Here is a 54,136-nt window from a genome sequence, read left to right as displayed (position 1 = left end):
GGCCGCCGACTGCTCGGGGACGGAGCGGTAGAGCGCCACCCCGGCCAGCAGGAAGGCGGGGGCAGTGAGTCCCAGCGCACCCCGCCAGCCGACGGCGCCGGTGGCGTAGGTGGCGGCCGCCGGCAGCAGCGCGGCGCCGACGCTGCCGGCTGCGAGGACGGTCCCGAACGCGGCCCCGTCCTGCTCGGTGTAGATGCGGGTGAGCGCGGTTCCCCGCGGCGGGCCGTACAGTCCGGAGGCCAGCCCGTAGGCCCCGGTCGCTACCAGAAAGACCGCGAAGGTCGGCGAGAGGGCGTAGACGCCCATCGTGACGGCGCCGGCGACCGCACTGGTCGCGAGCAGCGTCCGCTCGCCCGCGCGGTCGACGAGCGCCCCCGCGGGGAACTGCATCGCGGCGTAGGTCACCCACAGCAGGGTGATCGCCGCCCCGGCCGCGGTATCGGAGACCACGAAGTCCTCCCGGATCGCCGGCAGCAGTGCGGGGACGACAAAGCGCAGGCCGAGGACGAAAAACCACCCGCCGGCGATGGCGAGCAGCGTCCAGCCCCGCCCGCCGCCGCGGAGTCCCCCGACGACGGTTCGCAGACGGGCGGAATACGAGTCCGGGGACGACACGACAGGAGGCTCACGCCGGCGGTAAAAGACCTTGACGGAGCGTCCCGACACGGGACTCCGGGCGGTCCGGGACAGCGCGTCCGGGACCGGGGGATTGACGCCCCCCGCGGGGCAACGCGGGGTATGAGCGAGCTGCTGGTCTCGGGGGGGCGCGTGCTCCGTCCCTCGGGGGCCGTCGAACGGGCGGACGTACTGCTCGACCAGGACGCCGGCACCGTCGCGGCCGTCGACGACCCCGGCGCGCTGGCCGGCGACGACGAACTCGACGCCGAGGGGGGGCTGGTGGTTCCGGGGCTGGTCAACGCCCACTCCCACGTCGCGATGACCCTGTTCCGGGGAGCGGCCGACGACAAGCCCCTGGACGCGTGGCTCCAGGAGGACATCTGGCCGGTCGAGGCCGAACTCCGGGCGGCGGACGTCGCCGCGGGCACCCGTCTGGGTATCGCGGAGATGATTCGTTCTGGTGCTACGGCCTTCGGCGACATGTACTTCTTCATGGACGAGGTGGCCGAGGTAGTCGCCGAGACGGGGATGCGCGCCCGGCTCGGTCACGGCTGCATCTCCGTGGGCCGCCCCGAGGAGGAGGCCGTCGCCGACTTCGAGGAGGGACTCGGGTTCGCCCGCGAGTACGACGGCTACGCCGACGGCCGGGTCCGGACGATGTTCACCCCCCACAGCCTGACGACCGTCGACGAGGCCCACTTCGAGGAGTTTCTCCCGCGGGCCCGCGAGGCCGGCCTCCCGGTCCACTTCCACGCCAACGAGACGGTAGACGAGGTCGACCCGGTCCTCGCGGAGCGCGGGCAGCGCCCGCTCGCGTGGGCCGACAACCTCGGCCTGCTGGCGGAGGATTCCTTCGTCGCCCACGGCGTCCACGTCGACCGGGCGGAGATGGAGCTGCTGGCCGACCGCGACACGGCGGTGGTCCACTGCCCGGCCTCGAACATGAAACTCGCCTCCGGGATGGCGCCGGTCCAGGAGCTGCTGGACGCGGGGGTGACCGTCGGTCTCGGCACCGACGGCGCGGCCTCGAACAACGACCTCGACATGTTCGACGAGATGCGCGACGCGGCGATGCTCGGGAAACTCGCGGCGGACGACGCGAGCGCGGTCGGCGCGGGCACGGCCGTCCGGCTGGCGACGGAGGGCAGCGCGGCCGCGCTTGGCTTCGAGAGCGGCCGAATCGAGCCCGGTGCGAACGCCGACCTCGCGGTGGTCGACCTGGACGCCCCACACCTCACCCCACAGCACGACCTCGTGAGCCACCTGGCCTACGCGGCCCGGGGCAGCGACGTCCGCCACACGGTCTGTGACGGGCAGGTACTGATGCGGGACCGCGAGCTCACGACTATCGACCTGCAGCGGACGCGACAGGAGGCCGAGGAGCAGGCGCGCGCGCTGTTCGAGCGGGCCGCCGACTGAGAGCGACTCGACCCGCCGGGACCAGCCGAACCCGGCCGGCGCGACCGGTGGCACGTGACCCGAACGCGATCGGTAATTAAACGACAAGCACGGATTTTAAACCGTATAACGGTCACTGATTCCGTCTCTGACGACTCAAAAACGCGGTGAACGGCCTGAACCACGGTACGGGTTTATGCGGTCTCTCGCCACAGGCACGGATATGACACGACAGGCGCTGTTCGCGGTCGCGATGGTCCTGGCGATGGTCGGGGCGCCCCTGACCGGGGCCGTGGCAGCCGACTCGACCGACGCTGCCGGGAACCTCTCGGTCGGCGTGGCACAGGACGACGGCGAGGTGACGGTGTCGGTGACGCGTAACGACACCGGCGTGGCCAACGCCTCGGTGCTCGTCGAGACAGCCGACAACGGCACCTACGACGGGGACGGCAACTATACGACTGACGACGACGGGGAGGCCGAGCTGCCCGCGCCCACGGAGAACGTCACCGTCGACGTGACCGCCGAGGCGGGTAACGACACGGCGACGACCACCGCCGAGCTGGTCGCCGTCGAGGAGAACGAGACGGACGGGAACGGGACCGACAGCTTCGGACAGCGCGTCTCGGCGTACGTCCACGCGCTGCAGGACGGCGAGAACGTAACGCGGATCGGACCGCTCGTCGCGGCGTTCGTGACCGCCAACAACCCCGGCAACGCGCCGGCACACGCCGGTCCGCCCGGGGACCGCAGTGACGACGCGGACAACGAGACCGACGACGAGCGCGGCGAGACGGTCGACGGCAGTGCCGAGGGCGACGAGCGCGGCCCGCCGGCACACGCCGGCCCGCCCGAGGACCGCGGTGACGACGCCGACGAGGGCGACGACGACGCCGAGGAGAAAGAGGAACGCGAGGAAGACGAGGCCGACGACAGCGAGGAAGACGACGACGAGGAAGGCGAGGATGACGACGAGGAAGGCGAGGATGACGACGACGAGCGCGGTCCGCCGGAGGGCGCCGGCCCGCCCGACCACGCGGGCAGGTAGCTGACGCGGGACGCCCCGGTCGTAGCGGTGCTTCGGTAGGGTTTTGCCGGGCCCGGCCCACGCTCTGTCCATGACTGCTCCCATCAGTGAGCGACTGGACGACCCCGACGCCGCCCGGGCGGAAGGGCGCCGGAAGATCGAGTGGGTCCGCCAGCACATGCCCATCCTCTCGGCGGTCAGCGAGCGTTTCGAGGCCGAACAGCCGCTCGCCGGCGAGCGGATCGGCATGGCGATGCACGTCGAGGCCAAGACGGCTGCCCTGGTGGAGGTGCTCGCGGCCGGCGGCGCGGAGGTCGCCATCACGGGCTGTAACCCCCTCTCGACCCACGACGACGTCAGCGCCGCGCTCGACGCCGTCGAGGGGGTCACATCCTACGCCGAGCGCGGCGTCGACGACGAGGCCTACTACGCGGCCATCGAGGCCGTCATCGGCCACGACCCCACGATCACTGTGGACGACGGCGGCGACATGGTCTTCGCCATCCACGAGGACTACCCCGAACTCCTCGGCACCGTCGTCGGCGGCTGCGAGGAGACGACCACCGGGGTCCACCGCCTGCGCGCGATGGACGCCGACGGGGCGCTGGAGTACCCGATGTTCGCGGTCAACGACACGCCCACAAAGCGGCTGTTCGACAACGTCCACGGTACCGGCGAGTCCGCGCTCGCGGCCATCGCGATGACCACCAACCTCTCGTGGGCGGGCAAGACCGTCGTCGTCGCCGGCTACGGCTACTGCGGGAAGGGGGTCGCCAAGAAGGCCAGCGGCCAGAACGCCGACGTCGTGGTGACGGAGGTCGACCCCCGCCGGGCCCTCGAGGCGCACATGGAGGGGTACGACGTGATGCCGATGGCCGAGGCCGCCGCGGAGGGCGACGTCTTCGTCACGACCACCGGCAACCGCGACGTCATCGTCGAGGACCACTTCGAGGTCATGCAGGACGGCGCCGTCCTGGCGAACGCCGGCCACTTCGACGTAGAGATCGACATCGAGGGGCTCGCCGACATGGCCGTCGACAGCTACGAGGCCCGCGACGGCGTCCGGGCCTACGAGCTCGCGGACGGCCGCCGGATCCACGTCCTCGCGGAGGGGCGGCTCGTGAATCTGGCGGCGCCGGTCGCGCTCGGCCACCCCGTCGAGGTGATGGACCAGAGCTTCGGCGTGCAGGCGCTCTGCGTCGAGGAACTGCTGGAGGGCGACTACGACGCCGGCGTCCACGATGTCCCCGACGCGGTCGACCGCGAGGTGGCCGACATCAAGCTGGCGGCCGAAGGCGTCGGGTACGACTCGCTGAGCGACGCGCAACGCGAGTACATGGACTCCTGGCAGCACGGAACCTGAGGGTACCGGACGGACACCTGCTACTACCGGGCCCGGCGGTCCGAGCCGAGCACTGCACTTATGCCCGTCCGCGGACCAGCACGGATGGTGGCGATGACGAACAGTTACCCCCACTGAGCCCCTTGTGACGATACCTGACACCGAGCCACCGTTTCCGTGCTCCCGTTGCTGACGTCCCTGCTGGCCCGCGCTCAGAAGGGCGGGTCCGAGGTCCCGGCCGCGTCGGTGGCGTCCCCGCCACCGTTCGCGCCCGCGCTCCCGTCGCTGTCGACGGGCCCCTCCCAGGCGTCCATGCCGCCGGAGAGGTTCTCGACGACCCCGTCGAAGTCCTTGTGCGAGGCGATCAGCCGGGCGGCCTTCGCGCTCGCGATCCCCTCGTAGCAGACCGTGACGACGTGGTCGGCTTCGGCGATCCGGTCGCTCTCTTTGGGGATTTCCGCAAAGGGGATGTGTTCGCTGCCGGGGATGTGGCGGGCCCGGTAGGACTGCTCGTCGCGGACGTCGACGATAAGGGGGGCCGACTCGACCAGCAGGTCCTCCAGTTCCCGCGCCGTGAGTTGTCCGTCCATGCCCGCCAATGTGGGTGCGCGGTCCAAAGCCCTGACGCTCCCCGGTCTCCTACAGGACCCCTTCCTCGCGGGCCAGCAGGACGGCCTCGATGGTTGCGTCGTGGGCGGGCTGGCGCCGGGCCGCCGCCAGGGCTTCCTCGACGGGGACCGTCCGCACGGAGAGGAACTCGCTGTCGCCGCGGTCGGTCCCGACGGGCTCCAGCCCCTCCGCGAAGACGATCCCCCGCCGGTGGCGAAGCACGCCCGTCGCGACCCAGAAGTCCTCCAGAAGCGAGACCCCCGCCGGGTCGAAGCCGGTCTCCTCGCGCAGCTCCCGCGCGCCGGCCGCGGTGTAGGACTCGCCGTCCTCGACGACCCCCGCCGGGAGTTCGAGGTGGCGCTCCCGGACCGTCGGGCGGTACTGCTCGACGAAGACGACCTGCCCGTCCGCGACCGGGAGCACCACCACCGCCGGCGGGAATTCGGCCCAGTAGTACCGCTTGCGCGAGCCGTCGGGCTGTTCGACCAGGTCGTATCCGCCGGTGTACCAGGGCGTGTCGTACTCCGTGACTGACTCGACGACCGGCCACTCGTCGGGCACCGCGTCGTCGCCGGCAGGGCCCCCGGAGCCGCTCCAGTCGCCGGTCATCCCTCAGCCTCCCGGACGATGCTCAGCCGGTAGACCGTTCCGCCGTGGCGGGTGTACACGCCGTCGTCGGCGCTGGCGTTGGGGTACTGCCGGCTCAGGGCGTTCTCCTCGTCGAACGGCGAGTGGGTGAACGCGCCCTTGAACCCGACGGGGCCACGCCAGTAGGGGTCAGAACGGCCCGGCTCGCCAGCGCTCGCCCGCTCCAGGGCCGTCGTGGTGTAGGGGAAGCGGTCGCCCGTGACCTCGCTCGCGTTGAATGGGGTGGCGTTGCCGGCCGGGGTCGCCGCGGTGGCGGTCAGGTAGTAGGGGTCGCCGCTTTTCAGCAGACCGGGCAGCGCGCCCAGCGCGAGGAGCACGACCACGACTGCGAAGATGACGTAGACCGCCTTCTTCGTTATCGGGCGCACGGGACCACCTCGCTGTAGACGCGGCCAAAGGCCTGCCGGCGCAGCGTCTCGACCGCCGCCCGGCGCTGCTCGTGGAAGGTGGCGGCGACGACCGTCTCCGCAAAGGGTGCGGCGTGCCAGACCACCCCGTCGACGTGCTCGCTCCCGAACTCGACGACCTCCCACCCCTCGTGCTTGGCCTGCCACTCCTCGAAGGCCTCGCGGTCCCCGACGTGAACCTCGAGCATCGAGGCGAAGAGCACTTCCCGGGCCGTCTCGACTACCTCGCCGGTGACCCGGTCCTCGTACTCCTCGGGGTCGAACTCCATGGCCTTCGCGACCTGCTTGACCGTCGTCTGTGCCGTCGGCCCGAGCGCCTCGTAGCGCTCGCGGGCCGCGGCGGCCGTCTCCGGTGCGAACAGCCCCTCCGTCTCCATACCTCCCCTTCGGCCGGCAGCCCTATTCCGTTTCCGTTCCGGGACTGTCCCCGTCATCTCCCGCGCTGCCCTCGGCCCTGTCCTCGTCTGTGTCTCCCTCGCTGTCAGCCCCGGCCGCGTCGGCGTTCTCCCGGCGCTTCCGGGTCATCTCGCGGGCCTCGGCGATGACTTCGCGGGCCTCCTCGTCGAGCGCCTCGCCCGCGAGGGCGTCGGCCCCGGCCGGCAGGTCACCGGAGCCGGTGCGTCTCCCGCTGCCGCCCGTGCCGTGGCCCCCCTCACTGTGCTCGTGGCCGTGGCTGCCGGGGCCGCGGTCGGTCGTGTCCTCGAAGACCTGCGGGAACTCCGTCTCCGGGGCGTGCTCGGCGACCCGCTCGCCGAGTTCCGTCTCGTCCAGCTCGCCCCACTCGGGGACGTGGTCGTCGAGCCACTCGCCGTGCTCGCCGCCGCGGAGCATGGCGGTGAACGCGAGGTGGTTCGCGAGGTGGGTCGCGTCGGACTGGGGGTCCTCACAGACCGGGCAGGCGTAGCCCATACCCGGTCAAGACGACCGAGCCACAAAGGCGTTTCAGAGCGGACGGACCAGCACCAGGGCGTTCTCGCCGTCGCTGTAGTAGCGGGGGATGGTCCGGCGGTGCTCGAACCCGTGCTCGCGGTAGAGACGGCGCGCGGTGTCGTTGCCCTCCCGGACCTCGAGTTTCACCGAGGAGGCCCCCGCGGTCCGGAGCACGCCCATCGACCGCTTCAGAAGTGTGGTCCCGACCCCGCGTTCGCGGTGGCTCTCACGGACCGCGATGTCCTTGATGTGCCCCAGCGGCCGGCCGTGGTTGGGGACCGAGTCGGCCACCACGTAGCCGACGACGCGCTCGTCGGCGGGCGGGGTGGCGACCAGGAAGCCGGGCTCGCCGAGATACCGCTCGAAGGCGTCGAAGGGCCAGGGCTGGGGGAACGCGGCCTGCTCGATCCGGTGAACCGCGAGCAGGTCCGCGCGCTCGGCCTGCCGGACGCGGGGCGCGTCGCCGTCGGGCGCGACCGTCGTCACGCCGACGGCTACGGCGCGTGGCTACATATGCGTGGCGACGGGGACACCGCCCCGAGCGGGTCACCCCGTCGGGGACCAGTCGGCCACTGCGCCGGCCGCGGCGCCGCCGAGCGCGCCCCCCACCAGGGGGTAGACCACGCCCGCGATGAACACGGCCTGGACCTCTCCCGGGCCGATGGAGGCGGTGACGGTGAGGTTGAACACCGCCAGCGAGAGGCTCCAGGTGAGCGCGGCGACGGCGACGACCACGAGCAGGAGGTAGCCGACGACGACGCTCGCACCCGCCACGGCGCCCGTCTTCGGCGTCGTGACGTCACACTCGATGGCGGTGTAGAAGCCACAGATGAAGAGCATGAAGAGGGGGACAAAGAGGAGCAACCCCGGCTCGAGCGCCGCGACGAGGTCGCCGGCCCCCGGGAAGGCGCCGAAGCTCAGCTCGCCGGAGTCGCTACCGGCGCCGGTAACGGAGTACTCGATCGGAACGAAGTGGGCGCGGTAGACGAGCCAGCCGACGACCTGCGGGATCTCCGGGGTCGACGCCGAGAGCGCGAGCGGGAGGCCCGCGACCGCGCTGGCGACCCGCTCGGCCCGAAGCGAGTACATCACCGCGTAGGTGCCGACGAACGCGACCATCCCGAGCAGCAGACCCGGCCGGAGCGACAGGTGGTCGAACAGCCGGCCGCCGACGGGCGTCTCCGGCGCGGTGCCGAACGAGCCGCCGTCGGTACGGACGGCCGGTTCCCCGCCACCGGGGCCGTCGTGACCGGCGCAGTCGTCGCTGGAACCGTCGCCACCGGGGCTGCCGGAGCGGGCCCCGGGTCCACCCCCCTCGATGCCCTCCGCCGGCCCTGGCGGGCTGTCGCCGTGCTGGCTACCCGCCGGTTCCTCTGTCATTACCGACACGTACCGGTTCGAGTCTCTAAACGTTACTGGATGCGGGGCCGGACGGAGCGGGAGAAGCGCCGCCAGCGGTCGGGGCGGTCAGGCGTAGACCAGCACGGTCGCGCGCTCGCCCTCGAGCACGGTCACCTCCTCCCCGGATTCGGCGCGGTGTTCCTCGCGGACGGTGACGGCCTCTCCGGGGACGACAGCCACTTCCTCTCCCAGGTCGACTTCGATCTCCTCCTCGTAACGCTGCTGGTCGCGGACCTCGGTGGGGTCCATCGCCTCCAGGGCGGCGATGACCTGGCCGGCCTGGTCGCGGAACTCCGGTCCGATGGTCGCGTGGTCGGGCTCGACCTCGACGGGGACGAGTTCGACGGTCGGCTCGCCCTCGCGGACGTGGACGGGGCCGTTGACTGCCTCCGAGAGGTCGTAGGTGTCGACCGCCGCCTCGGGGGTCTCGTCGGGGTAGACCTCCACCTTCTCGAGTTCGGCGTTCAGCGCCATCCCCTGGTCGGACTTCCAGGAACGGACCGTCGAGGCGACATCGGCGATGAGCTCCCCCGCAACCTCGGCCCCGTCATCGTCGAACTCCAGGTCGGGCCAGGCGCCGGCGTGGACGCTCCCCTCGGTGCCGGGCAGGGCCCGCCAGGCCTCCTCTGTCAGGAACGGGGCAAACGGCGAGAGCATCCGCAGCGAGGCCGACAGGGCCGTAAAGAGGGCCTGCCGGGCGGCGTCCCGTTCCCCGGGGCGGCCCTCGTAGAGCCGCCCCTTGATCAGTTCGAGGTAGTCGTCGGCCAGGTCGTGCCAGACGAAATCGCGCAGCTCCTGGAGGGCGGCGTCGAAGCGGTACTCGTCCATGTGTGTCTGGACGGCCTCGGCGACGTCGGCACACCGCGAGAGCACCCACCGGTCGACGTCGCGGTAGGCGGGGTCGGCGAGCGGCTCGCGCTCGTCGTCCAGATGCCCGGCCGCGAAGCGGGTGATGTTCCAGACCTTCGTCCCGAACCTGCTCGCCGACTTGACCTCCTTCCACTGGAACTGGATGTCCGAGCCGGGCTGGCCGCCCAGCGCCATCGCCTGCCGGAAGGCGTCCGCAGAGTACTCCTCGACGGCCTCCTCGGGCTGGACGAAGTTGCCCCTGGATTTGGACATCTTGTTGCCGTCCTCGCCGAAGACCATCCCGTTGATGAGTGCCTCCTCCCAGGGGATCTCCCCTTCCAGCGCCGCAGTCCGGAGGATGGTGTAGAAGGCCCACGTCCGGATGATGTCGTGGCCCTGCTCGCGCAACTGGACCGGCGAAAAGTCCGCGTCGGGCCAGCCGCCGACGTACAGCGCCGAGATCGAGGAGTCCATCCACGTGTCCATCACGTCGGTCTCGCCGTGCCAGTGGGTTCCGGCGGCTTCGCCGCCTCCATCCCGCGACTCCTCCGGAGCCGCGCCCGCCCCACACTCCGGGCAGGCGTCGACGGCGGGGGCCTCGTCGGTCGGCTCGACGGGCAGTTCGTCCTCGCCGGCGATGTAGGTGTGCCCGCAGTCGCCACAGAACCACGCCGGGATCGGAGTGGCGAACACGCGCTGGCGGGAGATGACCCAGTCCCACTCCATCCCCTCGGTCCAGTCCTCCAGGCGGTCGTACATGTGCTCGGGGATCCACTCGACCTCCCGGGCGTGCTCGAGGATCTCCGCCCGGTCGACCTCGACGAACCACTGCTCTTTCGAGAGGATCTCGATGGGGGTGTCACACCGCCAGCACTGGCCGACGTTCTGCTCGGTCGGCTCGGTGTCGTTCAGGTAGCCCTCGGCCTCCAGGTCCGCGGCGACAGCCTCCTTTGCCTCGTCGATCCCCATCCCGGCGTACTCGCCGGCCGCCTCGCCGAGGTGGCCGTCCTCGGTGACGACAGGCCGCAGATCCAGGTCGTGCTCGGCCCACCAGTCGACGTCCTGCTTGTCCCCGAAGGTGCAGATCATCACGGCGCCGGTCCCGAAGTCGGCGTCGGCGTCCTCGTCGGCGATGAGTTCGACCTCCTGGCCGAACAGGGGGACCTCGAAGGTCTCGCCCACCCGGTCGGCATAGCGGTCGTCGTCGGGGTGGACGGCCATCGAGACGCAGGCCGCGAGCAACTCGGGGCGCGTGGTTGCGATCTCGATATCCTCGCCACCGTCGACGGCGGGGAAGGTGATGTAGTACAGCGTCCCGTCGACGCCCTCCTCCGTCTCGACCTCGGCGTCGGCGATGGCGGTCTCACACCGGGGACACCAGTTGACGGGATGCTCGTCGCGGTAGACGTAGTCGCTGTCGGCCATCCGGACGAAGGAGCGCTGGGTCTCCCCCCAGTAGTCGGGGTCCATGGTCTTGTACTCCGTCGACCAGTCCTGGGAGAACCCCAGCGTGTGCATCGTCTCCTTCATCGCGTCGATCTGTTCTTCGGTGTGGTCGATGCACATCTGCCGGAACTCGTCGCGGGGGACGTCCGTCCGGTGGAGGTCGTTGTTCTCCTCGACTTTGACCTCCGTGGGGAGCCCGTGACAGTCCCACCCCTGTGGGAACTTCACGTCGTACCCCTGCAGGCGCCTGTACCGGGCGGCGAAGTCCATGTAACACCACCCCAGGGCGTTGCCGATGTGGAGGTTCCCCGTCGGATAGGGCGGCGGGGTGTCGACGACGTAGTCGGGGCTTCCCGTATCCTCGTACTCGTAGACATCCATCTCCTGCCACTCCTCGCGCCACTTCGCCTCGACGGTCTCGGCCTCGTAGCTGTCCGGTAGGTCAGTCATAGTTTGTCAGGTTCGCACGTGTGTCCGTAGCTGTCGGTGTCTGTCGCGGCTGGGCCCGTTCGAGAGGTGCCAGGCGGCCCGAAAACGGCGGCTACCGTGCCGGCGCACGTACTACCGACGCAACCACGTCCATGTGTGTCGGCTGGGAGGTCGCGGATATAAATTTTCGCTTACGACACCGCCACACCCGGGAACGCGAGGGGCTCGCGGGCCGTAGCTATAGGACGCCCCCGACCCAACCGTCGGGCATGGACCACTCGACCAGGGCCACGACCGGTGGTGACGCGGGATGACCGCCGTCCCCCCGCGACCGGCCGGCCCGCTGGTCGACGTCTACGACGCCGCCTACGCCGGGGTGCCCAACTGGGACATCGGCCGCCCCCAGCGGGCCTTCCTCGCGCTCGCGGAGGCCGGCTACGTCGAGGGACCGGTCCTCGAAGTGGGCTGTGGCACGGGCGAACTCTCCCTGTATCTCGCCAACCGCGGGCTGGCGGTGCTGGGGGTCGACCTCTCGCGGCGCGCGGTCGCCCGGGCCCGCGCGAAGGCCCGCCGGCGGGGGCTGGACGCCCGGTTTCTGGTCTGGGACGCGCTGGCGCTCGACCGGCTGGCCGACCTCGGGTTCGCGTTCCGGACGGTACTGGACTGTGCGATGTTTCACGTTCTCGGTGAGGCCGAGCGCGAGCGCTTCGTCGACGGGCTGGAAACGGTGCTCCGGGCCGGCGGGCTGTACTGCGTGCTCGGGGACGCCCGCCGGGACCGGAGCATCTACGGACTCTCGCCCGCGGAGTTGCGCGCCCGCTTCGACCGGCCGGGATGGTCCGTCGAGTTCGTCCACGAGACGGTCTTCGAGCGCCGGTACAGCACCAACTCCGCCTACATCGCCGGGGTCCGGCGAACGTCGGCCGAGGGAGGCTGAATCCCACAGGCGGCGCCCGCGCCGGCGACCACAACCCCTACCTGCCCGCCGGTCGACCACTCCGTATGGAACTGGGCATCATCGGACTCGGGCGGATGGGACGGATCGTCGCCCGGCGGGCCATCGAGGGAGGCCACGACGTCGTCGCCTACGACGTCGACTACGAGGCCGTCGGCGCGGTCGCCAACGACGGCGCCGAGCCCGCGGAATCGATCCCCGACCTCGTCGACCGGCTCGGTCCCGACACGCGGGTCTGGCTGATGGTCCCCGCCGGCGAACCCGTCGACGCCGCACTGGAGGACCTCGAAGGTCACCTCGACGGCGACGACATCGTCGTCGACGGGGGCAACTCCCACTTCGAGGACTCGGTCCGCCGGGCCGAGGCCACCGAGGCCGCCTACCTCGACTGTGGCACCTCCGGCGGACCCGCGGGCGCGGAACTGGGCTTCTCGCTGATGGTCGGCGGCCCGGAGTGGGCCTACGAGGAACTGGAGCCGGTCTTCGACGCCGTCGCCACCGGCCCCGACGGTCACGCCCGGATGGGGCCCGCCGGTGCGGGCCACTACGTGAAGATGGTTCACAACGGCGTCGAGTACGCGCTGATGCAGGCCTACGGCGAGGGGTTCGAACTCCTCCACGAGGGGCGCTACGACCTGGACCTGGAGGCCGTGGCCCGCACGTGGAACAACGGCGCCGTCATCCGGTCGTGGCTGCTGGAACTCTGCGAGGAGGCCTTCCGCGAGGAGGGGTCGGACCTCGGGGACGTCGCCGACCACGTCACCGGCGGCTCCACGGGCACCTGGACCGTCCAGGAGGCCCTCGAACAGGAGGTCCCCCTCCCCCTGATCTACGCGGCGCTGGCCGAGCGCTTCGGCTCCCGGACGACCGGCGACGCCGCGGACGAGCCCGGCGAGGGGCGGTTCTCCCGGCGGCTGGCGAACCGCCTGCGGTACGGATTTGGCCGCCACGAGGTTGCCCGGCGGTAACACCGGTCCGGCACCCGGGAACAGCCCGCCGGCGTCGGAACGGTTTTATCCCGGGCTCGCCACCCACCGCACATGGCGCGCTGGGAATGTGCGATCGAGGGCGACGAGGAAGTCTTCGACCGCGTCGAGGACCTCATCGTTCACCAGGCCACGGCCCACGACCGCATCGAGTGCAAGGTCTGTGGCGCGGTCGTCCCCGACGGCTACTTCGCGATCCGTCACGCCTTCGACGAGCACTCCCGCGCCGAGTACGTCCGAGCCTACGACGCCGACGCCGGCGACGTCCGGCGCCGCGAGAGCGTCAAGGAGGCCATCGAGGCCGAGGCCGACATCCGCGAGGTCGTCGACCGGCTCGAGAACAACTAAATTTTTACTTCGGGGGTATCCTCGCGCCGGGGGCGCTGCGGTACCCCCGCTCGCAAAAATTTAGTACAAAACGACCTCGGCGCTCCTTGTAGTCGCGCCGAGTGAACCGCGCTCACTCCGTTCGCGCGGATGCTCGTGGTCAGCCTGCCCTTCCCCGTGGGCGCGCGATGAACCGCGCGCCCGGCCTAACGGCTGGTATTCGTTGTGTCTGCAGAGCCAGAGACTTGTCGCCGCTTGGCTGCTCTTGGACCTATCGCTCTTCGGAATCTAACACGCGGATCTGGTCGCCGCGCACGGTGACGGGGATGGGAACGGTCGCCTCGTAGAGTTCGACGGTCACCTGGTCTTTGCCCTCGTCGATGCGCTGGACCTGGGCCTTCTCGCCCTTGAAGGGGCCGGCGATGAGTTCGACGATGTCGCCCTCGGCGATCCCCTCGACGTCGGGGGTCGGCGAGAGAAAGTGCTCGACCTCGGACATGGAGGTCTCGCCCGGCACGACGCCGTTGGCGTGTGGGATCTCGTCGAGGATGCGGTCGAAGACCGCGGGGTCGTCGGCCTCGACCATCACGTATGAGGTGACCGAATCCGGCGCCAGCGCGGCGTGGACCGACTCCTCCTCGCGGTTCATGATCATGTCCGCGACGGTCCGCTCCTGGCTCGCGGTGGTCTTGACGGCGTAGATACCCATCAGGGACCACCCGGCATGATGTACATGAAGACGTAGATCAGGAAGCCGACGAGTCCCACCAGCAGGATCCCCGCGCCGGCGATCTTGGCCACCTGAGAGAACTCCGTCCAGGAGGGCGTGCTCGCCAGCTTGAGCACCCTGATGTAGGAGCTCAGGTCCTTCGGCGTGTTCATACCCGCTCCTAATCTGTGCTCGCTTTTCTATCTATTGATGGCTGACGACCCCACGCGGCAGGGACGGGGGCGGAGACACCCGCGGGCCCCGCGAGAGTCAGGCCGGCGCGTCGCCGGGCAGCGTGATGTTCTGTGGCCGGCCGAACTCGCTGTACCGGACCGTCCCCGTCAGGTCGATGGACCGGCCGCCCGCCTGCGCGGTCGCGTCGATCTCGACCTGCCGGGGGAGGTGGTCGTCGCGGCTGACCTGCAGTGTGTAGGTGAACTCCGTGAAGTCGAAGTCCGCGACGCCGACGCCGCCGCCCTGGCTCAGCACGGACAGCTCGTCGAGTCTGTCCTGGGGCACCTCGAGGCGCAGCGTCGACACCGGCTCGCCGTCGAGCGTGCTGTTGCCCTCGAAGGTGACCGTCGAGGCGTTCAGTATCTCCTCCATCTGCTGGAGGCGGTCGCGTTGCTCTGCGAGGTCGACCTCCCGGGTCTGCCACCTGCCGCCGGCCTCGGCGTAGGCCGTCCCGCCGACGAGGTAGGCGGTGACCCGCTGGTCGCCGCGTGGCGTGTCGACGGTGACCGTCAGCGTCGAGCGCGGCGCCGAGCGGTTCGCGACGCCGGTCGCCTCCACCTCGACCGACTGCTCCTCGGCCGAGGCCGTCATCGTCATCTCGAACTCGTAGATATCGACACTCCCCATCGCGTCGAGGCTCGCCTGCTGGAGCTGGCGAGCCTGCTCGCTCTCCCCGCCGAACAGTCCGGCACAGCCCGCGGAGAGGACCAGGAGGGTCAGGGCGGCGAGTGCCACGCTCCGTGTTCGTGACATACGCCGGGAAATCCCGGGGGGCGAATAAGTATCTTGTAGGAGCGGACGGCGGGAGCGGCGGGCAGGTGAGGTGTGAAACGAGCGGACGGGAAAACGGACAGACTGGACTCCACGTAACGCCGGCGGCTACTCGACGTAGTCGATGTCCTCGCCGAGTTCCTTGGCGGCGCGTTCCTGTTCGGCCTCGCTTTTCCCGTAGATCTGGGGGCTCTCGACACCGGTGACGACGATCATCGTCTCCATCTTGCCCTCGAACTGGTTGTTGACGCTGGCGCCCCAGATGATCCGGGCGTCGGGGTCGATCCGGTCGTAGATCTCCTCGACGACGCCCTCGGCCTCCTCGATGGACATGTCCGGGCCGCCGACGACGTTGACCAGCGCGGAGGAGGCGCCGTCGAACTCCACGTCCAAAAGCGGCGAGCGCAGCGCCGAGCGGATCGAGTCCTGGGCCTTGTTCTCCGAATCGGACTCCCCGAGGCCGATCATCGCGACGCCGCCGTTTTCCATGATGGTGCGGACGTCGGCGAAGTCGACGTTGACGAGGCCGGGCTTGGTGATCAGTTCGGTCATCCCTTTGACCGAGCGCATCAGCACCCGGTCACAGATCTTGAAGGCGTCCTGCAGAGGCATCGAGGGGGCGTAGTCGAGCAGGCGGTCGTTCGGAACGACGATGACGGTGTCGCTCACGGCGCGCAGGCGTTCGAGCCCGGCGTCGGCGTTCGCGCGGCGGCGCTCGCCCTCCGCGGTGAAGGGGATGGTGACGATGGAGATGGTGAGCGCGCCCGCCTCCTGGGCGGCCTGGGCGACGACGGGCGCGGCGCCGGTACCGGTCCCCCCGCCCAGCCCCGCCGTGACGAAGACCATGTCGGAGCCGTCGATGGACTGCTGGATGTCCTCGATGTTCTCCTGGGCGGCCTCCTCGCCGATCTTCGGGACAGAGCCGGCCCCGCGGCCGCCGGTCCGCTTCTTCCCGATCAGGATTTTGGTGTCGGCGTCGACCTCGTCGGCGAGGTGCTGGGCGTCGGTGTTCGCGGCCACGAGCTTCGCCCCGTGGATCCCCTCCTCCATCATCCGCGTGACGGTGTTGCCGCCGGCCCCGCCACAGCCGACGACCGTGATCTTCGTCTCCAGGTCCTCGACGACGTCGGCCAGCTCCTCGTCGGTCATCTGGCCGCTGGTCGACGGCTCGCCGGTCGAGGACGACTCGGCGGGAGTCGTCCCGTCGGTCTCCGGGGCGCTGTTCGTCGCCTCCTCCCGCTCCTCCTCGGCCTCCTCGATGGCATCATCGATAATGGAGTCCATTTTAAGAGCCTCCTAACACAGCGACCGTTATGAGTTTTCCCCTGTGTCTGACGGACGTCTGACTGTTTTCGGGACTGAAAACGCTATCTCCCGTTCCGTGCTGACCGCTTCCGGGGGAACGCGCTCACCGTCGACCTCGACGGCCTGTCCGTCCGCGAGCCTGCCGAATTTCGGCCCCTCCGGGACGCCCAGTGTGCGTGCCTTCTCCGGGTCGAAGGCAGTCTCGCGAGCGATAATCACCTCGCCGTTCCCGGCCGTCTTCTCAGCCTCCTGACCGTCCTCCGCGAGCCGCGTCACGCCGTCGTACCGCGTTTCGAGTACGTCGACCATACCGTCGACGAGCTCGTCGTACTCCTCGGGCGCGCCGAGGACGGCCGGGCCGGTCGGGCGGGTCCCGCCCTGGTCGGTCACGAAGGCGAGCGTCCGTGCCGCGAGCAGCTCCCGGGTCGTCTCGCGGTCGATACCGCGGGCCTCCGCGAGCAGCTCCTCCGGGAGGTCGGCGACGACGAACGCCGACGGGTCGCCGGGGCCCGTCTTCCCCCCGTGCTCCCGCGCCGGCTCGCCGAAGCGCAGCCCCTCGTCGACGGCCGCCACCGCGGACTCCACGGCCCGGACGAACGGGAGGGGGACGCCGTCGGTCTCCCGGACCCACGTCTCGCCGACGACCCGTCCGCCCGCAGCCTCGACGGCCGCCGCGGCCTCCGGACGTTCGCCCTCCAGCAGGGCGTAGCCGGCTCGGCTCTCCTCCAGGAGCCGCCCCATCACGGGACGGAGTTCCTCCGCTTCGAGCGCCTCCAGCCCCCAGTCGGCGGCGACGTGGCCGACCGCCCAGTCGGTCTCCCGGAGGACCCGCTCGAACCGGGGTGCGTAGTGGCCCCCGCCCACGCCCAGGAGGTGGCGCCTGTCCCGGTCGGCCTCCCCGCCCGCCTCCCGACCCGACCCGGTGTGGGACCGTTCCGCGTCGCGGTCGGCGGGGGTCCCGCGCAGGTCGAGGGTCGCCCGGGCGACCGCCCGCGCCGCGTCGGGGTCGGCCCACGCCTCCGGGCCGCTGCCAACCTCCACGAACATCGAGGGGGCGCCGACCTCGCTGGGTCCGTGGTGGGTACACTCCATGCCGACCTCGTACCCCTCGGGTGCGTGAGCTGCCAGCGCCTCGAGGACCCGGGCGTGGGCGTTCGGACAGGCGCGGGCGAACCGGTTCGGCTCGCCGCCGTGGTCGGCGGGGCCGACGTTGCCGGTGTGATGCGCCGTCAGCAGCGGCCCCGTCTCCCCGGAGTGGCGGGAGACGAAGACCAGCAGGTCCGGCTCGCCGAAGGCGTCGGCCGGCCGCTCCAGGTCGAGGTGAAGCGCCTCGAACTCCCGGAGTTCGACCGGCACTGCGTTGCCGTCGTCGTCGCTGCCGCCGCCGGTCGCGTCGCCAGCGGCGGCCCGGCTCTCCAGCCGGTAGACGGTCCCACCCCCCTCCGCGTCCGGCCGGCTATCGTCGGTCCGTGCCTCCCACTCGGCGAGGTCGAGGAGGTGGTCGCCGACGTGGACGGAGGCCTCGTCGGCGCGGGAGACGACGATAGCGAGCATCAGTCGGCGTGGTCGGGCTCGACCGGTTGCTGGCCGGCGGCCTTCCGGGCCGCGAAGGCCGCGAGTTCGAACAGTTCGCGGAGCTGCCGCCGCCGGAGCACGAGCAGCGCCGCGCCCAATACGAGGTAGACGACCGTGTACGTCACGAGCATGAGGAACTTGACCTCGTCGGCGGGCATCGCGAAGGGTTGCCACAGCCTGAGGAAGGTAAACTCGATGAGCACCTGCGAGATGAACAGGCCAAACAGCGCGAGCGCCTCGCGCATGGAGATCTGGAAGTTCACCAGAATACCGAGTGCGAAGAAGGACTGGGCGGCGGTGATCCAGATCTCGCCGGACTGGATCCGGTCGAAGGGGAGCACGCCGTACTGCCCCAGCGCCAGCGAGTAGACGACGACGAGCGTCCCGATAAGCAGCGTCCACTGGTTGAGCTTCGAGGAGATCAGGGCGTTGAACCCGGCCGTCGAGCGGGCCTTGTAAACCAGCACCGTGACGACCACCAGCTCGGGGGATTCACTCGCCAGCGGCGCGATCCACTGGATCATGAAGAAGGGGGGGACGCCGATGGCGGTCCCGATGTCCTCGAGCCCGTGGGCGAAGGGCTCGACGGCAGTGAAGATCAGAAACCCCGAGTACGCGAACAGGCCGAGGACGACCGGAACCCGCACCGGCCGGGGGAAGCCCTGGAAGTAGGCCGGGACGCCGGCGTGTTCCTCGGTCGTCTCGATGTCGCCGCGGATGATGATGCCGATGTAGACGACGTAGATGCCGACGAGCACGAGAAAGTCGAGCGCGCCGATGCCGCCGCCCAGCGGGACGAGGAAGGCCCACAGCGTCGCCAGGAAGAGGAAGGTGAGCTCGGTGGCGATGTCGCGGTCGAGGTGGACGACGCTGGCGAACAGCCCATCGCGGTGCTCGACGGCGGGGTCTCTGGTCTGGCGGGCCTTGTAGACGGTCAGCACGGCGATACCGGCCCACCCCAGCCCGATCAGGATGCGGTTGGCGCCGGTCATGTTGGCGACTGCGAGGTTGGCGCTCTGGCAGGCGTCGGCCAGCGTGTCCGCGCTCGCGGCGGCGCCGGCGGCCAGCCCCTCGCCGCCGGTCGCGACCCCCCGGCAGGCCTCGGCGGTCGCGCCGCCGGAGCCGGCCCCCCAGGCGTACAGCGCGTCGACGGCGTACTCCGGGGCGACCGCCAGCACCGCGAGCACCGCGATGGCGAATGCACGGGGGACGTCCTTCTCGGCGGTCTCGGCCCCCCACGCCAGCAGGAAGGACGCCCCGAGGACGCTGACGCCGCTGACCAGCACCGTCGGGGTCGTCCCGAACTCCGTCCCCGTGAGGAAGGTGAGCACCCACGGGACCGAGAGCAGGACCGCGCCCGCGACGGCCGTCAGCGGGTGCCGGAGTCTCATCGTTCGCCCAACGTCGAACCCGAAAGTAGGCCTTACGATGTCACCCCTGCGACCGCCGCTCCCGGGCGACCGCAGCGGACGGCGACCGCGACAGCGCGTGCCATTTAACCCCGCCGCCGGCGACGGTCGGGTATGCAGGTCTACGGGCTGATCGGGAACCCGGTCGGGCACTCGCTGTCCCCGCCGATGCACGAGGCCGCCTACGAGGCAACCGGGCTTGACGCCCGCTACGTCACCTTCGAGCCCCCCGAAAGCGAGGGCGCGGCGGCCGTCGAGAGCGCCGCCACGCTGGGCGTGCGGGGGCTGAACGTCACCATCCCGTTCAAGGAGCAGGTGCTCCCGGCCGTCGAGCCCGCCCCGCTGGCCGAACAGGTGGGAGCGGTCAACACCGTCGACTTCGGGACGGACCCGCCGACGGGCTACAACACCGACGCCGCCGGCGTCACACGGGCGCTGACCCACCACGGCGTCGCCCTCGCGGGGACGGCCGTGGTCGTCGGGGCGGGCGGGGCCGGGCGCGCGGCCGCGTTCGCACTCGCCGACGCGGGAATGGCCGTCAGGGTCGCCAACCGGACCGCCGAGCGCGCCGAGGAACTCGCCGCCGCCGTCGACGCGGGGCCCGGTGCCGGGGCGACGGCTCACGGGCTCGACAGGCTGGCAGAGGTGCTCGCGGACGCCGACGTACTGGTCAACGCCACCAGCGTCGGTATGGACGAAGACGTCTCGCCGGTGCCCGCAGACGCCCTGCACGCCGACCTCGCGGTGCTGGACGCGGTGTACTCGCCGGTCGATACCCGGCTGCTCCGGGAGGCCGCGGCCGCGGGCGCGACGACCGTCGACGGCGCGTGGATGTTGCTCTACCAGGGCGTCGAGGCCTTCGAGCGGTGGACCGGCCGGGAGGCTCCGGTCGACGCGATGAACGACGCGCTCCGAGCGCGGCTTTGAATAGCCGGCGGTGTGAACTATCAACTATGGGACTCCTCGACAAGCTCAAATCGCTTCTCGGCCGCGACGACCGCCAGACTCGACGCCGGCAGGGCGGCTCCGCGAACGTGACCGTCGAACACGAGCCCGACGCCGAGCCGGCGGCCGGGACCGAGGCCGCGGTGAAGGGGACCGGCGGAGCGGACGACCGCGCGGCCGGCGCTGCCGCCGGGAGCGGGGCTGCCACGCAGACCGATGCCGGGGTGACAGACGGGCCGGCAGCGGGTGCCGAACCGGACGACGGCACGGAGGCGACGCCCGGGGAAGCAACGGCGGAGCCTGACGAACCCGAATCCGGGGAGTCGGACGGATCCGCGGTCGACGGAGAGGGCGACGCGGAGGCCGGCGAGCCGGAGTCGGCAGGGCCGGACGAGTCGGGGGAGGCGTCGGAGCCCGTCGACAGCATCAACGGGATCGGGCCGACCTACGCCGAGCGGCTGGGGGACGCGGGTATCGAGACTGTCGGGGACCTGGCGGCCGCCGACATCGGGACCGTCGCCGACGCCGCCGAGGCGCCGGAGTCACGGGTCACCGGCTGGCTCGAGCAGGCACGGAACCGCTGAACGCGTGAGCGACTCCGAGACCGACTACTACCACGTCGACGGGACGCTGCTCCCGGCGGCGGAGGCCACGGTCAACGTCCGGGACCGCGGGTTCGTGTACGGCGACGCGGTCTTCGAACGGCTGCGTGTCTACGGCGGCGAGCCCTTCGAGTGGGCCGCCCACGTCGACCGCCTCGAGCGCAGCGCCGCCAGGCTGGGTTTCGACGAGGCACTCCCCCCACGCGACGACCTCCACGACCGCGTGACCGAGACGCTCGAGGCCAACGACCTCTCGGAGGCCTCGGTCCGGCTGTCGGTCTCCAGAGGGGTTCAGGACGGGGAACTCACGCCGGAGCCGCGGGTCGACCCCACCATCACGGTCGTCGTCGACGAACTCCCCCGAGGGGGGACCGACGGCGAGCGCGCCTGGGACGAGCCCGCGACGCTGCGGACCGTCGAGACCCGTCGCCCTCCGGAGGAGGCGCTCCCCTCGGCGGTCAAAACCCACAGCTACCTCACCGGGGTCCTCGCACGCCTGGAACTCCCCGAGGACGCCGACGAGGCGCTGGTGCGTTCGATGGAGGGGCACGTCACGGGAGGGGCCGGCAGTAACCTCTTTCTGGTCCACAACGGGACGCTGTACACGCCGACCGCGAACCTCCCGCTGTTGCCGGGTGTCACCCGCGGCGTCGTGCTGGACATCGCGGACGGCGAGTCGTTTCCGGTCGAGACCGGCCGGTACAACCGCACCGACGTCCGGGAGGCCGACGAACTGTTCCTGACGAACTCCACCTGGGAGGTCCGGCCCGTGACCGAGATAGACGGCTACGAGAAGCCGGTCGGGCCCCTCACGAAGCTCTGTGGACGGCTGTTCGACCGCCGGGTCGAGAACGCCCACTACTGAGCCGTCGTGTCTACAGTGTCTCCGCGACGGTCGTGTCGGGGTTGGCCTCGAGCGTCTCGAAGGCGTGTCGGACAGCTTCGGCCAGCGCCGACCGGCAGGCCTCGGTGTCGGTGTCGCCCTCCGGAAGGACGTTGTGTAAGATCCGTATCCTGAACCGTTCCTCGCTCCCGCCGTACGTCCCCGAGACGAGCGCCTCCGCCTGGACGGCGATCCCCTGGATGTTAGGGGTTTCAGTGGCCAGACCGACGGCGCGGGTCTGCCCGTTGAACGTCGTTTCGGTGAACGGCTCGTAGCCATCGCGCTCCGGGATCGGCGTCGACGGCGACTCGAACGTCTGTCCGAACTGGATCTCCGCTCGCGGGGCGTCGCTGCCGAACGCCGTCCGCATCGTCACGGAGCTCGGGTCGTAGGAGGGCTCCTGGTACGGCGTGGGGTACTCGCCCCGGAAGATCAGCCGGCGCTCGCCGGGGTCGAAGGCGGTGTACTCCCCCGCGAAGTCGGTGCAGGTGAGCGGGCCCGTCGAGTCCGAGTCTCCAGGGCCCGGACTCCGCGGTGGCCTCTGTCGGCGTCTGCATCGACGCCTCGGTCGGTGTCTGCTCCATCTCCGGTGGCGGCGTGGGCGTCCCGCCCACCGTCGGCACGTCGTCGGTCCCGCTCCCGCCGCCGTCACTGCCGCCGCCACAGCCGGCCAGCCCGGTCGCGGTCGCCACGCCGAGTGTCGCCAGCAGCCGCCGCCTGGTGACCCGGTTCGCCTCACCCGTCGGCCTCTGTCGGTCGGCCATGGGACGGGCTGGCGGCGCGGGGGACATAGATCCCGTCTCTAGAGACATAGCGTCCGGGCGGACCGGCCGCCGACGGCCGGCCCTGGACCGCACCGTTGAAGCCGCTCCCGGCCGAGGCCGGGGTATGGACGAGGACAGCCGGATCGCCGCCGTCGAGGAGGTGCCGGCGGACGGCTCGCTGCTCTTTACCGTGCGGGACGGCTTCGACCGCGAGGAAGCGATCCTCCTGGGGCTCTCCGACGGAGTGGTCGCGCTGCGGAACTACTGCCCCCACTGGACGGACGTCCGCCTGGACAAGGGCAGCGGCGCGACCCGCCGGAACGGCGAACTGGTCTGTGAGAAACACGGTGCCACCTTCGAGGCCGCGACCGGGGAGTGCACCCACGGCCCCTGCGAGGGCGCCACCATCGAGCGCCTGGAGGTGACCGTCGCCGACGGCAATGTCTACCTGACCGACGAGGACTACGAGTTCGAGGAGGTCGGCCCCTCCGGCGAGCACGACCTCTCCTCGCGGGGCCGGATCGACTTCTCCGGGAACTGAGACCCGGCCTGCTCTGCGGGTCGTGTCGCTGCGCGTCCGGGACTGCTGACAGCGAGAAGGCTCCGCCCCTTTCGACCCCACCCGATACGGCTGTCCGGGCGGGGCGAGACTTTCATCCTGTTCCCAAAGTCGGTAGACGTGCAGACGGTTGTGTGGTGTGCTACCGCGCCTGGGAAACGTTCATTCCACAGTCGGCCCACGCTCGGAGTATGCCCGGACCGGTGTTCATCCCCGGCGACAGCGTCGACCTCCACACCATCGAGGAGGAGGACCTGGAGTTCCTTCAGGAGAGCGTCAACGACCCGCAGGTCTGGCGCCGTATCGGCCGGAATCGCCCGGTCAACGGCCAACAGGAGCGGGACTTTTTCGACGAGGTCGTCGGCGGTGACGACGGCGTCCACCTGCTGGTCTGTGCCGACGGCGAGCCCGTTGGGACCGTCGGGATCAACGGCCTCGGCGGCCCGGAGACTCCCGAACTCGGCTACTGGGTCGCACCCGACCACCACCGCCAGGGGTACGCCACGGCGGCCGCCGAACTGCTGACCGGCTACGCCTTCGACCAGCTCGGCGTCCACCGTATCGAGGCCCGCGTGTTCGACTTCAACGACGCCTCGCGGAAGGTTCTGGAGCGGGTCGGCTTCACCCACGAGGGGACCAGCCGCGAGGCCGCATTCATCGACGGCGAGTACCGGGACGCGCTCTGGTACGGGGCCCTGGAGGAGGAGTGGCGGGCCGACGACGATAGCTGACCACCGGGGGTCACTCGATCCGGAAGGCCGGCTCGGTGACGGCCTCGCTCTTGCACTCCGGGCACCGGCTGGGACGGTTGACCAGGTCGTCGAACTCCGAAAAGCCACACTCCTCGCAGGTCGGCGGCGCGACCAGGAGGTCTTCCCCGGTCGGCTCCAGCGACCGGGCGACGTGCCGGACGTGGTCCAGGGCCTCGGCCGTCCGGATCTCGAACTCGGCGGCGAGTTCGCCCGCCGCCAGCGTCTCCTCGCGCAGGCGGTCGGCGATCCGCTCGCGGGTGGTCCGGCTTGCCTCGCGCATATTTCGGGGTCGGCGTCAGCCGGTAAACCTCTTGTGCGCTTCGTGGGGACTTGGTTGTGACAGTACGACTGTAAATAGCAGAAACACTCGCCCCTTCCAGTCCCGCCCGTGCTCGCGGCCGGCGCCGTCTGCTCGCGGGCAGCGGGGCGGTTTCACCGCCCCGCCATCGCGGCGCTTTGCGCCGCGCACGGCCCGCTCGCACGGTCCGCGGAGCTTCGCTCCGCGCTACTCGCCCCCTCGTTGCGCTCACTCCGTTCGCGCAACGCACGCCACATACCTCCCCAACCGATTCGCTCCCTCCCTTTGGTCGGTCGCTCATCCCTCGCACGGCGCTTGTCGCGGCCGGAGCCGCGACAGCGCGCGCCACCTGCCGGGTCACGTTCCGCACGCGTGGTCGGTCGCCGGGAAGTGCGGGGCGCCACCCGGTTCATGGATGAAAAGGGATATACACGCCCGCTCGGTCGTCTGTGACATGAAGGCAGTCGTGCTCGCCGGGGGGTACGCGACGCGTCTGTGGCCGGTCACCCGCCACCGTCCGAAAATGCTCCTCCCGGTCGGCGAGACGACCGTCATCGACCGCGTGCTCTCCGGTCTCGAGGCCGACGACCGGGTCGACGAGGTCTTCCTCTCGACCAACGAACGCTTCGCGGAGGACTTCCGCGAGCACATCGCGGCGGAGGGCTACGGAAAGGCCCGGCTGAGCGTCGAGGACACCACCGAGGAAGACGAGAAGTTCGGCGTCGTGGGGGCGCTGGCTCAGCTCGTCGACCGCGAGGAGGTCGCCGACGAGGACCTGCTCGTCGTCGCCGGTGACAACCTCATGGACTTCGACATCGCGGAGTTCATCGACTTCTTCGAGGCACGGGAGGCGCCGACGCTCGCGGCCTACGACGTCGGCTCCCGGGAGAAAGCCAAATCATACGGCCTCGTCGACATCGAGGGCGAGGAGGTTGTCGACTTCCAAGAGAAGCCCGACGACCCGCCGAGCACGCTCGTCTCCATCGCCTGTTATGCCTTCCCCGCCGACGCGGTCCGCTTCGGTGAGTACCTGGCGGGCGATAACAACCCCGACGAGCCCGGCTGGTTCATCCAGTGGCTCGTCGACCGCGAGCCGGTGTACGCGTTCAGCTTCGACGGCGCGTGGTACGACATCGGCACGCCCGACAGCTACCTGGAGGCCATCGAGTGGGCGCTGGAGGGGGAGTCGGTCGTCGCCGACTCCGCGACCGTCGAGGACACTGCAGTCGGCGCGAACGTCCACGTCATGGAGGGGGCTACAGTCAGAAACGCCGACCTCGAGCGCTCGGTGGTCTTCCCCGGCGCGACCGTCGCCGACGGCAGGGTCGAGAGCTCGCTGGTCGACTCCGAAGCGGACATCCGGGGACTCGACCTCTCCGGGGCGCTGGTGGGGTCGTACACGCAGATCCACCAGGGGTGACGGTCCCGGTCGTGGCTGCCTGCCGGGCGACCCCCGGGAACCGGCACGAGCTGAGAGATGGGAACGCCTAAGAGCGACGCGGGGGCACGTTCGGGCGTGACCGACGGGACGCGCGTGGACATGCACGTGAAGGTGCTCGACGAGCGGGTCGTCCGCCGGGCGAAGGCCCGGGACCTGGACGCGCTGGTCTACGCCCCCCACTTCACCCGCTGGCCGGACGTCGTCGACCGCGCCGAGGATTTCTCCGACGACGACCTGCTGGTGGTGCCCGGCCGCGAGCTGTTCACCGGCGACTGGCGCACCCGCCGGCACGTCCTCGCGCTCGACCTGGAGCGGCCGGTTCCCGACTTCCTCACGCTGGAGGGGACGATGAACGAACTGGCCGCCCAGGACGCGCTCGTGCTCGTCCCCCACCCCGGCTTTCTCACCGTCAGCCTCGGCCGCGAACACCTCGAGACTTACCGCGACCAGGTCGACGCCGTCGAGGTCTACAACCCCAAACACCTCCCCTGGGACAACAGCCGTGCCCGCCGGATCGCCGCCGACATGGGCCTGCCCGCGTTCACCTCCTCCTACGCCCACCTCCGGGGGACGGTCGGGGAGTGCTGGACGACCTTCGAGGCCGACCTCGAGGAGCCGGCGGACGTCCTGACGGCAGTCCGGGAGGGGGTGCCCCGCCAGGTCGACCACCGGCGGGGCCCGGCCCACCTGCTGCGCCGCGGCGCGGAGTTCGCCCACCTCGGCTGGGAGAACTCCTGGAAGAAGTTCGACCGCGTCTACCTCTCGGGCACCGAGCCGACCCACCCCGGCCACGTCGCCTACGACGGGCGCTTCGACGACGTCCGGGTCTACTAGAACCCGAGCGTCTGCGCCCCCAGCCCCAGGCCCTCGGTGACCTGCTGGACGGCCGGCGGGGCGTAGTAGACCAGCCCGGCGATGACCGCGAGTTCGACGGCCGTGATCACGACAGTGAGTACCCCCGACCACTTGCTGTCGACCGGCACGCCGAAGGGGACGTCGAACTCGCGGTCCCAGAGGGGGTAAAAGAGGGCGATCCCCCGGGTCGTGCCGAGCACGTCGAGCACGTAGTGGGTCACGACGCCCAGCCAGACCCACTGGAGGTTCGCGAAGAAGAAGGGGTAGGCACCGACGACCGCGAGCACCGGGAGGTTGTGCAGCGTCTTGCGGTGTTTGCCGAACGCGGTGTCGACGTCGGGAAACAGCGCCCCCAGGATGACCGGGACCGACACCTCCGCGATGGTCCGGAAGGTCTCGACGCCGCCGTCGGGGTTGAGGACGTAGCCGAAGCCGATGGCCAGCAACGCCGCGTTCAGCACGTGGCCGCGTTTGTTCACACCCTGAGGGGCGGGCGGCGGGGTTACAAAGCTTCCCTTACGCACCGTCGCAGTCCGGAAGTATCGGCCTACCGCACTACGCCCGGTCGGGACGGGGCGCCCGCCGCGTCCGTGTCAGCCCCGTGTGGCCCGGACTGCCGCCAGCAGGTCCGCCACTGCCTGCCGCGCGAACCGCTCGCGGCGGTCGGAGCGGCTCTCCCCGTCGAGGACGCGGCGCTCGGTGGTCGTCTCCGAGTCGCCGCTCTCCCAGGGAGCGGCGCGGGCGACGCCGACGACGCAGGTCCCCACCGGCCGGTCCGCGACCCCGCCGCCGGGGCCGGCGACCCCGGCGACCGCCAGCCCCCAGTCCGTCCGTGCGCGGTCGCGGGCGGCCCGGGCCATCGCCGCGACCGCCGGCTCGCTGACTGCCCCGTGCTCGTCCAGCGTCTCCCGGGGGACCGCCAGCACCTCCCGCAAGGAGTCGTAGCTGTAGGTGACGTAGCTCCGGTCGAGGTAGTCGCTGGCGCCCGGCGGCGCGGTGAGCAGCGCGCCCACCAGTCCCCCGGCCGCGGCCTCGGCGACGGCGACCGTCTCGCCGGCCTCCCGCAGCGCCTCCCCGGCGCGCTCCTCCACCGGCGGGTCCTCGGCGTGTGCGTCCATACCACTCCCTCGGGGGCGACCGGCAAAAGCGGCGGGGGACGGGGCTGGCGACGCGCTCCGGGGCTCCGTTCTAAAGCTTCAAACCCGAGGGCGCCCCAGGGCACCTGATGGGAGACGGCGCCGACACCGACGGGGCCGACGCCGGGGGAGCCGGCAGCGACGGCGCCGGCAGCCCCGACTGGCGCGAGTACTTCGGTTTCCCCGAGCCCTACGAGAACCAGGCCGACGCGGTCGAGTCGGCCATGCAGGCCGGAAGAGCCCGCGGCTACCTCGCCATGGAAGGACCCTGCGGGACCGGCAAGACCATGGCCGCGCTGACCGCCGGCGCCGCGCTCGTCCGCGGGGGCGACTACGAGCGCGTGCTCGTGGTCACGCCGGTCAAACAGCAACGGCGCCAGTTCGTCGAGGACCTCCGGACCATGAACGCCGGCCTCGAGGAGCCCCTGCGGGGGGTCTCGCTGACCGGCAAGCGGGACCTCTGTCCCTACGGCCGCGAGGAAGTCTTCGGCGACACCTCCACCCACGACCGCTGCGAGGACCTCCGGGAGAACACCGCCGGCCTCGTCGAGAGCGAGGGGACGAGCGATGACCGGCCGGCCGCGGAGGCGGCCGTCCCTGGAGCCGCCGAAGACGTCTGGTGGGACCCACAGCGCGGCGCCGACTTGGCGGCGGCCGCGCGGCCGGACGCGGCCGGCCAGCGCACCCTCGCCGAGGAGTCGCTGTCGACGGCGGGCGCGACCAGCCCCTACCGCCACAGCCAGCCCGCCGCGCCCGCCGACATGAGCGACGGCGAGGACGACGGTCCGCTCTATTGCCCCTTCGAGGCCGACTGGTACGCCCGCAACCGCGGCTCGCCGGTCGGTTTTGCTGTCGGTGAGCACGGGGTGGTGACCCCCGAGGAGTACCTCCCGGCCGCGACCGAGCGAGGGACCTGCCCCCACCGCGTCATGAGCGTCCTGCTGGAGGCCGCCGAGGTTGTCGTCGGCAACTACAACCACCTCTTCGACCCCGACTCCCGGCCGCTGCTGGCGAGTATTCTCGACGAGGACACCTTCGTCGTCGTCGACGAGGCCCACCGCCTGGAGGAGCGGGTCCGGGACCTGCTCTCCGACCGGCTCGGGCGCGCGACGCTCGTCCGGGCGCGCAACGACTGCGCGAGCCTGCTCACCCGGGCCCGTGAGGGCGAGGACCGCCGCAGCCAGATTGCCGACCGGCTGGCAAGCCACGAGGTGAGCCTCGACGCCGTCGAGCGTGCGCGTGACTTCTACGACGACGTCATCGGCTGGCTGGACGACCGGGTCGCGGCGTATCTGGTCGAGGAACACGGCCCGGAGTGGCGCGCGGACCCCCGGACGCTGCCCGAGCGGGACCGGGAGGTACCGCTGCGGGACCCCGAAACCGTCGAGCGCGACGAGCTGACCGAGTGGGCCGAACGGGAGGGATACACCGGGGCGGACTGGCGGACGCTCCCGGCGGTCGGCGCGGCCGTCGAGGAGACCCTCTCGGAGCTGGGCGAGCGGTCGGCCGTCGCCGCGGGCGTCGGCGTCCTCCTGCGCCGGTGGTACGAGGCCGACCACGCCGCCAGCTTCCGCGAGCTCGAACTGGAGCACGCCCCGGCCGACGAGCGCGCGGTCGGCGAGCCCTGGCAGGCCGCCTACACGGCCGGCCTGGTGCGCTTCGAGTGCATGCCCGGCGAGTCCCTGCGGGACATTTTCGACGAACTCGGCGGGGGCGTCCTGATGAGCGCGACGCTCGCGCCGCTTTCCGTCTTCACGGAAGTCTCGGGGCTGGAGGCGTTGCGCAGGGAGGGGCGGCCGGTCATCGAGCGCAGCTACGGGCTGCCCTTCCCCGAGGAGAACCGCGCCTCCTGGCTGGTCGACGCCGAGCCCTTCACCGCGCACAACCGCGGCGACCCGGCCGAGCAGGCCGACCCCGACGGCTGGAACCGGACCCGCGACGAGTACGCCCACGCCCTCCGGACGCTGGCCCGGTCGCCGGGCAACGTCATGCTCGCGCTGCCCAACTACCGGGAGGCCCGGTGGGCCGGCGACTACCTCCGCGAGGCCGTTGACAAGCCCGTGCTGGTCGACGAGTCCTCCTCCAACGAGGCCACCGAGCGGCTGAAACGGGACTTCTTCGCCGGCGAGGGGAAGGTGCTGGTGACGAGCACCCGCGGCACGCTCACCGAGGGGGTCGACTACGACGGCGACAAGCTGGGGCTGTGTGCGGTGGTCGGCGTCCCCCTCGTGAACATCGGCTCGCCGCGGGTCCGGGCGGTCCGGCGGGCCTACGCCGACGCCTTCGGCGAGGACCGCGCCTTCGAATACGCGTTGACCGTCCCCGCCGTCCGGCGCGCGCGCCAGGCCATCGGCCGCGTCATCCGCGGCACGGAGGAGCGCGGGGTCCGGGCGCTGGTGGGCCGGCGGTACGTCCCCGGCGCCCGCCACAGCGTCTTCGAGTACCTCTCGCCGGCCGAACGGGCGGAGTTCGTCCGGATGACCCCCGACTTCCTCGCCGACAAGCTCCGGACCTTCTGGGCGAGTGACGGGTAACGCAAGGTGTTTACGTGCGCCGACGAGTCGTGCAAAGAATGCCCACCTGCCAGAACTGCGGCGGCTTCGTCACCGAGCGCTACGTCCGCGTGTTCGCACCCGAGGGATACGAGAAAGACGGCCCCCGGGTGTGCCCCAACTGCGAGGACAAGCTCCGGGACGGTGCCGAGGTCCGGGCAGCCCGTTCCTCTCGGTCGTAGGATTTCGGCCGGCTGTGGTCCCCGGCTCGTAAGGCACACAACTGCCCGCGGCGAAGGCCGGGTATGGACCTGGAAGTCGAGCCGGTCGAGGAGATCGACGCCGACGCCCCCGCGGGCGTCGACGCCCCCGAGTACGTCCTCTACGGCGGCAAGGGCGGCGTCGGCAAGACGACGATGGCCGCGGCGACGGCACTCGCAAGCGCCCGCGGCGGCACGCCGACACTGGTCGTCTCGACGGACCCCGCACACTCCCTCTCGGACACCCTGGAGGCCGACATCCCGGCCGAGCCAGCCCAGATCCGGGAGAGCCTCTACGCCGCGGAGATCGACCCGGAGGACGCCCTTGCGGAGGGCCCGTTCGCCGGGGGGGACGGCGATGGAGCCGGCGGGAATCCCCTTGCGGGCCTGCTCGGCGGCGACGCCGCCAACCCGCTCGGTGGGTCGATGCCCGGCTCCGACGAGGCCGCCGCCATCCGGCTGCTGATGGAATACCTCGACGACCCCCGGTTCGAGCGGGTGGTCGTCGACACCGCGCCGACCGGTCACACGCTGCGGCTGCTCGAACTCCCGGAGATGCTCGACTCGATGGTCGGCCGTCTGGTCACCCTGCGCGAGCGGATGGGGGGGATGTTCGAGGGGCTGCTCGGCGGTGAGGACGAGGAGGAGGGGATCGACGGGCTCCGGGACTTTGCCGACCGGATCGAGGAACTGCGAACGCTGCTGCGGGACCCCGCGAAGACGGACTTCCGGGTCGTGATGGTCCCCGAGGAGCTGAGCGTCCGCGAGTCCGAGCGCCTGCTCGACCGGCTCGCCGAGTTCGGCATCCCCGTGGGGACCGTCGTCGTCAACCGCGTCATGCAGGACCCCACAGAGGTCACGGAGTTCGACGCCGACGCCAGTTCGGCGCTGGTCGCGCCCAACCACACCGACTGCGAGTTCTGTGCCCGCCGGTGGGAGGTCCAGCAGCGCGCGCTCGCTGCCTCCCAGGACCTGTTCCGGGCCTACGACGTCCGCCGGGTGCCGCTTTTGGCCGAGGAGGTCCGCGGCGAGGCGCTGCTCGAGGTCGTGGCGGCCTGCCTGGACTAGGGCAGGCGGCTGACCAGCCCGTAGACGGCGTCCCGGAGTCGGTGGGGGAGAAAGCGCGCGAGCAGCATGACCTGGGCGGCCCGCCCGACCGGGTACCGCGGGTCGGGGTCGGAGACGCTGGCGGCGTCGTGGATAGTGGTGGCGACCTCCTCGGGGCCGACCGCGAACAGCGAGTCGGCGTCGACGGCCGCGCGGTCCTCGAAGAAGTCGTACACCCACTCGTACTCCGGCCGGAACTCAGTGTTCTCGAGGCTCTCCGTTGCTCGTTCCCGGAATCCGGTCTCGACGGGACCGGGCTCGACCAGCACCACCTCGACCCCCAGGCCCTCGACTTCCGCACGGAGCGCGTCGCTCATCGCCTCCAGCGCGAACTTCGAGCCCGCGTAGGCCCCGTAGCCGGGCGTCGACACCCGGCCGCTGATGCTGGAGACGTTCACGATGGTCCCCTCGCCCTGCTCGCGCATGGTCGGCAGGACCGCCCGGACCATCCGGTGGGGGCCGTAGACGTTGACGTCGAACTGCTCGTGCAAGCGGTCGGTCGGGATGTCCTCGAGGGGGCCGTACTGGGCGTAGCCGGCGTTGTTGACCAGACAGTCGACCCGGCCGGTCTCCTCGAGGATCCGGTCGCGGACCCGCTCGACATCGCGGGCGTCGGTCACGTCGAGCTCGGCCGTCTCACAGCCCGCCTCCGCCAGGTCGGCGACGTCGGCTGGGTCGCGGCTAGTCGCGTAGACGGTCCAGCCCTCCTCGGCGAATAGCTCTGCGGTCGCGCGTCCGATCCCCGACGAACAGCCGGTGACCAGGGCCGTCTCCTCCATACCCGCCCCGACGGCGGGGGGACAGTTAACTGTCGGCGGTCGCGCGCTGGTCGTGGGCCTGCTGTCGAAGGCGGTAATACCAGCAAGAAAGCCCCCCGTGTTGGCAGTCTTCGTTCACCGCAGGTCGTCGGCGGCGGCGTCGGCTAGCCGCGTCGGCTCCGGCAGCTTGTAGCCCGCGGTACACGCCAGAACGACCTCGGCGGCGGTCGCCGCGCTCACCCGGTGGCCGGGGCTGACGTAGACGGGGTTGACGTGACGGTTCGGCGAGTCGAACTGGCGGGTCTGGACGGCGTAGCCGATGACGGTCCCGTCGGGGGCGCTCACGTCGTCGTCGGCCTCGATGGCGACCCGCTCCCCTTCCTCGAGCCCGTCCACCGACCGCCGCGGTTGCCCACAGAGGAGGTTCTTCGCGACGCCGACCGTCGGCGTATCGAGTGTGACGCCGACGTGCGTGGCGAGGCCCGCTTCCCGGAAGTGGATCCGGCCGCTCCCGTCGACCAGCGTCACCGCGGGCTCGCCCGCCAGGGCTTGTAACGCGGCGAGCACCGCCTCGCCCTCCCGGAAGGAGAGCAGCCCGGGGATGTACGGGACCGCGGTCTCGCGGACGGCGCTCGCGCGCTCGATGACCCGCCCGCCGCGGACGAGTACGGCCGCGCTCACGGCTTCCTCGGCGCCGCCCTCACGCTCCCGAAACGTCTGGTCGACCCCGGCGACCGGCGGCCCGCTGTGGGTGCCGAGCCTCCCGGGGTCACCCTCCAGGTCGTCCGTGAAGACGGCTTCCGCCGCGAGTTCGCGCTGGAGCGCTTCCATCTCCCCGCGCGAGCGGTCGGCGTCCGGCAGAAACCGCGGGCGGGCGAGCTCCATCAGAAGGGGCCACGGCCCCGGCCGCCCGGGCCGCCGGGTCCACCCGGGCCGCCCGGGCCGCCCCCCGGACCGCCGGGGCCGCCGAACTGGAGCTGTCGGGGGACTCTGACGCGGTCACGGACGCGGTAGCCGTAGGCCAGCCCGATGACCAGCCCGAGGAGGTGGGCGACCTGTGCGACGCCGCCGGAGCCGACCCCGCCGCCCACGATGGCGAGGACGGTGATCGCGGTGTAGCCCGCCGTGAGCAGCCACAGCGGGACGGGAATGAGGAAGTACAGGTAGACACGGAGCCCGGGGTTGAAGACAGTCAGGACGGCCATGACGGCCAGTGCCGCGCCGCTGGCCCCGAGCACGCCCGCGCCGCCGGCGTTGATCGCCTCGAAGATCGAGCCGGGAATGTAGCCGATCTCGAGGATCTGGACGCCGATCTGTCCGAGACCGGCGACCACGCCGCTGGCGAGAAACAGGCCCGCGAAGGCCTTCGACCCGATGTAGTCCTCGACCAGCCGGCCGAAGAAGTAGATCACGATGCTGTTGATGGCGATGTGGGCGAACCCGCCGTGTGAGAAGATGGAGGTGACCCAGGTCCAGACGTACTCCGGGTGGGCCGGCGAGAGCGTGAAGATGGCGCTGTACAGCTGGTACGCCTCGGGGTTGGCGTTGATCGTCGCCGCCGAGAGCGGGTAGAGACCGGTGGCGACCTGAAAGACGAGCTGGACGGCGAAGGTGACCCACATCAGCCCCAGGAAGACGAAGGTCATGTTCCCGCGGACGTAGCCCAGCGGGCCGCCGACGCCGGTGTCGACCCGCCCGCCGAGCAGACCCTCGTCGTCTTCGGTACTCACGGAATCGTCGAAGCCCGAATCGAAGACGCCGTCGCCGCCCCCGGGCTCGCCCCACTCGGCCAGCCCGGGGCAGTCGTGGGCCTCGGGCAGCCGGTGTTCGGCACAGAAGGTCCCGCCGCAGTGCCGACACTGGTACGGCATGCTCTCGCGCTTGCCGCATTCGTCGCAGTTCGACATCGACGGCTGCTACGGACGGACACCGCAAAGGGGTTGTGCTTGCCCGCACGGCTCGCGGGAGACTGCCGACCCGAGTGGCGACCGGTGGCCCGGGCGGGCGGCCGGAGGCCGGCTCACTCGCTCAGTGCGGTCCGGGCTTCCTCGATGGCCGGGATGACGACCCAGAACGTCAGCGCCCCGAGGATGGCGAACCAGAACAGGGCGTCCTTCAGCGCGATGGCGATCTGGCCGTACAGTTCGGCCTGCTCGGGGTCGGGCGCGGACAGCTGCGTCTCGAAGTCCGGCGTGTTGTACCACCCGCCGAGGATCATCCAGCCGAGTCCGGCGGTCACGAAGATGCCGAAGCCTTTGGCGAACTCGTCAGCCATTATCTGAGTCTTCGTCAGAGTCGTCTTTAGCCTTTCCCATCTCCTCGGTCCGAAACCGCGTGGAGAAGGCGTAGATGGCGGCCCCGAAGACCAGCGACGCGAGCCCCAGCACCCCCAGTACGGGGTCGACCTCCGAGAGCTCGGCGGTCGCCCGGTTGGTCGCCGAGTCGAGCATGACAAAGCCCGCCAGGACGAACACGACTGCGAACAGCGTCGAGAAGACGGTGACGGTCTTGTACAGCCGGAGCGGGACGACGACGTCCTTTCCGTCGTCGGCGCGGCGCGGGCGGTCAACCGACGCGTCCGGCTCGTCGGGGTCGGCGTCGCCGGCGCCGGCCATCTACTTCGGCGGCCGGAGCCGGTAGTACCGCCGGTTCAGGTCGAACATGTACCCCTCCCGCATCGACTTCAGCACCGAGTAGGCGATGCAGGCGCCCAGCACCGGCAGCAGGAAGGCCAGGTCGAACTGCAGGGGCGGGTCCATCGGGATCAGGTTGTTCACCGAGTAGGCGGCGATGGTGAAGGCGAAGACGACGCCGCCGAACCCGACGGCAGCCCAGAAGGGCTGCTCGACCGGCCGGCGGGCCGCCCCCTTGTTCAGGAAGGGGACGATGGCGATGGCGCCGACGACGACCAGGTTCGCGAGCACGCCGAACGTGCGGTCGGCCATCAGCTTCTGCCCGCCCAGCAGGCTCAGGTCGGGGTTCAGCGGCCCGAGCTTCAGCAGGCCAAAGGACCAGTAGAGATACCAGTCCGGAAGGATGATCGAGGGCGTCGACCCGGAGTTGGCTGGCGGCTCGATGTGGGGCGGCAGCGTCGCCGCCAGCAGGATGATCATCCCCACGAAGAAGCTGGTGATCGCGAGGTTGCGGATCATCTCGTGGGGCCAGGCCGGGAAGCCCAGCACGTCCCGCTCGACGTAGCTCGACTCCTGGCGCAGGTCCTGGTCCTCCCGGCGGGCCCGCTCGAAGTACTCGTAGGTCAGCCGGGAGAGCCCCTGTGAGCGTTGCTTGCGCTCGCTCCAGGTCGGCGTCTCGTCGTCCGGCGGGACAATGCCCGGCCCCGCGCCGTCCGTGGCAGCTTCCTCGCCGCCGTCGGTGGCCACGTCCTCGGTCGGTTCCTCCGCGTCGGTAGTGGTTTCCTCGGTCATTGTCTTAGTGCGGTTCCGCGATGCCCTGCATCCAGACGATGCCGATGTGGACGGCGATCAGTGCCGTCACGACGAACGGCAGCAGGAACACGTGCAACAGGTACATCCGTTGCAGTGTGGCCTGGGTGAGCGTGAAGCCGCCGAACAGCAGCTGGGCGACCCACTCGCCGATGAGCGGGATCGACAGCGCCATTTCGACGCCGATCTGGCCGGCCCAGAACGCCAGCTGGTCCCACGGCAGCAGGTACCCCGTGTACCCGAAGACCATCGTCAGCGAGATCAGGACGATGCCGATGATCCAGTTGAGTTCGCGGGGTTCCTTGTAGGCGCCGGTGAAGTAGACCCGGAGCATGTGCAGGAAGACGGCGGCGACCATCACCTGGGCGGACCACCGGTGCAGCGAGCGGAGGAAAAAGCCCATGTTCAGGTCCGTCATGATCAGCGAGATCTGCTGGTAGGCAACCGTCGGCGTCCCGTCGGCCGCCGCTGCGGCGGGGGCGTAATAGAAGCCCAGAAGCGCCCCGGAGATGGCCGCCACGATGTACGCGATCGTCGAGAAAGACCCGAGCGCGTACAGCGGATACCAGTACCAGAACTTGTTGTCCAGATTGTACTGCTCGGTGTGGCTTTTCGGCATCTGCATGTTGACCTTGTAGTAGAGGTCTTCCAGCAGCTCGAGGTAGTCGACGATGCGCAGCCGCTTGTCGAACCACACCAGGACCGACAGGTAGATCGACTCCACCGGCGTCAGGTCCCGCTTTTCCATCCAGGCTTTGTGGTCGTGGTCGTCTTTGCGTTCTAGACTCATCGTATCACTCCAGGGGACGCGGCAGGGCGACGAACTGTGCTCTCACGGGGCTGAACGGGTTGTACAGCGACTGGTGGCACTGGCAGTACACCCGGTCTCCCCCGCCGTACTGTTCGCTCCCGGGGTCGTTCTTGAACCCCGGCGTACAGCAGAAGTGGGTGCACTTGTTGAGCCAGGCCAGGAAGCCGTCCTGGGTCGCGGCGCTGATGAAGGACCGGACGTCCCCCGGCAGGCTCGCGTACCGCCCCTCGCCGTTCGCCATCTTCTCGACCTCGACGCTCCGGATGACCTGCACGGGCATGCCACGACCCTCCTCGGGCTGGCGCCAGGTTGCCGAGGCGGGTTTGCCTATCCCCTCCCGGCCGATCCCGTTGCCCCACTCCTCGTAGTCGTCGAACATGTCGACGGTGAGGGGCTCGCCGCGCTCGACGCTTTCCATCCAGTCGTAGCCACCGCCCGCGAGGAAGGTGTTGTTCGCCTCGGTGCTGGGCTGTGCGCTCGAGTACTGCTGGACGCCACAGTACTGGAACCACGCCGAGGAGTAGGTGACACCGCCGACGTCCTGTTCGGCGATCTGGATGGTCCGACCCCCCTCCTGGATCTCGCGCACCTCCGGCCACAGCCCGCTGAGCTCGCCGCCGTCGATCTCGATGGGGATGACCGGCATCCCGCGGGGCGCGGGGCCGGCGGTGTTCTCGATGGCGATGAACTGCGTCGTACCGCCTCCGGCCCCGCCGGAGGAGGTCGCTGAGTTGACAGTCGCCGCGGTCCCGGCGGCGACGCCCGACAGCGCCGCGCTGCCGACGACGCCCTTCACGAAGCGGCGCCGGCCTGACTGCGTCGGATACTTGTCTTCGTTTTCTGGCATGGTTAGCGTTTGTAGTAGGGGTAGACCGCGCGTTTGATGCTGTCACCGAGGCCGTCCGTGATCGACTCGCCGTCGACGTCCTCCTCGCGGATATACAGGTCCTCCCACTTCCGGCGACGCTTCTTGACGATCATCACGTCCGGGAGGAACTCCTTTCGGTACAGCAGCATGATGAAGGCGAGGTTGATGAAGATAGCCGCGAGCACCGTCCCGAGGAACATGTTCCCGACCGCGCCAGTCAGGTCCGGCAGCCCCCAGCCGTTGACGAGGCCGAAGGTGAACAGGCCGACCAACACGATCTCGACGACGGTCAGCAAGACGATCGCGACCGCCGCGGCCGTGCTCTCGCGGGGCGGTTCGTACCGGTGGATGTCGCCGTAGGTGCTTCCTTCGGATGGCATCTCAGTTCCCTCCCTTGGTGTGTGAGGACTCGCCGTACTTCAGCAGGTAGAAGGTGAAGACCAGCGAGGAGAGGATGGCGAGGATCGTCGCTAGCCCGACGAAGTGGGCCTGGAACGGCACGCCCATGTGCTCGGGGTTCAGCGGCGTCACACCGCCACCGTCGCCGCCGCCGGCGGTTGGGTAGTCCGACCCGACGACCACTGACCCTTTCATCCCCAGCCCCCGGTGTGGCGTACAGTAGTAGTTGTAAATGCCGTCTTCCTCGAAGGTATACTCGTAGTTGACGCCGGCGGCGGTGTAGAGGTCACTCTCGAACTCGCCGTCCTGGTGGACGACGTTGTGTTCCTGATTGCCGGTCCACTCGAACTGGATGGTGGTCCCGGCGTCGACGTGAACGGCAGCGGGAGTGTACCCGTAGGGACCACCGTTGGCCTCCGTCCCGACTTGGACGGTGACCTGGTCGTTCCCGCGCATGTCCTCGACGCCGTTGAAATTCCCGACGTCGTCCAGCCACCCGCCGAAATCCGGCTCCCCGCCACCGCCGCCACCGCCCGTCGTCTCCTGGGCGGCTGCCGGGGCGGCGGCACCGGCGGCAGCGGCGGAACCGCCGGCACCGGCGGCGGCCGTCCGGAGGAAATCCCGTCGGTTCATGTACAGACGTGGGTCAGGACTGTGATTGTATAAACCCACCGAATACCCGGAACGGGTGGCGCTTTCCGGCCGCTACGGACGGGTCTGTCGAGCCGTGCGTCCACCCCCAGTATTGGGGGTTCCCGTCAGCCCGCCGGACGCTCGTCGCCGCTCCCCTCGCCGGCCGGTTCCTCCCCGGCGTCGTCGGCTCCGCCCTCCCGGACCAGTTCCTCGGGGAGCTCCCCTTCGACGCCGGAGAGCTCGTCGAGAAAGTCCGGCCGCTCGCCGTCTTCCAGCCCGACCGCACGCAGCCGGTTGCGGAACTCCTCGGCGCGGTACTTGTCGGAGAGGCGGGCGTTGGCGACCACGGCGAAGAGGGCGACCCCGATCACCAGAAACCCCAGGGCGGCGACGAACAGAAGCGCCGGGTTGCTGAACTGCGAGGTCGTCCCCGGCTGTGAGATGATACCGAAGCCGTAGAGCAGCGAGGCGACGAACAGCGCCAGCCCGGCGAGCACCTGTGCGCCCGCGACGACCTGGAGGACGGTGTTGCCGAGCGCGTCGCTGGACTCGGGGACCTCCTGGGGTGCCGGCAGCACGGCCTCCTCGGGGGCGTCGGGCACCTCGTAGGAGTCCATCGAGCACAGCGCCACGACCGGCTTCACGTCCCGGAGCACCGTCCCCCGACCCTCGACGCTCCCGTCGGGGTAGACCGCGGCGTAGCCGTTGTCGGAGTAGGCGATCAGCAGGTCGTCGAACCGCTCGACGCGGGCGAAGATGTCCCGGCTCGCCACCCGGTTTTTGACGTCGGCCTCGACCCGGTCCAGCAGCTCCTCGCCGGTGATCCAGGTATCGGGGTCGAAGGCCGCCTCCCACTCCTGCTGGCTCATCTCCGCCATGTCCCGGGGTCCGAAGTTCTCGAAGTCGTACTTCTCCTCGACCTCCCGGCGGAGCGCGTCGAGTTCGGCGTCCTCCTGCTCGCTCCCGCCGTCGGGGCCGTTGCCGGAGGCCACGCTGTCGTCGGCCCCGACCCGACCGTCCTCGGCGGCCGCCGCTCGTGGGTCGGCCGGCTCGTCGGGCGGTCCGTCGCCGACCCCCTCGCCCTCGCCGTCGGCCTCGGAGGAGTCACTCATTACCCTCGCTTGGGGCGCGGATGCCGTTAGCGTGACGGTCGCCGGACAGGCTTTTCCCCCCGTCGCTCCCACCTCCACTGTGGCCGACGTCACGCTTCGCTTCGAGGAGGGAACAGTCCGGGTCGACGGACCGGAGGAGGTCCTCGCGGACCTGCCGGGTGTCGAACTGGACCCGCGCTCGGGGTCCGGCCGCGCGCCCGCCTACCGGTACGCCGAACTCCGGGGTGTCCTCGCGGACCGCGGCGTGAGCGTCGACGACGGCGTTCTGGACTCGCCCGGCCTCGACCTCGCGTCGGCCTACGAACTCCGGCCCTACCAGCGGGACGCCCTCGAGGCGTGGACCGACGCCGACCGGCGCGGGGTGGTCGAACTCCCGACCGGCAGCGGCAAGACCGTCATCGGCCTCGCGGCAGTCGCGGCCGTCGGCGCGCCCGCGCTCGTGGTCGTCCCCACGATCGACCTGCTGGAGCAGTGGCACGAGGAACTCGCCCGGGAGTTCGACGCCGACATCGGCCGGCTCGGCGGGGGCAAGCAGCGCGTGGGGGAGGTGACCGTCGCCACCTACGACTCCGCGTACCTCCGCGCGGACGAACTGGGCGACCGGTTCGGGCTCGTCGTCTTCGACGAAGTCCACCACCTCGGCGGCGAGGGCTACCGCGACATCGCCCGCCTGCTGGCCGCGCCAGCCCGACTGGGACTGACCGCCACCTTCGAACGCCCCGACGGCGCCCACGAGGCCGTGGCGGAGCTTCTGGGGCCGGTCGTCTACCGGCTGTCGCCGGAGGACCTGGCCGGCGAGCACCTCGCTCCCTACGACATCAAGCGTCTGGAGGTCGAGCTCACCCCCGGGGAACGGGAACGCTACGAGCGGTACCAGGGGACGTTCACCGACTACCTGGCGTCGTCGAACATTCAGCTCCGGAGCGGCAGCGACTACCAGGAACTCGTGAAGCGGTCGGGGACGGACCCGCGGGCCCGGGAGGCACTGCTGGCCAAACAGCGGGCCCGCGAGGTGGTCATGACCGCCCGGCGCAAGGTCGACCGCCTCGCCGACCTCCTGGACCGTCACCGCGGGGACCGGGTCATCGTCTTCACCGCCTCGACCGACCTCGTCTACCGGGTCTCCGAACGCTTTCTGATCCCCGCGATCACCCACGAGACGGGCACCGACGAGCGCCGCGAGATACTCGAGCGGTTCCGGTCGGGCACCTACTCCCGGGTCGTCACCGCGAACGTCCTCGACGAGGGGGTGGACGTCCCGGACGCGAACGTGGGGGTCCTGCTCGCCGGCTCCGGCAGCGAGCGGGAGTTCACCCAGCGGCTCGGCCGGCTGCTCCGGCCCGGCGACGGCGAGCGGGCGCTGCTGTACGAACTCGTGACGGTGGAGACGGCCGAGCAGCGGGTGGCCGACCGTCGACGGTAGCCGGACGGGCGGCGTCGGGGGCGGATGCCCCGTGCCGCCCCGGGAACAACTACATACGCCCGAGTCCCCTACCCGAAGGCGTGACACAGGGGTATGAACCGTCCGAGGTCCCGCTGTACGAGGGTCGCGAGGCGGTCGAGGAGGGCTACGCCGCCGCCCAGCGCGAGCGCGTCCCCTTCTTCGCCGTCGAGGCCTACGAGGAGGGGTACGCGGTCACCTACGACCTGCTGCCCGCCGGCCGCCAGCTCGCGCCGACCGCCCACCAGGAGGTCGCCGAGCGGCTCACCCGCGAGGTGGAGGACGTCGTCGGCGACGAGTCGCTGCCGACGGCGGAGGTGAGCCGGTCGGTCAGCGCCTCGCTCGGCAACGTCTCCTTTTTCGGCCGCAAGGAGACCGCCCGCCGGGTGGCTGCGGCCATCTCGCGGGTGGTGCTTGACGAGGCCAACTGGGTCGAGGCCGACCCGCCCGAGCGCGCCCCCTCCAACCGCCGCAACTGACGGCCCGGCCCCGCCAGGCGAGAATCCGACCGCGTCCGTCAGATCCGGCCGCGGTTGTCGAGGTAGAGTTGCCGCATCTCGTCCATGCCGGCGACGTAGGCGCCCAGGTCGACGCTCTCGGTGTCGTGGGAGCGCTCGCGGAGCCGGTCGTACAGGCGGTCCCACTCCTCGAGGAAGTGCCGTTCGACCCCCGCCTCGCGGATGCGGTCGACGAGGACGTCACCGGAGACCGCCGGGTCCTCGAGTTCCGCCAGGTCGACGACGCCCTCCTGGAGGGCGTGCACGACGACCCCGGAGGTCGGGTCGCCTTCGCCGACCTCGCGCTCCCAGGTGGCGACCCAGTTCGCGATGCGGGCCAGCCGCTGTGCCGTCCAGACCACCTCCCTGAGCGGCCGGAGGTCGGCAGTCGAAAAGCCCGGGGAGAACATGATATCGAGGTCGGCGTAGCTGAACTGGGCCATGTTGTGCTCGCTGTAGGTCGCGGTCCCGGTCTCGGTCGCCGCGGCCGGGCACTCGTTGACGAGCATCCCGTAGTGCATCGCGTTGAGCACCTGTTCGAGGTCGAACTGGAACGTCGACTCGAACTCGTCGGCCCGGGGGGCCGCCCCGAGGGTCTCCTCGACGGCCTCCCACACCAGCCGGGCCAGTGCCAGGTAGTCGGTGTCGACGCCGGCAGTGTCGTCGACACGTGCACGCGGGAGCGCGAGTTTGCGGGCTTCGAGGAACGTGGCCCGGTCACCGTGGAGGTCGGCGAGGTCGTCGAGTAGCGTGTAGTAAACCGTCAACAGGAGTTTTCCCTCACGGACGGTCCCGCTGTGGCGGTCGGGGACCGACGAGAGCCGGTACCGGGGGAACACCTCGTAGAGCCACTTCCAGAGGTACCGGGGCCGGTCGCCGACCCGCCGGTCGTAGACCCCGACCACCTCGCGAGCGGTCTCGGGGAGCCGCAGGTCTGCGACCTCCTCCGGCGACGGCAGCGAGATTCTGTCGTCCACGACAGGACACCGTACCTCTCCCAGTTTCGCGATGAACCTTATTTATCTGTCGACGGTCGGCGCGGGACGAAACGAAGATGAGCCGACGACGGCACGGACTTCGACCCGACGGCGAAGCGCGACGGGCCACGGCACAGCGACGAACCAATGTGGCCGAGCCAGCAGCCCGCGGCAGGACGTCCACTCCGGTGGCCGGTCCACGGACGGGAGCCGGGGTCAGAACTCGAGTGACGACGAAGCGACCGCCTCAGCGTCGGCCGCGACGTCCTCGTAGAGCCCGCGGGCCCAGGAGACGGCGGCCTCGTCGCGGGTAGTGACCGAGCCGACGATCCCGCCCTCCTCGTGGACGGTGATACCGGTGGCGTCGCTCTCGCCGCCGAGCAGGAGATACAGCAGAAAGGGCAGGTCGCGGTCGGTCCGGTGAAGGGTGAAGGAGGGGGCATCGACCAGGTCTTCGACGGCGTCGGTCACCTCGGCCAGCGCGACCAGCGACTCGCTGGCCTCCGCCCCGAGGATGAGGTCGACGTCGAGTCCGCGTCCGACGACCTCCTCGGCGACCGGCCGGACGTAGCTGGACTTGACGACCGGCGAGAACACCCGCAGCCGCTCGGCGGACTCCAGGGCGTCGAGGGCCTCGGTGATGGCGCTCTCCGGAGCGTGGGGCTGGGCGAGACGGACGGTTCCGGTCTCGACCATCGAGCGGGGGAAGGGCGCACCTGCCGGGAGCGCGTCGAGGACGGGAGCCGCCTCCCCGAGTGCGTCGGTCAGCTCAACGTACTCCTCGTGGATGTCGAGCGCCATCCGTCCCTGGGGCGTCATACGGTACTCGCTGTCGACACGCCGGACCAGCCCGGCTCCGACCAGGTCGTCGACCGCACGGTCGACCGTCGACCGCGAGACGCCGAGTCGCTCGACCAGGGCCGGCTTGCCGGCTACCTCGTCGCGGAGGCTCTCCAGGACGTCTGCGCGCTTTCGGACGGTCTCCCGGAGTGTCGACCCCGCGAGTTCGTCGTGTCCCATGTCAGTTCTCGACATACACCACGGCCAGGTGACGGTTATATCTCACCCTTCGATGGATCTCCCGTCCCTTGCGTATCAGACCAGGACACGTTCCACGACGCTGCCGGCGGTCAAGCGGGTAGAACGTGAGATAATGACGGTGTAGTCACTAGCCGTGGGTGCGGACAGCGTGGGTGCCGGCACGCACGGTGTGCGGTTCACCCGCCGGATCCGACGGGAGCGCCGGCGCGGTTCGGCCGCGTCGACCGACCCCCCGACCCCCAGTCACGTCACGTGGCACCCCGGCCGCCACCCACCCGGCACCCCTCGCCACGGGGGCTGACTGTCCGCCGCGAACTCCCACCACCCCACCTGTCCCCCCGTTTCCCCCCTTCCACCCCCATTTCCGTTCCCGCCACCCCGGGAGCCGCCGGCAACGAGCGCCGCGCCGTCCTTTTGTCGCTGGCCCGCCGAGGGGCGGCCGTGCTCACGAAGGAGCTCCTGCGCGTCTCGCGGGCCGGCGGCGGCTACCACCCGCAGTTTGCCGGCGAGGACGAGACGACACTCGCGGCCCGCGTCCTCGGCTGCTACCAGGGCCACGTCGGCGAGCAGCGCAGGACACTGAAGGGGGCGCTCCGGGACATCGAGCGCGACAGCGACGACTTCAAGCTCGTCCGGGGGTTCGCGAAGCTGCTGGAGCGGGAGGCGGCCTTCGAGACCCGCGCCCCGGTCGACCCGCGCCGGGCCCGCCGGGCGACCTTCGAGGCCGGCGAGCGGGCCGGCGTCGTCACCGACGCCGAGCGGGAGGCGGCGCTCGCGGACGCCGCCGAGGGCCTCGACGCGACACCCGAGGAGTTCGAAGAGTCGCTGTACGCCGACCTCGAGGACCGGCAGGTGCTCGCGGACCTCGGCCGGGCCTGGGAGCCGGCGGTGCTGGTCGACCAGTACAACCTCTCGCTGGCCCAGACCGCGCTGTTCGACGCGACCGAGGTCCGGGTGCGCTCGAGTGACCCCCGGCGGGTGGTCTCGGCGGTCAAGCGGCTCCGGCTGATGTACGAGGTCCGCCGGCTCCCCGAGGGCGAGCGCCGGCGGGTCGCCGATACCGACCGCGAGGTGGTGGTGACCGGGCCGGACGCCCTCTTCCGGTCGACCCGCCGGTACGGCACCCGCTTCGCCCGCCTGCTGCGCTCCGTCGCCGCGACCCGCGAGTGGGAGCTCCGGGCGACCGTCGACGACCGCGGCACCGAGCGGGAACTCGTCCTCACGGACGCGGACGTGTCGGTGCCCGAGTCCGACCCCGTCACCGAGGTGAGCTACGACAGCGGCGTCGAGGCCGACTTCGCCGCCCGCTTTTCCTCGCTGGAGTTGGACTGGGCGCTGGTCCGCGAGCCCGACGCGGTCGCGGCCGGCGAACACGTCGTCATCCCCGACTTCGCCTTCGACTACCGACACGGCGACTTCCGGGTCTACTTCGAGGTCATGGGCTTCTGGACCCCCGAGTACGTCGCGAAGAAGCTCGCCCGGCTCGAGGCCATCGAGGACGTGGAGATACTCGTGGCCGTCGACGAGAGCCTGGGGGTCGGCGAGGAAATCGAGGCTCGCGACCACCGCGCCATCCCCTACTCGGGCTCCGTGCGCGTGAAGCACGTCCGGGACGCCCTCCGGGATTACGAGGACGAACTGGCCGCCGAAGCTGCTGCGGGCCTCCCCGACGAACTGCGCCCGGACGCCGATGTCGTGACCATCGCCGACCTCGCCACCGAGTACGGCGTCAGCGAGCGGGTCGTCGAGGACAAATCCTTCCCGGACCACGAGCGCGTCGGCCGGACGCTGGTCCGGCCCGCCGTCCTCGGAGAGCTCGCCGACCGGGTCGAGGCGGGGATGACCCTCTCGGAGGCGGAGGCGGTGCTGGCCGAGTGCGGCGTCGACGACGCGAGCGCGGCCCTCTCGCGGCTGGGCTACCGGGTCGTCTGGGACGGTCTCAGCGGCGGGACCGTCCGCCGGCGCGAGGGCGAGGGCGGGACTGAAAGGGGCGGGCGTCTGGACGATGGCGGCTGACGCAAGTAGCGAGGGACCGTCGGTCCCTTGGACCATGCGAGCGGGCCGAAGGCCCGCGAGCAGAGACCGCAGGCGAACGGAGTGAGCCGAGGACCGCAGCGAGGTCTCCGCGAGCGCAGCGAGCGGAGGCTCGGCAGACGAACAGAGTGAGTCTGCCGGTGCTCCCGAGTCCAGACGCCCGGGGCTTTCTTGCTGGTCCCAGTATCCCCGACAGCACGACTGCGTACTAGACCGAGCCCGGAGGGGAAAGACACTACTCGCGGGACCTGCCAGGGAGGGTATGCGCATCGCCGTCCCCAACAAGGGCCGCCTGCACGACCCGGCGGTCGACCTGCTGGAGCGGGCGGGCCTGCACCTGGTCGACGGGGCCGACCGCAAGCTCTACGCCGACACCGTCGACCCCGACGTGACGGTCCTCTTCGCCCGCGCGTCCGACATCCCCGAGTACGTCGCCGACGGCGCCGCCGACGTCGGGCTCACGGGGCTGGACCAGGTCCGGGAGTCCGGCGTCGACCTCGTGGACCTGCTGGACCTGGAGTTCGGGGCCTGCCGGCTGGTTCTCGCGACGCCGGAAGACGGCCCGGTCTCCGAGCCGGGCGACCTCGCTGGCGGGACCGTCGCCACCGAGTTCCCCAGCATTACCCGCGCCTACTTCGACGACCTCGGGGTCGACGTGGACATCGTCGAGGTGTCGGGCGCGACCGAACTCACCCCGCACGTCGACATCGCCGACGCCATCGTCGACATCACCTCCACGGGCACGACGCTGCGGATGAACCGCCTGGCCGTCGTCGACGAGGTGCTCGAGTCCTCGGTCCGCCTCTTTGCCCGCCCGGAGACAGCCGGGGACCCCAAGGTCGAGCAGGTGACCACCGCGCTCGGCTCGGTACTCGCCGCGGAGGACCGCCGCTATCTGATGATGAACGTCGACGGGAGCGACCTCGAGGCGGTGAAGGAAGTGCTGCCGGGGATGGGCGGCCCGACGGTGATGGACATCGCGGGCAGCGACGCGGTCGCCGTCCACGCCGTCGTCGAGGAAGAGCGGGTCTTCGAGACCATCGCGGACCTCAAGGAAGCGGGGGCGAGCGACGTGCTCGTCACCGAGATCGAGCGGCTGGTCGAGTAGATGAAGACGACCCACGAGGTCCACGCCGCCGACGCCCGCGACCTCGACCTCCCTGACGGGAGCGTCGACCTCGTCGTCACCTCGCCGCCGTACCCGATGGTCGAGCTGTGGGACGACCTCTTCGCCGACCTCTCGGCCGACGCAGCCGACGCGCTGGCCGCCGGCGACGGCGAGGCGGCCTTCGAGGCGATGCACGCCGTCCTCGACGACGTCTGGGCGGAACTGGCCCGCGTCCTCCGGCCGGGCGGGGTCGCCTGCGTCAACGTCGGCGACGCCACCCGGACGCTCGAACGCTTCCGGGTCTACCCGAATCACAGCCGGGTCCTCGATACCTTCGTGGGTCTGGGCTTCGACCCCCTGCCCGAAATCCTCTGGCGCAAGCCCGCCAACAGCACCGCGAAGTTCATGGGCTCGGGGATGGTCCCGCCCAACGCCTACGTCACCCTGGAGCACGAGCACGTCCTCGTCCTCCGGAAGGGCGCCCGGCGCTCCTTCCCGCCCGGCGACGACCGCCGCTACGAGTCCGCCTACTTCTGGGAGGAGCGCAACCGCTGGTTCTCGGACGTCTGGACGGACGTGCGCGGACGGCTTCAGGACTTGTCCGGCGACGGCCGCCGGGACCGCGCTGCCGCCTTCCCCTTCGCGGTCCCCTACCGCCTGATAAATATGTTCTCGGTGTACGGCGACCGGGTGCTCGACCCCTTCTGGGGGACCGGAACGACGACGCTGGCGGCGATGGTCGCCGGCCGCGACTCGGTGGGGTACGAACTCGACGGCGCCTTCCTCGACGCGTTCACCGGCCGGGCCGGCGAGGTGCCCGACCTCTCGGAGCGGGTGGTCGACCGCCGGCTCGCGGCCCACCGGGAGTTCGTCGCCGACCGCCGCGACGCCGGCGAGACGCTCGACTACGAGGCCGAGCACTACGACTTTCCCGTCCGGACGAAACAGGAACGGCGGATCCGGCTACGCACTGCCGAGGCCGTCGAGCCGGTCGACGGGGCAGCCGATGGCGCCGGGGGCTCCGGGGAGTCCGACGGCGACCTCGCCTACCGGGTGAGCTACTGATGTACCGGGACGGCCACTACGGCGCGGCGCTTCTGGTCTACGCCCCCGTCTGTTTCCTGGTCGCCGTGCTGGGGTATCCGACCCTCGCCCTGCTGGCCGGCGGGGTCGTACTCGCGCTGGCGATGGTGCCCGACTGGGACACCCGGATCCCCGGACTCAAGCACCGCGGTCCCACCCACACCGTCGGCTTCGCGCTGCTGGTCGGCGTCGTCGTCGGCGGTGCCGGGGTGACCTTCGCGACCGCCGGTGACCCGGCCGCGGTCTCGACGGACCTTGCCTCTCTGGCCGAGGACCCCGCGACGGCGCTGGGGGTCGGCGTGCTCGGCTTCCTCGTCGGCTTCCTGACCACCTGCTCGCACATCGCCGCCGACGCGCTCACGCCGATGGGCGTCACCCCCTTCTGGCCGCTCTCGGACCGGCACGTCTCCGTCGGCGTCACGCGGGCGAGCAACCGGGCCGCGAACGTCGCCCTCTTGGGGGTCGGGACGGCCGCCGCGGCGGGTGCGTACGGGCTGGCGGTCCAGCTGGCCGGCTGACACTCCGACATCTCCGGCGGCCGTGCCACGGCACTCACACGAACCCGAAGAGGTTGTTCAGCGCCACGCCCAGGACGGCGGCGAAGGCGAAGTGAAGCAACACGAGCGGCGCCGTCGACCGCCACTTCAGCCGGTAGACGAAGCTGATCGAGACCGCGTCGGCGACCAGCGTCACCAGGATGGCGAGCCCGGCTGCCGTCGACGCCGTCAGCGGGCCGATGCCGGTCTGGCCGTACTGGCCGAGCAGGATGCTGGTAGCCGCCGGGATGAGCGCGGCGTAGGCGGCCCGCTGGCTCGGCACTTCGCCGATGTAGAAGGTGGCCGCGAGATGCAGCGTGAGAGCGTAGAACACCCACGCGACCAGGAAGGTCACGAGCAGCGGCACGAGCCCGCTCGGGACCAGCTGGAGCAGCATACGCTGGCTTCGGCCGCCGGCGGTTTGTAGCCTGCTATTCGCGTTGCCCGGCCGACCGGTACGGGGTCGGAGGCCGCTCGCTCACTCCAGCAGGCCCAGGTCCTCCAGCCGGGAGACGATCTTGTCGACAGCCTCCTCGGCGTCCTCGGGCTGTTTTCCGCCGGTGATCACGAGCTTCCCCGACCCGAACAGAAGCGCCACCACGTCGGGCTCGTCGAGCCGGTACACGAGGCCGGGGAACTGCTCGGGCTCGTACTCGATGTTCTCCAGCCCCAGCCCGATGGCGATGGCGTTGAGATTCAGATTCCGCCCCAGGTCCGCGGAGGTGACGATGTTCTGGACGATGATCTCCGGGTCGTCCTCCACCTGGATGTTCAGGTCCCGGAGTTTGTCGAAGACGATCCGCAGACTCTGGTGGACGTCGTCCGTGCTCTTTGCCCCCGTGCAGACGATCTTGCCGGAACGGAAGATGAGCGCCGCCGACTTGGGCTGCTGTGTCCGGTAGACGAGCCCCGGGAACTGCTCCGGGTCGTAGTCCGCCCCTTCCAGGTCCATCGCCACGCTCTGGAGGTCGAGCTCCTGCCCGATCCCCGTCGAGGCGACGACGTTTTCGATGTTGATGGTTTCCTTGGGGTCAACCATGTCTCGGTTTAAGCGTCGTATTTAAACCTTATAAAGGTTCGTGGCCCGGACAAACCCCCTCACCGGCCGGACCCGTCGCGGAGCCGACCAGTCGGGGGCGAGGGGACAGGCGAGGCTACGCGGCGGGCGCCGCCGACCGGTGTGCTCTTGACGCTGTGGCGGTCACGGTCGGTGTGTACCTGCTGGAACTGGGCGGGCAGGACGACGACTTCGCGGTCTTCGAGGCCCGCAGCGCCGCGAGCGACGTCACCCGGCTCGCGCCGGGGCTGGCGACCGCCCGCGGCGTCACCGACCGGCTCCGCCAGCTCGCCTTCACCCGGCGGGCGGACGAACTGCTCGGCCGGACCGACGCCGACGTCGCGAGTGCCCGCGCCCTGCTGGAGGCGACGACCGTCCAGCGGACCGGCACGGTCGCGGTCCGCGCCGAGGACGTCCGCGGCACCACGGGTATCGACACCCAGCACGTCGAGCGCGAACTCGGCCAGGTGCTCGTCGACCGCGGCTTCGCCGTCGACCTGGAAGACCCGGACCACACCCTCCGGGTACTCTTCTCCGAAGAGTCGGGCGGTGAAGGCGTCTGTGCGGTCGGCTGGCTGGCCGTCGAGGCCGACCGCGACTTCGGCGCCGACCCGACCGACCGTCCCTTCTTCCAGCCCGGCAGCATGGATCCTCACCTCGCGCGCGCTCTGGTGAACGTCGCCGGCGCACGCCCGGACGCGACGGTCCTGGACCCGATGTGCGGGACCGGGGGGATCCTCGTCGAGGCCGGCCTCGTCGGCGCGGACGTCCTCGGGGTGGACGTGCAGGCGAAGATGGTCGAGGGAAGCCGGGAGAACCTCGCGGCCGCGCTCGGCGGTCCAGACACTGACGCCCCCGCCGTCAACTGGGGCGTCGCCCGCGGCGACGCCCGCCGCCTGCCGGTCGCTGACGGTGCGGTCGACGCCGTCGTCTTCGACGCCCCCTACGGCCGCCAGTCGAAGATCGAGGGGAACCTCGGGGACCTGATGAGCGAGGCGCTTCGGGAGGCCCGCCGGGTCGCCCCGCGGTGTGTCGTGGTCGGGGACCGACCCTGGGCCCGGACTGCGAGCGGCGCGGGCTGGACCACCGAGGCCGCCTTCCAGCGCCCGGTCCACCGGTCGCTGACGCGGTACGTGCTCGCCCTGCGGCGGTAGCCTTTATATACGGCACCGTGGATCCCCCGAACATGCACCGGAGAGACCTTCTCCGTACCGGGGCAGCAACGGGGGCGGCGGTGGTGGCCGGCTGCGGGGCGCTCGAGGATGTACTCGGGGGCGGCAGTTCCGCGTCGGGGTGGTCGACGTTCCGCGGTGACCCGGCACGCACCGGCGTCCGCTCGGCGTCGGCCGGACCCGGCGAGTCGCTGTCGGTCGCCTGGCGGGTGACGAGCCGGGACCTCGTCGAGGAGTTCCATGAGGCCGACCTGGAGGACGAGGTGATCCAGGGTGAAGCGTCCTGGCCGGTCCTGGCCGGGGAGTACGCGGTCTGGACCCACGGGTACCGCGGCCTCCGGGAGCCCGACCTGACGGTCCGGGTCGTCGCTGCCGACCCGGAGGACGGCTCTGTCGCCTGGTCCGTCGAGCCGCCCGTTCCGGACGGCACCGCACTCAACTGGTTCGCACCCGAGGTCGACGACGGCCGGCTGTACGTCCCCGCCTCGATAAACGACGGCCTGGGGCTGGCAGTCTACGACCCGGCCACCGGCGAGGAGCAGGACCGGCTGGACCTCGGGCTCCCGTTTCTCTCCGGGCAGCCGCTGGTGGCCGACGGGACGGTCTACGTGCGCGAGAGCGGCCAAGAGGGGGCGACCCTCCGCGCGTTCGACGCCGGCGACGGCACCGAACGGTGGGCCGTCGGGGCGACCCCGCCGGAGCCGGGATGGCCGGGACTGAGCGTCGCCGACGGAGCCGTCTGGACGTTCGACCGCCGCGACGGACGAGCGTTCGTCGCCCGCGAGACCACCGACGGCGACATCCGTCTGCGGACTCCGCTTTCCGACCTTCCGACTAGCTTCGCCACGAACAGGCCGGTATCGTTGGCCCCGCCGACCGTGGTCGACGGCGGGGTCTACGCGGCCGGCGGGGTGCAGTATTTATTACAGCAGGACTTCGCCCCGCTCGTCGCCGCCGAGGCCGGGGGCGGCGAGCGCTGGCGGTCGTTCCCGCCCGGAGCCGAGGGCGGGCTGGAGGTGGTCCTTCGAGACGCAGACCCCGAAACGCTCGAGCGACTCCGCGAGGAGCTCGGGCTCGAGGACGGGTACGGGACGCTGTACGGGCACCCGATAGTCGTCGACGGGCTGGTCTGTGCCGCCGGCATCGGCGACGCCGGCGACGAGCCCTCCGGGCTGTTCGCGTTCGACGCGGCCGAGGGGAGCCTCGAGTGGGCAGCCCCGCTCCCCTCGTCGACGTTTGCCCCGGTCGCTGCCGGGGACGTGCTGTACGCGGTCGCGAGCGAGGGGGTGACCGCCATCTCCGGCGACGGCGAGCGCCTCGATACCCTCTCCCTGGCGGACCCTCGGGTCGAGTACTCGCCGGCACTCGGTGCGGGACGTCTGTTCGTGACGACGCTTCGAGGCGTCGCTGCGGTGGAGTAGCGGTCGGGGGAAGAAGCGGACCGGAACAGACCGGAACGGGGGTCCGGAGTTCGAGCCGGCTACGCGCCCAGGATCTCGAACAGTCTCTCGGGGTCGCCGTCCATCTGCGCCAGGATTGCCCGCGCACCCTCCCGCGCCTCGCTGTCGACGGTCACGAGAACCATCCCCTCGCCGGGCTGACCGTAGACGACGCTCGCGCCGTCGGGGGCCGCGAGGATCGCCGGCAGCGCCGCCAGGTCCTCCTCGCCGTCGACGTCGAGCAGGGTCGTTTCCTGACTCCCGATGGCCCCGTCGAGCGCCTCCAGGAGGTCGGCAGTCAGGGTCGCCGCGGGGTTCTCGACGCGGCGCTCGCGGTCGAACTCGGCCGCGTCCAGCGCTTCCCGGACGCGCTCGTCGACGGCCTCGCGCTCGGTGCGCTCGTCGACCAGCGCGACGGCGGGGGTGTGGCCCGCCTCCAGCAGGTGGTAGGTGACCATGTCGCCGACCGCCACGACCGGCGTGCCGGCCTCGGCGAGCAGCTCGTCGGCGTCGGTGTATATCCGGCCCATCGGCTCCTTGAGTTCGGAGCGAAGCGCCGGCTGGAGTTCGACGACCACCACGCTACCGCACCTTCAGGGCGTAGGCGCCGGGTTCGGTGACCTCCATCTCCTCGGCGATCCGGCTCTCTTCGGGGTGGGTGATGACGACGTAGCCCGCCCAGTCCTCGGTCAGCGACGTCGAGCCACAGGACTGGCAGGCCTCGACCTCGACGTTCTCCTGGACCCGGTGACACTCCCGGCAGACCACGCGGTCGGCCATCAGTCCTCACCCGCCTCGGCGCCGGCCTCGGCCTTCTCCCGCTCCTTGTGGTCCTCGTCGAGCCAGCCGTGTTTGCCCAGCCCGACCTGTTTGGCGGTCAGGCCGATCTTCGAGTCCCGGGGGTTGCGCTCGTCGATGCTCTTGGTGACGATCCGGGCCCGGACGGCGTCGCCGGTCCCGAGCGTGCGGTTGGACTCCCGGGAGGCGAGCTGGTCGTTCTCCCCGTCGTAGGCCAGATACTCGTCGGAGATCTGGGAGACGTGCAGCAGGCCGTCGACGGGGCCGATCCCCACGAAGGCACCGAAGTCGACCGTCTCGACGACCTCGCCGTCGACGACCTCCTGCATGTCGGGGTCGAAGGTCAGGGCGTCGAACTCGGCCTCGTAGTAGACGCCGGGCTGGTTGGGGACGACCGCCCCCTCGCCGATGTCGTGAACCTCGATCACCGAGACCACGCTCCCGACATCCTCGTCCATCCGCCCCTCGAGTTTGTCCTGCAGCAGTCGCTTCACGAGGCCCGGCGTCACGTCCGCCAGGTCCTCCGGTGGTACCTCGACCGTATCGCGTAGTCTAACCCGTTTGTACATGTTCAGATGATGGCGAGTTTGTTCCGGCCCCGTAAACAAATTACTGGAACGCCCGCCTCGCGCAGGCGCTCGCGCAGGGGTCCGTCGTTCGTGACCGCGTGCCCGCCCTCGCGGGCCAGCTCCAGCACCGCGTCGTCGGCGTAGTCGGCGTCGGTCTCCCGGACGGTACAGCGTTCGGCCAGGTCCAGCCCGACGCTCGCGGCCGTGGCCTCCTGTCCCGCACCCGCCGCGAGTTTCTCTAGTTCCGCGACCACGGCCGCGGGGACAACCGGCTCCGGCGCGTCGAGCAGCCGGTCCAGTTCCTCGAACACCCGGACGTCGCACTCGACGGGCATCATGAGCGCGTTGGTGTCGAGGACGGCGGTCGTCACTGGAGGGTCCCGTAGCCGATGAGCCGCCAGCGGGCGCCGACCCGGCGGTTGATGGCGATCCCGACGCCCGGGCGGGCGCAGACGGGGCGTTTGAGCGCGACCTCGCACTCGCCCCCGCGGGCGCTGGTGACCGAGCCGACGGTGGTGGCGGTGCCGACGGTGAGCATCAGCGGCTCGCCCGTCGATATCTCCTCGACCTCGCCGGCCTCCTCGCCGACGATCCGGTCGAGCAGGTCCACGTCCATGGTGAACTGCTGGTGGACCGGCGGCAGGGTGCCGGGCGGGCCGGCGACCTGGCCGGCCAGGGCGTCGCCCTTGGTGACTGAGGGGTCGAGACCGGTGCCGACGCCGAGCAGCCCACCCGGCGTCGCCGAATCGACGGTCTCGCCGCCGGCCTGCAGCGACCGGGCCGTGGTCTGGACGGGCTGCCACTCCGTCTGGCCGCCCTCCTCGACTTCCCGGCCCGGGCGCAACTCGACCTCGTCGCCGGCCTCGAGTTCGCCCTGGACCAGCGACCCGC

The 54,136-nt window shown here is 70.8% G+C and carries 63 protein-coding genes (2 of these 63 running past the window's edge); 24 read left to right on the top strand and 39 right to left on the bottom strand.

Going from position 1 to position 54,136, the window contains the following annotated elements:
* Positions 1–615: the 5' portion of an MFS transporter gene (locus tag GN153_RS14700; RefSeq protein ID WP_236544829.1), read on the bottom strand. It extends 711 nt beyond the left edge of the window; 615 of the gene's 1,326 nt are visible here — the first part of the coding sequence; the start codon lies at positions 613–615; the stop codon falls past the left edge of the window.
* Between the two features lie 123 nt (positions 616–738).
* On the opposite strand from GN153_RS14700, the gene GN153_RS14695 reads away from it, so the two are divergent.
* The 3 genes from GN153_RS14695 to GN153_RS14685 all read left to right on the top strand — a co-directional run bounded on the left by GN153_RS14695 (position 739) and on the right by GN153_RS14685 (position 4,406).
* A complete protein-coding gene (locus GN153_RS14695; RefSeq protein ID WP_159904114.1) occupies positions 739–2,037 on the top strand; it encodes an amidohydrolase in 1,299 nt (432 codons plus the stop codon).
* A gap of 202 nt (positions 2,038–2,239) precedes the next feature.
* Entirely contained in the window at positions 2,240–3,064 is an 825-nt protein-coding gene (locus GN153_RS14690; RefSeq protein WP_159904112.1) for a hypothetical protein, read from the top strand.
* 70 nt (positions 3,065–3,134) lie between these two features.
* Complete coding sequence (locus tag GN153_RS14685; protein WP_159904110.1) at positions 3,135–4,406, top strand: adenosylhomocysteinase; 1,272 nt, start codon at positions 3,135–3,137, stop codon at positions 4,404–4,406.
* Between the two features lie 191 nt (positions 4,407–4,597).
* Here GN153_RS14685 and GN153_RS14680 read toward each other — a convergent pair whose 3' ends face one another.
* The 8 genes from GN153_RS14680 to GN153_RS14645 form a co-directional block, all read right to left on the bottom strand.
* Positions 4,598–4,975, bottom strand: coding sequence for a rhodanese-like domain-containing protein (locus GN153_RS14680; protein WP_159904108.1), 378 nt, complete (start codon positions 4,973–4,975; stop codon positions 4,598–4,600).
* Positions 4,976–5,024: 49 nt separating this feature from the next.
* Positions 5,025–5,603 (bottom strand): NUDIX hydrolase, encoded by a 579-nt coding sequence (locus tag GN153_RS14675; RefSeq protein ID WP_159904106.1) that lies wholly within the window; start codon positions 5,601–5,603, stop codon positions 5,025–5,027.
* Positions 5,600–6,010 carry a hypothetical protein gene (locus GN153_RS14670; RefSeq protein ID WP_159904104.1) on the bottom strand — a complete coding sequence of 137 codons (411 nt, stop codon included), beginning with the start codon at positions 6,008–6,010 and terminating at the stop codon, positions 5,600–5,602. Before GN153_RS14670 ends, GN153_RS14675 begins: the two co-directional genes overlap by 4 nt.
* Entirely contained in the window at positions 5,998–6,426 is a 429-nt protein-coding gene (locus tag GN153_RS14665) for a DUF5809 family protein (RefSeq protein ID WP_159904102.1), read from the bottom strand. The genes GN153_RS14670 and GN153_RS14665 overlap by 13 nt, the downstream gene beginning before the upstream one ends.
* A 22-nt stretch (positions 6,427–6,448) precedes the next feature.
* Positions 6,449–6,958, bottom strand: a complete 510-nt coding sequence (locus GN153_RS14660) for a DUF5810 domain-containing protein (RefSeq protein WP_159904100.1) — start codon at positions 6,956–6,958, stop codon at positions 6,449–6,451.
* 33 nt (positions 6,959–6,991) lie between these two features.
* A complete protein-coding gene (gene rimI / locus GN153_RS14655; RefSeq protein ID WP_159904098.1) occupies positions 6,992–7,465 on the bottom strand; it encodes a ribosomal protein S18-alanine N-acetyltransferase in 474 nt (157 codons plus the stop codon).
* Between the two features lie 60 nt (positions 7,466–7,525).
* Positions 7,526–8,359: a hypothetical protein gene (locus tag GN153_RS14650; RefSeq protein ID WP_159904096.1), complete on the bottom strand. Its 834-nt coding sequence runs from the start codon at positions 8,357–8,359 to the stop codon at positions 7,526–7,528.
* 87 nt (positions 8,360–8,446) lie between these two features.
* Positions 8,447–11,125, bottom strand: coding sequence for a valine--tRNA ligase (locus GN153_RS14645; RefSeq protein ID WP_159904094.1), 2,679 nt, complete (start codon positions 11,123–11,125; stop codon positions 8,447–8,449).
* 289 nt (positions 11,126–11,414) lie between these two features.
* On the opposite strand from GN153_RS14645, the gene GN153_RS14640 reads away from it, so the two are divergent.
* The 3 genes from GN153_RS14640 (at position 11,415) to GN153_RS14630 (ending at position 13,393) form a co-directional block, all read left to right on the top strand.
* Entirely contained in the window at positions 11,415–12,041 is a 627-nt protein-coding gene (locus tag GN153_RS14640; protein ID WP_159904092.1) for a class I SAM-dependent methyltransferase, read from the top strand.
* A 65-nt stretch (positions 12,042–12,106) separates the two neighbouring features.
* Complete coding sequence (gnd, locus tag GN153_RS14635) at positions 12,107–13,027, top strand: phosphogluconate dehydrogenase (NAD(+)-dependent, decarboxylating) (RefSeq protein ID WP_159904089.1); 921 nt, start codon at positions 12,107–12,109, stop codon at positions 13,025–13,027.
* Positions 13,028–13,099: 72 nt separating this feature from the next.
* The gene (locus GN153_RS14630; RefSeq protein WP_159904087.1) at positions 13,100–13,393 is read left to right on the top strand and encodes a DUF7565 family protein; all 294 of its coding nucleotides are present in this window, start codon (positions 13,100–13,102) and stop codon (positions 13,391–13,393) included.
* A 250-nt stretch (positions 13,394–13,643) separates the two neighbouring features.
* Here the strand turns inward: GN153_RS14630 and GN153_RS14625 are convergent, their stop codons facing one another.
* The 6 genes from GN153_RS14625 to GN153_RS14600 all read right to left on the bottom strand — a co-directional run bounded on the left by GN153_RS14625 (position 13,644) and on the right by GN153_RS14600 (position 19,357).
* Positions 13,644–14,081 carry a transcription elongation factor Spt5 gene (locus GN153_RS14625; protein WP_159904085.1) on the bottom strand — a complete coding sequence of 146 codons (438 nt, stop codon included), beginning with the start codon at positions 14,079–14,081 and terminating at the stop codon, positions 13,644–13,646.
* Positions 14,081–14,254: a protein translocase SEC61 complex subunit gamma gene (locus GN153_RS14620; RefSeq protein WP_159904083.1), complete on the bottom strand. Its 174-nt coding sequence runs from the start codon at positions 14,252–14,254 to the stop codon at positions 14,081–14,083. The genes GN153_RS14625 and GN153_RS14620 overlap by 1 nt, the downstream gene beginning before the upstream one ends.
* Positions 14,255–14,351: 97 nt before the next feature.
* Positions 14,352–15,068, bottom strand: coding sequence for a hypothetical protein (locus GN153_RS14615; RefSeq protein WP_159904081.1), 717 nt, complete (start codon positions 15,066–15,068; stop codon positions 14,352–14,354).
* A 126-nt stretch (positions 15,069–15,194) separates the two neighbouring features.
* The gene (gene ftsZ / locus GN153_RS14610; protein WP_159904079.1) at positions 15,195–16,370 is read right to left on the bottom strand and encodes a cell division protein FtsZ; all 1,176 of its coding nucleotides are present in this window, start codon (positions 16,368–16,370) and stop codon (positions 15,195–15,197) included.
* 27 nt (positions 16,371–16,397) lie between these two features.
* A complete protein-coding gene (locus GN153_RS14605) occupies positions 16,398–17,945 on the bottom strand; it encodes a D-aminoacyl-tRNA deacylase (protein ID WP_159904077.1) in 1,548 nt (515 codons plus the stop codon).
* On the bottom strand, positions 17,945–19,357 hold the full coding sequence (locus tag GN153_RS14600) for a sodium/calcium exchanger protein (RefSeq protein WP_159904075.1): 1,413 nt from the start codon (positions 19,355–19,357) through the stop codon (positions 17,945–17,947). Before GN153_RS14600 ends, GN153_RS14605 begins: the two co-directional genes overlap by 1 nt.
* A gap of 132 nt (positions 19,358–19,489) precedes the next feature.
* Here GN153_RS14600 and GN153_RS14595 point away from each other — a divergent pair, with 132 nt between their 5' ends.
* The 3 genes from GN153_RS14595 to GN153_RS14585 are packed head-to-tail and all read left to right on the top strand — an operon-like array spanning position 19,490 to position 21,787.
* The gene (locus GN153_RS14595; protein ID WP_159904073.1) at positions 19,490–20,302 is read left to right on the top strand and encodes a shikimate dehydrogenase; all 813 of its coding nucleotides are present in this window, start codon (positions 19,490–19,492) and stop codon (positions 20,300–20,302) included.
* A 26-nt stretch (positions 20,303–20,328) separates the two neighbouring features.
* A complete protein-coding gene (locus tag GN153_RS14590; RefSeq protein ID WP_159904071.1) occupies positions 20,329–20,904 on the top strand; it encodes a helix-hairpin-helix domain-containing protein in 576 nt (191 codons plus the stop codon).
* A gap of 4 nt (positions 20,905–20,908) precedes the next feature.
* The gene (locus GN153_RS14585; protein ID WP_159904069.1) at positions 20,909–21,787 is read left to right on the top strand and encodes an aminotransferase class IV; all 879 of its coding nucleotides are present in this window, start codon (positions 20,909–20,911) and stop codon (positions 21,785–21,787) included.
* 10 nt (positions 21,788–21,797) lie between these two features.
* On the opposite strand, the gene GN153_RS14580 is transcribed toward GN153_RS14585, so the two are convergent.
* Positions 21,798–22,175 (bottom strand): hypothetical protein, encoded by a 378-nt coding sequence (locus GN153_RS14580; RefSeq protein WP_159904067.1) that lies wholly within the window; start codon positions 22,173–22,175, stop codon positions 21,798–21,800.
* 518 nt (positions 22,176–22,693) lie between these two features.
* Here GN153_RS14580 and GN153_RS14575 point away from each other — a divergent pair.
* A complete protein-coding gene (locus GN153_RS14575; RefSeq protein ID WP_159904065.1) occupies positions 22,694–23,110 on the top strand; it encodes a Rieske (2Fe-2S) protein in 417 nt (138 codons plus the stop codon).
* A 209-nt stretch (positions 23,111–23,319) separates the two neighbouring features.
* Positions 23,320–23,859, top strand: a complete 540-nt coding sequence (locus GN153_RS14570) for a GNAT family N-acetyltransferase (protein ID WP_159904062.1) — start codon at positions 23,320–23,322, stop codon at positions 23,857–23,859.
* A gap of 10 nt (positions 23,860–23,869) precedes the next feature.
* Here the strand turns inward: GN153_RS14570 and GN153_RS14565 are convergent, their stop codons facing one another.
* Positions 23,870–24,160 carry a transcriptional regulator gene (locus GN153_RS14565; protein ID WP_159904060.1) on the bottom strand — a complete coding sequence of 97 codons (291 nt, stop codon included), beginning with the start codon at positions 24,158–24,160 and terminating at the stop codon, positions 23,870–23,872.
* Between the two features lie 472 nt (positions 24,161–24,632).
* Between GN153_RS14565 and GN153_RS14560 the strand changes: the two genes are divergently transcribed.
* Complete coding sequence (locus tag GN153_RS14560; RefSeq protein WP_159904058.1) at positions 24,633–25,598, top strand: nucleotidyltransferase family protein; 966 nt, start codon at positions 24,633–24,635, stop codon at positions 25,596–25,598.
* 120 nt (positions 25,599–25,718) lie between these two features.
* On the top strand, positions 25,719–26,453 hold the full coding sequence (locus GN153_RS14555) for a PHP-associated domain-containing protein (RefSeq protein ID WP_159905043.1): 735 nt from the start codon (positions 25,719–25,721) through the stop codon (positions 26,451–26,453).
* On the opposite strand, the gene GN153_RS14550 is transcribed toward GN153_RS14555, so the two are convergent.
* Both GN153_RS14550 and GN153_RS14545 read right to left on the bottom strand, forming a co-directional pair.
* Positions 26,450–26,953 carry a metal-dependent hydrolase gene (locus GN153_RS14550; RefSeq protein ID WP_159904056.1) on the bottom strand — a complete coding sequence of 168 codons (504 nt, stop codon included), beginning with the start codon at positions 26,951–26,953 and terminating at the stop codon, positions 26,450–26,452. The genes GN153_RS14555 and GN153_RS14550 overlap by 4 nt on opposite strands.
* A gap of 114 nt (positions 26,954–27,067) precedes the next feature.
* Positions 27,068–27,592, bottom strand: coding sequence for a nicotinamide-nucleotide amidohydrolase family protein (locus GN153_RS14545; protein ID WP_159904053.1), 525 nt, complete (start codon positions 27,590–27,592; stop codon positions 27,068–27,070).
* A 107-nt stretch (positions 27,593–27,699) separates the two neighbouring features.
* Between GN153_RS14545 and GN153_RS14540 the strand changes: the two genes are divergently transcribed.
* From GN153_RS14540 to GN153_RS14535, 3 genes are all read left to right on the top strand, one after another.
* The gene (locus tag GN153_RS14540) at positions 27,700–30,144 is read left to right on the top strand and encodes an ATP-dependent DNA helicase (protein WP_159904051.1); all 2,445 of its coding nucleotides are present in this window, start codon (positions 27,700–27,702) and stop codon (positions 30,142–30,144) included.
* A 38-nt stretch (positions 30,145–30,182) separates the two neighbouring features.
* Positions 30,183–30,344 carry a DUF7563 family protein gene (locus GN153_RS17590; RefSeq protein ID WP_201287925.1) on the top strand — a complete coding sequence of 54 codons (162 nt, stop codon included), beginning with the start codon at positions 30,183–30,185 and terminating at the stop codon, positions 30,342–30,344.
* 63 nt (positions 30,345–30,407) lie between these two features.
* On the top strand, positions 30,408–31,430 hold the full coding sequence (locus GN153_RS14535; RefSeq protein WP_159904049.1) for an ArsA family ATPase: 1,023 nt from the start codon (positions 30,408–30,410) through the stop codon (positions 31,428–31,430).
* Here the strand turns inward: GN153_RS14535 and GN153_RS14530 are convergent.
* From GN153_RS14530 to GN153_RS14480, 11 genes are all read right to left on the bottom strand, one after another.
* Positions 31,427–32,248, bottom strand: coding sequence for an SDR family oxidoreductase (locus tag GN153_RS14530; RefSeq protein ID WP_159904046.1), 822 nt, complete (start codon positions 32,246–32,248; stop codon positions 31,427–31,429). The genes GN153_RS14535 and GN153_RS14530 overlap by 4 nt on opposite strands.
* A 114-nt stretch (positions 32,249–32,362) precedes the next feature.
* Positions 32,363–33,112, bottom strand: a complete 750-nt coding sequence (locus tag GN153_RS14525) for an endonuclease V (RefSeq protein WP_159904044.1) — start codon at positions 33,110–33,112, stop codon at positions 32,363–32,365.
* On the bottom strand, positions 33,112–34,134 hold the full coding sequence (locus GN153_RS14520) for a rhomboid family intramembrane serine protease (protein WP_159904042.1): 1,023 nt from the start codon (positions 34,132–34,134) through the stop codon (positions 33,112–33,114). The genes GN153_RS14525 and GN153_RS14520 overlap by 1 nt, the downstream gene beginning before the upstream one ends.
* A 113-nt stretch (positions 34,135–34,247) precedes the next feature.
* Positions 34,248–34,502 (bottom strand): DUF7314 family protein, encoded by a 255-nt coding sequence (locus GN153_RS14515; protein WP_159904040.1) that lies wholly within the window; start codon positions 34,500–34,502, stop codon positions 34,248–34,250.
* Positions 34,495–34,842: a DUF7315 family membrane protein gene (locus GN153_RS14510; protein ID WP_236544828.1), complete on the bottom strand. Its 348-nt coding sequence runs from the start codon at positions 34,840–34,842 to the stop codon at positions 34,495–34,497. The genes GN153_RS14515 and GN153_RS14510 overlap by 8 nt, the downstream gene beginning before the upstream one ends.
* A complete protein-coding gene (locus GN153_RS14505) occupies positions 34,843–35,652 on the bottom strand; it encodes a cytochrome bc complex cytochrome b subunit (protein ID WP_159904038.1) in 810 nt (269 codons plus the stop codon).
* Positions 35,653–35,656: 4 nt separating this feature from the next.
* Positions 35,657–36,460: a cytochrome b gene (locus GN153_RS14500; RefSeq protein WP_159904036.1), complete on the bottom strand. Its 804-nt coding sequence runs from the start codon at positions 36,458–36,460 to the stop codon at positions 35,657–35,659.
* Between the two features lie 4 nt (positions 36,461–36,464).
* A complete protein-coding gene (locus GN153_RS14495) occupies positions 36,465–37,328 on the bottom strand; it encodes a ubiquinol-cytochrome c reductase iron-sulfur subunit (protein ID WP_159904034.1) in 864 nt (287 codons plus the stop codon).
* Between the two features lie 2 nt (positions 37,329–37,330).
* Complete coding sequence (locus tag GN153_RS14490; protein ID WP_159904032.1) at positions 37,331–37,729, bottom strand: DUF7318 family protein; 399 nt, start codon at positions 37,727–37,729, stop codon at positions 37,331–37,333.
* Between the two features lies 1 nt (position 37,730).
* On the bottom strand, positions 37,731–38,381 hold the full coding sequence (locus GN153_RS14485) for a halocyanin domain-containing protein (protein WP_159904030.1): 651 nt from the start codon (positions 38,379–38,381) through the stop codon (positions 37,731–37,733).
* 125 nt (positions 38,382–38,506) lie between these two features.
* Positions 38,507–39,493, bottom strand: coding sequence for a DUF7319 domain-containing protein (locus GN153_RS14480; RefSeq protein ID WP_236544827.1), 987 nt, complete (start codon positions 39,491–39,493; stop codon positions 38,507–38,509).
* A 79-nt stretch (positions 39,494–39,572) separates the two neighbouring features.
* On the opposite strand from GN153_RS14480, the gene GN153_RS14475 reads away from it, so the two are divergent.
* Positions 39,573–40,916 carry a DEAD/DEAH box helicase family protein gene (locus GN153_RS14475; protein WP_159904028.1) on the top strand — a complete coding sequence of 448 codons (1,344 nt, stop codon included), beginning with the start codon at positions 39,573–39,575 and terminating at the stop codon, positions 40,914–40,916.
* Positions 40,917–40,996: 80 nt separating this feature from the next.
* Positions 40,997–41,413 (top strand): hypothetical protein, encoded by a 417-nt coding sequence (locus GN153_RS14470; RefSeq protein WP_159904026.1) that lies wholly within the window; start codon positions 40,997–40,999, stop codon positions 41,411–41,413.
* 38 nt (positions 41,414–41,451) lie between these two features.
* Here the strand turns inward: GN153_RS14470 and GN153_RS14465 are convergent, their stop codons facing one another.
* On the bottom strand, positions 41,452–42,408 hold the full coding sequence (locus GN153_RS14465) for a hypothetical protein (protein ID WP_159904024.1): 957 nt from the start codon (positions 42,406–42,408) through the stop codon (positions 41,452–41,454).
* Between the two features lie 216 nt (positions 42,409–42,624).
* Complete coding sequence (locus GN153_RS14460) at positions 42,625–43,443, bottom strand: helix-turn-helix transcriptional regulator (protein ID WP_159904022.1); 819 nt, start codon at positions 43,441–43,443, stop codon at positions 42,625–42,627.
* 447 nt (positions 43,444–43,890) lie between these two features.
* Between GN153_RS14460 and GN153_RS14455 the strand changes: the two genes are divergently transcribed.
* The 4 genes from GN153_RS14455 to GN153_RS14440 all read left to right on the top strand — a co-directional run bounded on the left by GN153_RS14455 (position 43,891) and on the right by GN153_RS14440 (position 48,192).
* Complete coding sequence (locus tag GN153_RS14455) at positions 43,891–45,465, top strand: DUF790 family protein (RefSeq protein WP_159904020.1); 1,575 nt, start codon at positions 43,891–43,893, stop codon at positions 45,463–45,465.
* A 280-nt stretch (positions 45,466–45,745) separates the two neighbouring features.
* Complete coding sequence (hisG, locus tag GN153_RS14450) at positions 45,746–46,591, top strand: ATP phosphoribosyltransferase (protein ID WP_159904018.1); 846 nt, start codon at positions 45,746–45,748, stop codon at positions 46,589–46,591.
* A complete protein-coding gene (locus GN153_RS14445) occupies positions 46,592–47,656 on the top strand; it encodes a DNA-methyltransferase (RefSeq protein ID WP_159904016.1) in 1,065 nt (354 codons plus the stop codon).
* Positions 47,656–48,192 carry a metal-dependent hydrolase gene (locus GN153_RS14440; RefSeq protein WP_159904014.1) on the top strand — a complete coding sequence of 179 codons (537 nt, stop codon included), beginning with the start codon at positions 47,656–47,658 and terminating at the stop codon, positions 48,190–48,192. Before GN153_RS14445 ends, GN153_RS14440 begins: the two co-directional genes overlap by 1 nt.
* A 34-nt stretch (positions 48,193–48,226) precedes the next feature.
* On the opposite strand, the gene GN153_RS14435 is transcribed toward GN153_RS14440, so the two are convergent.
* Both GN153_RS14435 and GN153_RS14430 read right to left on the bottom strand, forming a co-directional pair.
* On the bottom strand, positions 48,227–48,607 hold the full coding sequence (locus GN153_RS14435; protein ID WP_159904012.1) for a DUF7473 family protein: 381 nt from the start codon (positions 48,605–48,607) through the stop codon (positions 48,227–48,229).
* Positions 48,608–48,688: 81 nt separating this feature from the next.
* Complete coding sequence (locus tag GN153_RS14430; protein WP_159904010.1) at positions 48,689–49,249, bottom strand: TATA-box-binding protein; 561 nt, start codon at positions 49,247–49,249, stop codon at positions 48,689–48,691.
* A gap of 173 nt (positions 49,250–49,422) precedes the next feature.
* Between GN153_RS14430 and GN153_RS14425 the strand changes: the two genes are divergently transcribed.
* Complete coding sequence (locus GN153_RS14425; RefSeq protein WP_159904008.1) at positions 49,423–50,421, top strand: methyltransferase domain-containing protein; 999 nt, start codon at positions 49,423–49,425, stop codon at positions 50,419–50,421.
* A gap of 32 nt (positions 50,422–50,453) precedes the next feature.
* Positions 50,454–51,860 (top strand): outer membrane protein assembly factor BamB family protein, encoded by a 1,407-nt coding sequence (locus GN153_RS14420; protein WP_159905039.1) that lies wholly within the window; start codon positions 50,454–50,456, stop codon positions 51,858–51,860.
* 59 nt (positions 51,861–51,919) lie between these two features.
* On the opposite strand, the gene GN153_RS14415 is transcribed toward GN153_RS14420, so the two are convergent.
* The 5 genes in view from GN153_RS14415 to GN153_RS14395 are tightly spaced (at most 52 nt apart) and all read right to left on the bottom strand, a layout consistent with a single transcriptional unit that may run on beyond the window.
* Positions 51,920–52,408, bottom strand: coding sequence for a GTP-dependent dephospho-CoA kinase family protein (locus tag GN153_RS14415; RefSeq protein ID WP_159905037.1), 489 nt, complete (start codon positions 52,406–52,408; stop codon positions 51,920–51,922).
* A gap of 52 nt (positions 52,409–52,460) precedes the next feature.
* Positions 52,461–52,658 carry a transcription elongation factor subunit Spt4 gene (gene spt4 / locus GN153_RS14410; RefSeq protein WP_201287924.1) on the bottom strand — a complete coding sequence of 66 codons (198 nt, stop codon included), beginning with the start codon at positions 52,656–52,658 and terminating at the stop codon, positions 52,461–52,463.
* Positions 52,658–53,245, bottom strand: coding sequence for a DNA-directed RNA polymerase (locus tag GN153_RS14405; protein WP_159904006.1), 588 nt, complete (start codon positions 53,243–53,245; stop codon positions 52,658–52,660). Before GN153_RS14405 ends, spt4 begins: the two co-directional genes overlap by 1 nt.
* Before the next feature lie 2 nt (positions 53,246–53,247).
* Complete coding sequence (locus GN153_RS14400; RefSeq protein ID WP_159905033.1) at positions 53,248–53,583, bottom strand: PIN domain-containing protein; 336 nt, start codon at positions 53,581–53,583, stop codon at positions 53,248–53,250.
* Between the two features lie 29 nt (positions 53,584–53,612).
* Positions 53,613–54,136, bottom strand: the 3' end of a protein-coding gene (locus tag GN153_RS14395; RefSeq protein WP_159904004.1) for a translation initiation factor IF-2 subunit gamma. The gene runs 703 nt beyond the window's last position; only the last 524 of its 1,227 coding nucleotides appear in the window; the start codon falls outside the window, past its right edge; its stop codon occupies positions 53,613–53,615.

The sequence above is a fragment of the Salinirussus salinus genome (genome assembly GCF_009831455.1).
GTDB classification, from domain to species: Archaea; Halobacteriota; Halobacteria; order Halobacteriales; family Haloarculaceae; genus Salinirussus; species Salinirussus salinus.
Note: the sequence above shows the minus strand (reverse complement) of the source record. Positions and strands in the feature narration are given on the sequence as shown.

Coding starts and splice junctions, on each gene's coding strand:
- GN153_RS14660 (WP_159904100.1), bottom strand. CDS start 6,958: ATGGGCTACGCCTGCCCGGTCTGTGAGGACCCCCAGTCCGACGCGACC.
- GN153_RS14515 (WP_159904040.1), bottom strand. CDS start 34,502: ATGGCTGACGAGTTCGCCAAAGGCTTCGGCATCTTCGTGACCGCCGGA.
- GN153_RS14440 (WP_159904014.1), top strand. CDS start 47,656: ATGTACCGGGACGGCCACTACGGCGCGGCGCTTCTGGTCTACGCCCCC.
- GN153_RS14575 (WP_159904065.1), top strand. CDS start 22,694: ATGGACGAGGACAGCCGGATCGCCGCCGTCGAGGAGGTGCCGGCGGAC.
- GN153_RS14500 (WP_159904036.1), bottom strand. CDS start 36,460: ATGAGTCTAGAACGCAAAGACGACCACGACCACAAAGCCTGGATGGAA.
- GN153_RS14490 (WP_159904032.1), bottom strand. CDS start 37,729: ATGCCATCCGAAGGAAGCACCTACGGCGACATCCACCGGTACGAACCG.
- GN153_RS14600 (WP_159904075.1), bottom strand. CDS start 19,357: ATGAGACTCCGGCACCCGCTGACGGCCGTCGCGGGCGCGGTCCTGCTC.
- GN153_RS14445 (WP_159904016.1), top strand. CDS start 46,592: ATGAAGACGACCCACGAGGTCCACGCCGCCGACGCCCGCGACCTCGAC.
- GN153_RS14560 (WP_159904058.1), top strand. CDS start 24,633: ATGAAGGCAGTCGTGCTCGCCGGGGGGTACGCGACGCGTCTGTGGCCG.
- GN153_RS14545 (WP_159904053.1), bottom strand. CDS start 27,592: ATGGACGCACACGCCGAGGACCCGCCGGTGGAGGAGCGCGCCGGGGAG.
- GN153_RS14685 (WP_159904110.1), top strand. CDS start 3,135: ATGACTGCTCCCATCAGTGAGCGACTGGACGACCCCGACGCCGCCCGG.
- GN153_RS14520 (WP_159904042.1), bottom strand. CDS start 34,134: ATGTCGAACTGCGACGAATGCGGCAAGCGCGAGAGCATGCCGTACCAG.
- GN153_RS14495 (WP_159904034.1), bottom strand. CDS start 37,328: ATGCCAGAAAACGAAGACAAGTATCCGACGCAGTCAGGCCGGCGCCGC.
- ftsZ (WP_159904079.1), bottom strand. CDS start 16,370: ATGGACTCCATTATCGATGATGCCATCGAGGAGGCCGAGGAGGAGCGG.
- GN153_RS14535 (WP_159904049.1), top strand. CDS start 30,408: ATGGACCTGGAAGTCGAGCCGGTCGAGGAGATCGACGCCGACGCCCCC.
- GN153_RS14485 (WP_159904030.1), bottom strand. CDS start 38,381: ATGAACCGACGGGATTTCCTCCGGACGGCCGCCGCCGGTGCCGGCGGT.
- GN153_RS14420 (WP_159905039.1), top strand. CDS start 50,454: ATGCACCGGAGAGACCTTCTCCGTACCGGGGCAGCAACGGGGGCGGCG.
- GN153_RS14650 (WP_159904096.1), bottom strand. CDS start 8,359: ATGACAGAGGAACCGGCGGGTAGCCAGCACGGCGACAGCCCGCCAGGG.
- GN153_RS14555 (WP_159905043.1), top strand. CDS start 25,719: ATGCACGTGAAGGTGCTCGACGAGCGGGTCGTCCGCCGGGCGAAGGCC.
- GN153_RS14595 (WP_159904073.1), top strand. CDS start 19,490: ATGCAGGTCTACGGGCTGATCGGGAACCCGGTCGGGCACTCGCTGTCC.
- GN153_RS14430 (WP_159904010.1), bottom strand. CDS start 49,249: ATGGTTGACCCCAAGGAAACCATCAACATCGAAAACGTCGTCGCCTCG.
- GN153_RS14680 (WP_159904108.1), bottom strand. CDS start 4,975: ATGGACGGACAACTCACGGCGCGGGAACTGGAGGACCTGCTGGTCGAG.
- GN153_RS14645 (WP_159904094.1), bottom strand. CDS start 11,125: ATGACTGACCTACCGGACAGCTACGAGGCCGAGACCGTCGAGGCGAAG.
- GN153_RS14605 (WP_159904077.1), bottom strand. CDS start 17,945: ATGCTCGCTATCGTCGTCTCCCGCGCCGACGAGGCCTCCGTCCACGTC.
- GN153_RS14505 (WP_159904038.1), bottom strand. CDS start 35,652: ATGACCGAGGAAACCACTACCGACGCGGAGGAACCGACCGAGGACGTG.
- GN153_RS14570 (WP_159904062.1), top strand. CDS start 23,320: ATGCCCGGACCGGTGTTCATCCCCGGCGACAGCGTCGACCTCCACACC.
- GN153_RS14620 (WP_159904083.1), bottom strand. CDS start 14,254: ATGAACACGCCGAAGGACCTGAGCTCCTACATCAGGGTGCTCAAGCTG.
- GN153_RS14435 (WP_159904012.1), bottom strand. CDS start 48,607: ATGCTGCTCCAGCTGGTCCCGAGCGGGCTCGTGCCGCTGCTCGTGACC.
- GN153_RS14675 (WP_159904106.1), bottom strand. CDS start 5,603: ATGACCGGCGACTGGAGCGGCTCCGGGGGCCCTGCCGGCGACGACGCG.
- GN153_RS14460 (WP_159904022.1), bottom strand. CDS start 43,443: ATGTCGAGAACTGACATGGGACACGACGAACTCGCGGGGTCGACACTC.
- GN153_RS14625 (WP_159904085.1), bottom strand. CDS start 14,081: ATGGGTATCTACGCCGTCAAGACCACCGCGAGCCAGGAGCGGACCGTC.
- GN153_RS14590 (WP_159904071.1), top strand. CDS start 20,329: ATGGGACTCCTCGACAAGCTCAAATCGCTTCTCGGCCGCGACGACCGC.
- GN153_RS14580 (WP_159904067.1), bottom strand. CDS start 22,175: ATGCGGACGGCGTTCGGCAGCGACGCCCCGCGAGCGGAGATCCAGTTC.
- gnd (WP_159904089.1), top strand. CDS start 12,107: ATGGAACTGGGCATCATCGGACTCGGGCGGATGGGACGGATCGTCGCC.
- spt4 (WP_201287924.1), bottom strand. CDS start 52,658: ATGGCCGACCGCGTGGTCTGCCGGGAGTGTCACCGGGTCCAGGAGAAC.
- GN153_RS14400 (WP_159905033.1), bottom strand. CDS start 53,583: ATGATGCCCGTCGAGTGCGACGTCCGGGTGTTCGAGGAACTGGACCGG.
- hisG (WP_159904018.1), top strand. CDS start 45,746: ATGCGCATCGCCGTCCCCAACAAGGGCCGCCTGCACGACCCGGCGGTC.
- GN153_RS14415 (WP_159905037.1), bottom strand. CDS start 52,408: ATGGGCCGGATATACACCGACGCCGACGAGCTGCTCGCCGAGGCCGGC.
- GN153_RS14640 (WP_159904092.1), top strand. CDS start 11,415: ATGACCGCCGTCCCCCCGCGACCGGCCGGCCCGCTGGTCGACGTCTAC.
- GN153_RS14530 (WP_159904046.1), bottom strand. CDS start 32,248: ATGGAGGAGACGGCCCTGGTCACCGGCTGTTCGTCGGGGATCGGACGC.
- GN153_RS14525 (WP_159904044.1), bottom strand. CDS start 33,112: ATGGAGCTCGCCCGCCCGCGGTTTCTGCCGGACGCCGACCGCTCGCGC.
- GN153_RS14615 (WP_159904081.1), bottom strand. CDS start 15,068: ATGTCACGAACACGGAGCGTGGCACTCGCCGCCCTGACCCTCCTGGTC.
- GN153_RS14540 (WP_159904051.1), top strand. CDS start 27,700: ATGGGAGACGGCGCCGACACCGACGGGGCCGACGCCGGGGGAGCCGGC.
- GN153_RS14480 (WP_236544827.1), bottom strand. CDS start 39,493: ATGAGTGACTCCTCCGAGGCCGACGGCGAGGGCGAGGGGGTCGGCGAC.
- GN153_RS14510 (WP_236544828.1), bottom strand. CDS start 34,842: ATGGCCGGCGCCGGCGACGCCGACCCCGACGAGCCGGACGCGTCGGTT.
- GN153_RS17590 (WP_201287925.1), top strand. CDS start 30,183: ATGCCCACCTGCCAGAACTGCGGCGGCTTCGTCACCGAGCGCTACGTC.
- GN153_RS14630 (WP_159904087.1), top strand. CDS start 13,100: ATGGCGCGCTGGGAATGTGCGATCGAGGGCGACGAGGAAGTCTTCGAC.
- GN153_RS14405 (WP_159904006.1), bottom strand. CDS start 53,245: ATGTACAAACGGGTTAGACTACGCGATACGGTCGAGGTACCACCGGAG.
- GN153_RS14690 (WP_159904112.1), top strand. CDS start 2,240: ATGACACGACAGGCGCTGTTCGCGGTCGCGATGGTCCTGGCGATGGTC.
- GN153_RS14565 (WP_159904060.1), bottom strand. CDS start 24,160: ATGCGCGAGGCAAGCCGGACCACCCGCGAGCGGATCGCCGACCGCCTG.
- GN153_RS14665 (WP_159904102.1), bottom strand. CDS start 6,426: ATGGAGACGGAGGGGCTGTTCGCACCGGAGACGGCCGCCGCGGCCCGC.
- GN153_RS14695 (WP_159904114.1), top strand. CDS start 739: ATGAGCGAGCTGCTGGTCTCGGGGGGGCGCGTGCTCCGTCCCTCGGGG.